This is a genomic window from Thalassotalea mangrovi, assembly GCF_005116735.1.
GTDB lineage: Bacteria > Pseudomonadota > Gammaproteobacteria > Enterobacterales > Alteromonadaceae > Thalassotalea_A > Thalassotalea_A mangrovi.
In genome coordinates, this window is the sequence record NZ_SWDB01000039.1 from 1 (window position 1) to 57,671 (window position 57,671).

The 57,671-nt window shown below is 44.7% G+C and carries 53 protein-coding genes, 1 tRNA gene and 1 riboswitch (1 of these 55 running past the window's edge); of the genes, 29 read left to right on the forward strand and 25 right to left on the reverse strand.

The genetic code is table 11. From position 1 onward, the window contains the following. Window positions 1–182: 182 nt before the first annotated feature. The 4 genes from E8M12_RS15110 to nhaA all read left to right on the forward strand — a co-directional run bounded on the left by E8M12_RS15110 (window position 183) and on the right by nhaA (window position 3,112). On the forward strand, window positions 183–581 hold the full coding sequence (locus tag E8M12_RS15110) for a VanZ family protein (protein ID WP_246034183.1): 399 nt from the start codon (window positions 183–185) through the stop codon (window positions 579–581). Window positions 582–756: 175 nt separating this feature from the next. Continuing rightward, a complete protein-coding gene (locus E8M12_RS15115) occupies window positions 757–1,197 on the forward strand; it encodes a DUF3291 domain-containing protein (RefSeq protein ID WP_136737106.1) in 441 nt (146 codons plus the stop codon). A 24-nt stretch (window positions 1,198–1,221) separates the two neighbouring features. Next, window positions 1,222–1,761, forward strand: a complete 540-nt coding sequence (locus E8M12_RS15120; protein ID WP_136737107.1) for an HD domain-containing protein — start codon at window positions 1,222–1,224, stop codon at window positions 1,759–1,761. Between the two features lie 139 nt (window positions 1,762–1,900). Further along, complete coding sequence (gene nhaA / locus E8M12_RS15125) at window positions 1,901–3,112, forward strand: Na+/H+ antiporter NhaA (protein ID WP_136737108.1); 1,212 nt, start codon at window positions 1,901–1,903, stop codon at window positions 3,110–3,112. A 174-nt stretch (window positions 3,113–3,286) separates the two neighbouring features. Here nhaA and E8M12_RS15130 read toward each other — a convergent pair whose 3' ends face one another. The 4 genes from E8M12_RS15130 to udk are packed head-to-tail and all read right to left on the reverse strand — an operon-like array spanning window position 3,287 to window position 7,365. Further along, window positions 3,287–4,627, reverse strand: a complete 1,341-nt coding sequence (locus E8M12_RS15130) for an alkaline phosphatase (RefSeq protein ID WP_136737109.1) — start codon at window positions 4,625–4,627, stop codon at window positions 3,287–3,289. 50 nt (window positions 4,628–4,677) lie between these two features. Next, on the reverse strand, window positions 4,678–5,442 hold the full coding sequence (deoC, locus tag E8M12_RS15135) for a deoxyribose-phosphate aldolase (protein ID WP_136737110.1): 765 nt from the start codon (window positions 5,440–5,442) through the stop codon (window positions 4,678–4,680). Window positions 5,443–5,459: 17 nt separating this feature from the next. After that, entirely contained in the window at window positions 5,460–6,707 is a 1,248-nt protein-coding gene (locus E8M12_RS15140; RefSeq protein ID WP_136737111.1) for a NupC/NupG family nucleoside CNT transporter, read from the reverse strand. Window positions 6,708–6,726: 19 nt separating this feature from the next. Then, the gene (udk, locus tag E8M12_RS15145; protein WP_136737152.1) at window positions 6,727–7,365 is read right to left on the reverse strand and encodes a uridine kinase; all 639 of its coding nucleotides are present in this window, start codon (window positions 7,363–7,365) and stop codon (window positions 6,727–6,729) included. A 232-nt stretch (window positions 7,366–7,597) separates the two neighbouring features. Here udk and E8M12_RS15150 point away from each other — a divergent pair, with 232 nt between their 5' ends. The 5 genes from E8M12_RS15150 to E8M12_RS15170 all read left to right on the forward strand — a co-directional run bounded on the left by E8M12_RS15150 (window position 7,598) and on the right by E8M12_RS15170 (window position 14,994). Continuing rightward, entirely contained in the window at window positions 7,598–8,815 is a 1,218-nt protein-coding gene (locus E8M12_RS15150; protein ID WP_136737112.1) for a phosphopentomutase, read from the forward strand. A gap of 128 nt (window positions 8,816–8,943) precedes the next feature. Further along, window positions 8,944–11,226, forward strand: coding sequence for a TonB-dependent receptor (locus E8M12_RS15155; protein WP_136737113.1), 2,283 nt, complete (start codon window positions 8,944–8,946; stop codon window positions 11,224–11,226). 505 nt (window positions 11,227–11,731) lie between these two features. Further along, a complete protein-coding gene (locus tag E8M12_RS15160; protein ID WP_211245060.1) occupies window positions 11,732–13,117 on the forward strand; it encodes a selenium-binding protein SBP56-related protein in 1,386 nt (461 codons plus the stop codon). Between the two features lie 40 nt (window positions 13,118–13,157). Continuing rightward, a complete protein-coding gene (locus E8M12_RS15165) occupies window positions 13,158–14,285 on the forward strand; it encodes a cytochrome-c peroxidase (protein ID WP_211245061.1) in 1,128 nt (375 codons plus the stop codon). Beyond that, window positions 14,278–14,994: an MbnP family protein gene (locus E8M12_RS15170; protein ID WP_136737114.1), complete on the forward strand. Its 717-nt coding sequence runs from the start codon at window positions 14,278–14,280 to the stop codon at window positions 14,992–14,994. Before E8M12_RS15165 ends, E8M12_RS15170 begins: the two co-directional genes overlap by 8 nt. Before the next feature lie 95 nt (window positions 14,995–15,089). On the opposite strand, the gene E8M12_RS15175 is transcribed toward E8M12_RS15170, so the two are convergent. The 3 genes from E8M12_RS15175 to add all read right to left on the reverse strand — a co-directional run bounded on the left by E8M12_RS15175 (window position 15,090) and on the right by add (window position 17,541). Next, window positions 15,090–15,737 carry a hypothetical protein gene (locus tag E8M12_RS15175; protein WP_136737115.1) on the reverse strand — a complete coding sequence of 216 codons (648 nt, stop codon included), beginning with the start codon at window positions 15,735–15,737 and terminating at the stop codon, window positions 15,090–15,092. 5 nt (window positions 15,738–15,742) lie between these two features. Then, window positions 15,743–16,447: a purine-nucleoside phosphorylase gene (deoD, locus tag E8M12_RS15180; RefSeq protein WP_136737116.1), complete on the reverse strand. Its 705-nt coding sequence runs from the start codon at window positions 16,445–16,447 to the stop codon at window positions 15,743–15,745. A gap of 86 nt (window positions 16,448–16,533) precedes the next feature. After that, window positions 16,534–17,541 (reverse strand): adenosine deaminase, encoded by a 1,008-nt coding sequence (add, locus tag E8M12_RS15185; protein ID WP_136737117.1) that lies wholly within the window; start codon window positions 17,539–17,541, stop codon window positions 16,534–16,536. A gap of 274 nt (window positions 17,542–17,815) precedes the next feature. Between add and aroG the strand changes: the two genes are divergently transcribed. From aroG to E8M12_RS15220, 7 genes are all read left to right on the forward strand, one after another. Continuing rightward, window positions 17,816–18,865, forward strand: coding sequence for a 3-deoxy-7-phosphoheptulonate synthase AroG (gene aroG, locus E8M12_RS15190; RefSeq protein WP_136737118.1), 1,050 nt, complete (start codon window positions 17,816–17,818; stop codon window positions 18,863–18,865). A 10-nt stretch (window positions 18,866–18,875) separates the two neighbouring features. Continuing rightward, window positions 18,876–19,265, forward strand: a complete 390-nt coding sequence (locus E8M12_RS15195) for a DUF2750 domain-containing protein (RefSeq protein ID WP_169303159.1) — start codon at window positions 18,876–18,878, stop codon at window positions 19,263–19,265. A gap of 95 nt (window positions 19,266–19,360) precedes the next feature. Beyond that, window positions 19,361–20,830 (forward strand): COG3014 family protein, encoded by a 1,470-nt coding sequence (locus tag E8M12_RS15200; RefSeq protein WP_246034184.1) that lies wholly within the window; start codon window positions 19,361–19,363, stop codon window positions 20,828–20,830. A gap of 14 nt (window positions 20,831–20,844) precedes the next feature. After that, complete coding sequence (locus tag E8M12_RS15205; protein WP_136737120.1) at window positions 20,845–21,279, forward strand: YcfL family putative periplasmic lipoprotein; 435 nt, start codon at window positions 20,845–20,847, stop codon at window positions 21,277–21,279. A gap of 11 nt (window positions 21,280–21,290) precedes the next feature. Next, the gene (gene lpoB, locus E8M12_RS15210; RefSeq protein WP_136737121.1) at window positions 21,291–21,893 is read left to right on the forward strand and encodes a penicillin-binding protein activator LpoB; all 603 of its coding nucleotides are present in this window, start codon (window positions 21,291–21,293) and stop codon (window positions 21,891–21,893) included. Between the two features lie 50 nt (window positions 21,894–21,943). Beyond that, the gene (locus E8M12_RS15215; protein ID WP_136737122.1) at window positions 21,944–22,414 is read left to right on the forward strand and encodes an outer membrane lipoprotein; all 471 of its coding nucleotides are present in this window, start codon (window positions 21,944–21,946) and stop codon (window positions 22,412–22,414) included. A gap of 14 nt (window positions 22,415–22,428) precedes the next feature. Further along, a complete protein-coding gene (locus tag E8M12_RS15220; RefSeq protein ID WP_136737123.1) occupies window positions 22,429–22,977 on the forward strand; it encodes a lipocalin family protein in 549 nt (182 codons plus the stop codon). 2 nt (window positions 22,978–22,979) lie between these two features. On the opposite strand, the gene E8M12_RS15225 is transcribed toward E8M12_RS15220, so the two are convergent. The 4 genes from E8M12_RS15225 to E8M12_RS15240 form a co-directional block, all read right to left on the reverse strand. After that, window positions 22,980–23,882: an endonuclease/exonuclease/phosphatase family protein gene (locus E8M12_RS15225; protein WP_136737124.1), complete on the reverse strand. Its 903-nt coding sequence runs from the start codon at window positions 23,880–23,882 to the stop codon at window positions 22,980–22,982. 64 nt (window positions 23,883–23,946) lie between these two features. Beyond that, entirely contained in the window at window positions 23,947–26,052 is a 2,106-nt protein-coding gene (locus E8M12_RS15230; protein ID WP_136737125.1) for a hypothetical protein, read from the reverse strand. Window positions 26,053–26,247: 195 nt separating this feature from the next. Continuing rightward, a complete protein-coding gene (locus E8M12_RS15235; RefSeq protein ID WP_136737126.1) occupies window positions 26,248–26,550 on the reverse strand; it encodes a hypothetical protein in 303 nt (100 codons plus the stop codon). Window positions 26,551–26,681: 131 nt separating this feature from the next. Further along, the gene (locus tag E8M12_RS15240) at window positions 26,682–27,341 is read right to left on the reverse strand and encodes an MBL fold metallo-hydrolase (protein WP_136737127.1); all 660 of its coding nucleotides are present in this window, start codon (window positions 27,339–27,341) and stop codon (window positions 26,682–26,684) included. Window positions 27,342–27,577: 236 nt separating this feature from the next. On the opposite strand from E8M12_RS15240, the gene E8M12_RS15245 reads away from it, so the two are divergent. Next, window positions 27,578–28,084 (forward strand): low molecular weight protein-tyrosine-phosphatase, encoded by a 507-nt coding sequence (locus tag E8M12_RS15245; protein WP_136737128.1) that lies wholly within the window; start codon window positions 27,578–27,580, stop codon window positions 28,082–28,084. A 50-nt stretch (window positions 28,085–28,134) separates the two neighbouring features. Here E8M12_RS15245 and E8M12_RS15250 read toward each other — a convergent pair whose 3' ends face one another. From E8M12_RS15250 to E8M12_RS15260, 3 genes are all read right to left on the reverse strand, one after another. Beyond that, a complete protein-coding gene (locus E8M12_RS15250) occupies window positions 28,135–29,187 on the reverse strand; it encodes a 3-deoxy-7-phosphoheptulonate synthase (protein WP_136737129.1) in 1,053 nt (350 codons plus the stop codon). A 187-nt stretch (window positions 29,188–29,374) separates the two neighbouring features. Then, window positions 29,375–29,451, reverse strand: a tRNA-Val gene (locus tag E8M12_RS15255). A gap of 144 nt (window positions 29,452–29,595) precedes the next feature. Beyond that, entirely contained in the window at window positions 29,596–30,969 is a 1,374-nt protein-coding gene (locus E8M12_RS15260) for an MATE family efflux transporter (RefSeq protein WP_136737130.1), read from the reverse strand. Window positions 30,970–31,017: 48 nt separating this feature from the next. Here E8M12_RS15260 and E8M12_RS15265 point away from each other — a divergent pair, with 48 nt between their 5' ends. Then, a complete protein-coding gene (locus tag E8M12_RS15265; protein ID WP_136737131.1) occupies window positions 31,018–31,644 on the forward strand; it encodes a riboflavin synthase subunit alpha in 627 nt (208 codons plus the stop codon). Between the two features lie 2 nt (window positions 31,645–31,646). Here E8M12_RS15265 and E8M12_RS15270 read toward each other — a convergent pair whose 3' ends face one another. The 3 genes from E8M12_RS15270 to E8M12_RS15280 form a co-directional block, all read right to left on the reverse strand. After that, window positions 31,647–31,853, reverse strand: coding sequence for a CPXCG motif-containing cysteine-rich protein (locus tag E8M12_RS15270; protein WP_136737132.1), 207 nt, complete (start codon window positions 31,851–31,853; stop codon window positions 31,647–31,649). Window positions 31,854–31,934: 81 nt separating this feature from the next. Further along, a complete protein-coding gene (locus E8M12_RS15275) occupies window positions 31,935–32,822 on the reverse strand; it encodes a fructosamine kinase family protein (RefSeq protein ID WP_136737133.1) in 888 nt (295 codons plus the stop codon). 138 nt (window positions 32,823–32,960) lie between these two features. After that, window positions 32,961–33,659, reverse strand: coding sequence for an SRPBCC family protein (locus E8M12_RS15280; RefSeq protein WP_136737134.1), 699 nt, complete (start codon window positions 33,657–33,659; stop codon window positions 32,961–32,963). Window positions 33,660–33,983: 324 nt separating this feature from the next. On the opposite strand from E8M12_RS15280, the gene thrS reads away from it, so the two are divergent. From thrS to E8M12_RS15305, 5 genes are all read left to right on the forward strand, one after another. Continuing rightward, on the forward strand, window positions 33,984–35,900 hold the full coding sequence (thrS, locus tag E8M12_RS15285; RefSeq protein WP_136737135.1) for a threonine--tRNA ligase: 1,917 nt from the start codon (window positions 33,984–33,986) through the stop codon (window positions 35,898–35,900). 20 nt (window positions 35,901–35,920) lie between these two features. After that, entirely contained in the window at window positions 35,921–36,463 is a 543-nt protein-coding gene (gene infC / locus E8M12_RS15290; RefSeq protein ID WP_136737136.1) for a translation initiation factor IF-3, read from the forward strand. A gap of 140 nt (window positions 36,464–36,603) precedes the next feature. Further along, window positions 36,604–36,801, forward strand: a complete 198-nt coding sequence (rpmI, locus tag E8M12_RS15295; RefSeq protein ID WP_136737137.1) for a 50S ribosomal protein L35 — start codon at window positions 36,604–36,606, stop codon at window positions 36,799–36,801. A gap of 18 nt (window positions 36,802–36,819) precedes the next feature. Next, window positions 36,820–37,176, forward strand: a complete 357-nt coding sequence (rplT, locus tag E8M12_RS15300; protein WP_136737138.1) for a 50S ribosomal protein L20 — start codon at window positions 36,820–36,822, stop codon at window positions 37,174–37,176. A gap of 135 nt (window positions 37,177–37,311) precedes the next feature. Continuing rightward, complete coding sequence (locus E8M12_RS15305; RefSeq protein WP_136737139.1) at window positions 37,312–38,415, forward strand: phosphoribosylaminoimidazolesuccinocarboxamide synthase; 1,104 nt, start codon at window positions 37,312–37,314, stop codon at window positions 38,413–38,415. A gap of 438 nt (window positions 38,416–38,853) precedes the next feature. Here E8M12_RS15305 and E8M12_RS15310 read toward each other — a convergent pair whose 3' ends face one another. Next, window positions 38,854–39,831, reverse strand: a complete 978-nt coding sequence (locus tag E8M12_RS15310) for a Solitary outer membrane autotransporter beta-barrel domain (protein WP_211245062.1) — start codon at window positions 39,829–39,831, stop codon at window positions 38,854–38,856. A 105-nt stretch (window positions 39,832–39,936) separates the two neighbouring features. Here E8M12_RS15310 and E8M12_RS15315 point away from each other — a divergent pair, with 105 nt between their 5' ends. Next, window positions 39,937–40,536: a glutathione S-transferase family protein gene (locus E8M12_RS15315; RefSeq protein WP_136737141.1), complete on the forward strand. Its 600-nt coding sequence runs from the start codon at window positions 39,937–39,939 to the stop codon at window positions 40,534–40,536. 954 nt (window positions 40,537–41,490) lie between these two features. Here E8M12_RS15315 and E8M12_RS15320 read toward each other — a convergent pair. The 3 genes from E8M12_RS15320 to E8M12_RS15330 form a co-directional block, all read right to left on the reverse strand. After that, window positions 41,491–43,098: a LysM peptidoglycan-binding domain-containing protein gene (locus E8M12_RS15320; protein WP_136737142.1), complete on the reverse strand. Its 1,608-nt coding sequence runs from the start codon at window positions 43,096–43,098 to the stop codon at window positions 41,491–41,493. Between the two features lie 88 nt (window positions 43,099–43,186). Then, window positions 43,187–43,984: a hydroxyacylglutathione hydrolase gene (gloB, locus tag E8M12_RS15325; RefSeq protein WP_136737143.1), complete on the reverse strand. Its 798-nt coding sequence runs from the start codon at window positions 43,982–43,984 to the stop codon at window positions 43,187–43,189. 368 nt (window positions 43,985–44,352) lie between these two features. Continuing rightward, window positions 44,353–45,117 carry a hypothetical protein gene (locus E8M12_RS15330; RefSeq protein WP_246034186.1) on the reverse strand — a complete coding sequence of 255 codons (765 nt, stop codon included), beginning with the start codon at window positions 45,115–45,117 and terminating at the stop codon, window positions 44,353–44,355. A 215-nt stretch (window positions 45,118–45,332) separates the two neighbouring features. On the opposite strand from E8M12_RS15330, the gene E8M12_RS15335 reads away from it, so the two are divergent. The 5 genes from E8M12_RS15335 to E8M12_RS15355 all read left to right on the forward strand — a co-directional run bounded on the left by E8M12_RS15335 (window position 45,333) and on the right by E8M12_RS15355 (window position 50,082). Continuing rightward, entirely contained in the window at window positions 45,333–46,082 is a 750-nt protein-coding gene (locus E8M12_RS15335; protein ID WP_136737144.1) for a class I SAM-dependent methyltransferase, read from the forward strand. Between the two features lie 41 nt (window positions 46,083–46,123). After that, the gene (locus E8M12_RS15340) at window positions 46,124–47,623 is read left to right on the forward strand and encodes an FGGY family carbohydrate kinase (RefSeq protein ID WP_136737145.1); all 1,500 of its coding nucleotides are present in this window, start codon (window positions 46,124–46,126) and stop codon (window positions 47,621–47,623) included. 83 nt (window positions 47,624–47,706) lie between these two features. Beyond that, window positions 47,707–48,222 carry a hypothetical protein gene (locus E8M12_RS15345; RefSeq protein ID WP_136737146.1) on the forward strand — a complete coding sequence of 172 codons (516 nt, stop codon included), beginning with the start codon at window positions 47,707–47,709 and terminating at the stop codon, window positions 48,220–48,222. A gap of 50 nt (window positions 48,223–48,272) precedes the next feature. Further along, window positions 48,273–49,208 carry an MliC family protein gene (locus E8M12_RS15350; RefSeq protein ID WP_211245063.1) on the forward strand — a complete coding sequence of 312 codons (936 nt, stop codon included), beginning with the start codon at window positions 48,273–48,275 and terminating at the stop codon, window positions 49,206–49,208. A gap of 115 nt (window positions 49,209–49,323) precedes the next feature. Then, window positions 49,324–50,082 carry a Nif3-like dinuclear metal center hexameric protein gene (locus tag E8M12_RS15355; RefSeq protein WP_136737147.1) on the forward strand — a complete coding sequence of 253 codons (759 nt, stop codon included), beginning with the start codon at window positions 49,324–49,326 and terminating at the stop codon, window positions 50,080–50,082. Window positions 50,083–51,820: 1,738 nt separating this feature from the next. Here E8M12_RS15355 and E8M12_RS15360 read toward each other — a convergent pair. From E8M12_RS15360 to elyC, 4 genes are all read right to left on the reverse strand, one after another. Continuing rightward, window positions 51,821–54,304 carry an ABC transporter permease gene (locus E8M12_RS15360; protein WP_136737148.1) on the reverse strand — a complete coding sequence of 828 codons (2,484 nt, stop codon included), beginning with the start codon at window positions 54,302–54,304 and terminating at the stop codon, window positions 51,821–51,823. A 21-nt stretch (window positions 54,305–54,325) separates the two neighbouring features. Then, complete coding sequence (locus E8M12_RS15365; RefSeq protein WP_136737149.1) at window positions 54,326–55,009, reverse strand: ABC transporter ATP-binding protein; 684 nt, start codon at window positions 55,007–55,009, stop codon at window positions 54,326–54,328. Between the two features lie 41 nt (window positions 55,010–55,050). After that, complete coding sequence (locus tag E8M12_RS15370; RefSeq protein ID WP_136737150.1) at window positions 55,051–56,304, reverse strand: efflux RND transporter periplasmic adaptor subunit; 1,254 nt, start codon at window positions 56,302–56,304, stop codon at window positions 55,051–55,053. Between the two features lie 260 nt (window positions 56,305–56,564). After that, window positions 56,565–57,320, reverse strand: coding sequence for an envelope biogenesis factor ElyC (elyC, locus tag E8M12_RS15375; protein WP_169303160.1), 756 nt, complete (start codon window positions 57,318–57,320; stop codon window positions 56,565–56,567). A 200-nt stretch (window positions 57,321–57,520) separates the two neighbouring features. Next, window positions 57,521–57,671, forward strand: a riboswitch (Lysine riboswitch) (it continues 40 nt past the right edge of the window).

Consider the following 57,671-nt stretch of genomic DNA (forward strand, 5'->3'; position numbering starts at 1 on the left):
GCCCATTTACTGCCCTATATTTCATTAATATAGAATGACTATATCAATGAAATCTATGTTGTAACTGAACCTCTGCCTTAACTCTGAGTTGTGCACAAACTTAATATGATTGGTATCAGGTTGCCGAACGTGTATCAAAATAGGTTTTTATTGGCGGTAGAGGTAGCGCTTTGTACAGGTTTGTGGCAATTTTCACTGTAGCCTTCTTTGGCTTTGTGTTGTGGGTTATCTATCTCGCCAATATTGGCCAGAGTCATATACTGTTTCAATGGGCGGCAGCTACTCCCTATGGAGATAAACTCGGCCACCTGTTCATCTTTGGATTTCTCACCTTTATTGCTAACATTTCGCTGAAGCTTAAAACCGTTAGTTTTGGTCGTGTCACTATTTATCTGGGCACTTTGCTGGTTAGTATCTTTGTTCTCGCTGAGGAGTTCAGTCAGAGCTATTTCCCAACCCGTACCATGGATATCGAAGATGTGATTGCCGATGCAATTGGCATCCTGTTATTTACCGGCATTTCGCACCTGGTTGGTAATCGCGTTAATCGGCAACCGATTTTGCTTACTGAACAAACCTAGCAGTTCGACGAATTCGGGGTTCCAGCGTATTGTCAGTTACGAAACGCCTTAGTTATATAATTGACCGTTACTAAATAATTGCCCAGCCAAGGTCAACAAGTCCTCATTTTAATTTGCGTTACAGCCAGATAAACAGATACTTAATACCAATCATTGACTCTGATTACGTTTGTATATGGCAATTGCACAGCTGAATATTGCAAAGGCCCGCTGGCCTTTAACTGACTCACGAATGAGTGGCTTTACGTCACACCTTGATCAAATCAATAACATAGCGGAACGCAGCAATGGATTTATCTGGCGTTTTATCGACGACGAGTCGAACAGCCAGACGCTGGGTGTGCTGAAGGATCCGCTAATGATCGCCAACCTGTCTTTATGGCAATCGCTGGATACACTATCTGCGTTTGTCTATCACTCAGAGCACCGCAATTTTATTAAAAACCGCAAGCAATGGTTTGTACCCTTGCCACAGGCGAGCCTGGTTTTGTGGCACCACAACATGACTCAGCCACCTTTATTGACGGAGGCCGTAGCAATACTAAATTTATATCGTCGACAGGGGAACTCACCTAAGGCATTCACTTTCGCCTATGGGTTGCAGAACACCAAATAGCTTTGAGATTTGAGGTTATCGGCCATGAAAATCAACCGGCATATTGACCAACTTGACACCATCTTAAGCGGCTATGAGGACATCATTGCTGAAGATTATACCGGATATCGTAATCACGTTTATCGCATGGTGCATTTTTGCCTGGCATTGCGCGATATGGACGAGGATGAACAACGAAAAGTATATATAGCAGCAGCGTTCCATGATATTGGCATCTGGCTGCAAAATACCGTTGACTATATCGAACCATCGATACCACCAGCCATGCAATATCTGCAGGACAATCAGTTGCAGCACTGGGGTGATGAGATTGCCAGAATGATTAGTGAACACCACAAAGTCCGCGAGTATGTTGATGAGACGATGCCGTTGGTTGAGGTTTTTCGACGTGGAGACTTGGTAGATTTCTCCCATGGATTGTTTCGTTTTGGGATCGATAAAGCTTTCATCGACTCTGTCCAGGATGCGTTTCCCAATGCCGGTTTTCATAAAAGCCTGGCCAGGCGAGCGGGAAAGTGGTTTATAAAACATCCATTTAATCCGTTGCCGATGATGAAACTTTAATTTCAGGGATTGAAAATGACCGCTGAAATGACCATATCAGGGATTGGATCTGAATCTTTACACCGAACTGGTGTCAAAATTAGCAATTATTTTTCCGATCCGGTTTCCCAATTTTGTATAAGGAGTATGCAGGTCAGGTATGAAAGAAATCCAGACTCAAGCGAATAATGACCAACAGGAAAACTTTATATTAAGTTTTTTTAAACTGGAAACGTCAGGCGGTATTATCCTGATATTTGCAGCGGTGTTGGCAATGATTTTTGCCAATTCACCATTGCGTGTTTATTACGATTTATTGCTAAGCACACCCGTTGCGGTAATCGTTGGTCCATTGGAGGTAGCCAAGCCATTATTGTTATGGATCAACGATGGATTAATGGCGGTATTTTTCTTTCTCGTCGGTTTGGAGCTTAAACGAGAATTAATTGAAGGCGAATTAAGTGATCGCCGAAATATTATTTTACCGGGTGTCGGCGCCATCGGTGGGATGTTGGTTCCGGCATTGGTATACGTCTATTTTAACTATGACGACCCCATGTTGCGCCAGGGTTGGGCCATTCCGGCAGCGACGGATATCGCCTTTGCGCTAGGGGTGTTAAGTTTACTCGGCTCAAGAGTGCCGGGTAGCGTAAAAGTATTTTTAACCTCATTGGCAATTTTTGATGATATCGGTGCAATCATTATCATCGCCTGCTTTTATACCGATGATATTTCATTTGTCAGCCTGATGGTTGTGGCCAGTTGTATCCCAATTTTGTACCTGTTCAATCGTTACAAAATAGAGGCAAGAAGCCTGTACATGATGGTGGGATTGGTGATGTGGGTTGCCTTGTTAAAATCCGGCGTCCATGCAACCTTGTCAGGGGTCATAGTTGCTTTATTTATCCCTCTTAAATCAGCAACCCGTAAAAACTTTTCGCCACTGAAAAGCTTGGAGCACGATCTTCACTCCGTTGTCGCATTTATGGTATTACCTGTATTTGCATTTGCGAATGCCGGCATTAATCTTTCCGGGGTAGGGGCGGAACAGCTGATGCACAGCGTCCCGTTAGGGATCGCTTTAGGTTTGTTTGTAGGTAAACAGGTTGGCGTATTTGGACTTTGTTACCTGGCCATCAAAGCCGGCTGGACGCGTCTGCCGACGGGTATGAATTACACCGCGTTGTATGGCACCGCAGCACTTTGCGGTATTGGTTTTACCATGAGTCTGTTTATCGGGTCCTTGACCTTTGAAATGGGGGGCATGGATAAACTGTTTGATGAGAGAATCGGGATTATTATCGGTTCCCTGCTCAGCGGTATTGTCGGTTACTTATTACTGAGAGTTTCGTTAAAACCGCAAGTAGAGTAAAACAAGCTATAAGCTGCAAGGCTCTAAGGCTCTAAGGCTCTAAGGCTCTAAGGCTCTAAGGCTCTAAGGCTCTAAGGCTCTAAGGCTTTAGGGCTGTAAGGGATAGTTGGAGGGCCTGTTGTATAGGCCCTTTTTTACTTACAGGGATTGTCTGATGAATAGGTGTTATTGCGGTTAATCTTTGTGGTTGAGTATCTGGAATACTTGTTTACCTATATCGGTATTATCCTGATGACCGAAAAACTTTTCTGCGCCAGGTCCCGTGGCGTAAACCGGAACATCAACCCCTGTATGGCCACCTGTTGTCCAGCCGGTATGAGTCTTCTGATCGAGAATCGCTTTTAATTTAATGTAGGTGTGTTTGTTATCTTCAGCGCTGAGTAAATCTTTGGCTTGCTGTTCGGTTAAACTAAAGCCCAGTAAAGCTTCAATTTGAGATTTTGATATCGCATCCTCTCTGATTGTGCGCGCGATTTCTGCAGGGCTCATTTTCAGGTTCTTTAGCCATTTTCCCTGCCATTGATATTTACCTTTGGCACCTATGCTCACACCGCCAGTATTGTGATCGGCGGTTAGCACCACCAGGGTATCCTGGTGTTGTTGGACATAAGACTCCAGATAACTCATCGTGGTTGCCAGATCCTCCATTTCCGCCATTGCATAGGCGATATCATTTGCATGCCCGGCCCAGTCTACCTGGCTTGCTTCGATCAACAGAAAATAACCATGTTGGTTATTTTCTAGTTGCTCGATAGCAGCCTTACTCATGGTTAGTAACGGGGTATCAAATTCAGAGTCCATGGCAGCAGGCAGGGCGACATCGGCGAGAAGCGCCAGCACATTGGTTTGTGATCCGGGTTTTAATACTGACAACCCGGGAAATGTGTCGACGTATTGATAGCCTGAGTCGGTGAACTCCTGCACCAGATTACGATCATCACGGATAAAGTAATCAACGCCTCCGCCTATCATCACATCGGCCACAATTTTTCCTTCGGCGCGATTGTCAAAAAAGTCATCGGCAATGTCATTATAATTTCGTCGACTTTCGTTTTTGGCAATGTACGATGCGGGTGTTGCGTGAACGATCTGCGACGTCGATACCAGGCCGGTTCGCATGCCTTGAATTTTAGCGTACTCGAGTACCGTCAATAATGGCTTTTTATTGATGTCAACGCCAATTGCACCATTATAGGTTTTGACGCCTGTTGCTAATGCGGTGGCACTTGCGGCTGAATCAGTTACAAAGCCTGAGGTTATGTGAGGATACGTAGCGGCTGTACCCACCAGCAGCCGATCGAAAACCGTTTCTTCCACGCGATTGGTTTTTGGATCGTCTTTGAAGTTTCGATATAGCACCGGGTAAACCGGCCCCATGCCATCAGCAACAACCATGATGATGTTTTTCACAGCGGCTGGCGAAGCTTTAGTCTGATTGGTGTCGGCAAAACTATTGGCTGAAAAAATGCTGGTAACGAATAACGTACTCAATACCCTTTTTTTATATTGTCTCATACATGTCCTTTTCATTGAGTCGCAGTCAAAGATGCTGGTTAGAATAATGATTAATAAGTGGCGTGTTGAGCGCCGGTTTCATGACCAAGTTCCCAAAGCAGATTCGTTAACAGGCCGCTGGCTCCAAAGCGAAATTGTTGTTTGTTGAGGTAACCGCTACCCAATAATTCCGCTGCCAGGTTCATGTAGCTGATGGCATCATCAAGGGTACGAACGCCTCCAGCAGCCTTGAATCCGACGTCGGGGTTTAACACCGATATCACTTCCAACATTGCTGATGCGGCGGGTAGGGTGGCATTAACCGGAACTTTTCCTGTGGAAGTTTTGATAAAATCGGCCCCGGCGTTTATGGCGATTTCACTGGCCTTTTGAATCAAGGCCTTTTCTTCTAATACCCCGGATTCGATAATGACCTTTAACAATACATCATCACCGCAGGCCGCCTTTACCTGTTCGACCATCGCTTTCGGGGTATCCTTGTTTCCCTGCATCAAAGCACGGTAAGGTAACACCAGATCGACTTCGTCGGCACCATACTCGATAACCTGATTGGTCTGACTGACCACCATATCGATTTGGCCATTACCGGATGGAAAGTTAACGACCGTGGCTATCTGGATATCGGTGTTCTCCAAAGCTTCTTTTGCCTGGTTTATGAAGGAAGGGTATATACAAACAGCAGCAGTATTGCCGGTAATGGTGCTTGCCTGTTGACACAATTTGGCAATATTATCCGGCGTATCATCATCGTTCAGGCTGGTTAAATCCATCAACGCGATGGCAAGCTTAGCTGCATACGGTTTGTCGTCAAACATAATGAAAAGCCTTAATATTACTGCAAAGAAATAAACACACCGGCAATCGCCGCACTCATCAGGTTCGCTAAACTTGCCGCAAGTACCGCTTTTAACCCCAACTGGGCAATATCAGGGCGGCGATTTGGCGCCAGGGAACCGATACCTCCTAGCAATATCGCAATGGATGACAGGTTAGCAAAGCCACAAAGTGCAAAAGTGATAATCGCCTGGGTATTAGCGCTTAAACTGTCTTTATTAGCAATAAAATCGACGTAAGCGACAAATTCATTGACGATAATTTTCTGGCCAAGAAAACTACCGGCGATATTTGCTTCTGACCAGGGAACTCCCAATATATAAGCCACAGGCTGGAATAGATAACCCAGTATCAGCTGCAGTGATAACTGATCATAACCGAACCAACCCCCAAGCCAGCTTAATAAGCCGTTAAGCAAGGCTATCAAGGCAACAAATGCCATCAACATAGCACCCACATTCAGCGCCAGTTGTAACCCCTTGGCTGCTCCATTTGCGGCAGCATCAATAACATTAACGCTATCATCATGCTGATCTTTATGTGTGAGATCTTCTAGATCATTTTTTGCCTGCTCGGTTTCCGGCAGGATCAGTTTTGCCATTAGCAGACCACCCGGAGCGGCCATAAAACTTGCAGCGATAAGATACTTTAACTCCACTCCTAAGCCTGCATAACCGGCCAAAGTTGCTCCGGCTACGGATGCTAAACCACCGACCATTACCGCAAATAACTCGGAACGGGTCATAGTTGGCAGGAAAGGTTTTACCACCAATGGTGCTTCCGTTTGGCCAACAAAGATATTCGCTGTGGCGGATAATGATTCCGGACGAGAGGTAGTCAGAAACTTTTGCAGGGCACCGCCAATAAGCTTCACGACTTTGTCCATGATGCCAAGATAGTAAAGTACCGAGATCAGAGAAGAGAAAAAGACAATAATAGGTAACACTCGTACGGCGAACACAAAACCAACGCCGTTTTCAAACATGGCGTCAGTACCCAGACCACCAAAGAGAAAATTAATGCCATCTTTGCCATAACTGATTACGTTATCGACGGCACTGGAAACGGATATCAGGGCATCTTTGCCCCACGGCACGTATAACACCAGAGCACCTAGCGATACCTGGAGGGACAGGGCACCAATAACAGTACGCCAGTTAATGTGTTTCTTATCACGGCATACCAGATAGGCAACTGCCAACAAAATGAATATACCTGCTAATGCTCTAAGGGTCGTAAAATCCATGGTTTACCTATCTCTACTGTTAATTTTCCTTTACCAGTTCGCGTATTTTTGCTTTGATCAATTCCAGGGCGCGCCGATTTCGGCCGCCTCGGGTTATCACTATGTCCGCGTAATTTCTGGATGGTTCAATGTATTGAAAATACATGGGTCGAACCGTTAAATGATATTGATCGTGCACCGAAGAAAAGTCTCGACCACGTTCCTGTAAATCTCTTTTTATGCGCCTTAATAAACAAATATCCAACGGTGTATCCATATAAATATTGATATCGAAGCGCTTACGTAGTTCAGGGCAGGTAAATAACATTATACCCTCAACTAACACCACTCTTGCCGGCTTTACCGGAACAACTTCTTCCTTGCTGCGTGTATGTCGCTTGTAATCATACACGGGCACGTGAATCATCTGGCCCTGACTTAACTGGGTTAAATGCTGTTTTAACAAATCATGTTCAAACGCCGAAGGGTGATCATAATTGGTTTTAATCCGTTCTTCGAATGGAAGATGGTCCTGGCATTTATAGTAAGAATCTTCGTTAATAATCGTCATACTGTCCTGACCCAACTCTCCGATCAGCTCGTTATATATCGTTTTCGCAAACAGGGATTTACCGGAGGCTGATGCTCCAACGACGGCGATTATGGTGAGGTGATTGATAGACAAAATGCGACAAAAATCAAAAAATCGATGCAAATAGTATCGCTTATTTTGCCCTAAAAACTAGCAAAATGTTAATAAATTATAACGTTAGCGGTGAGTTTGTTGTCATTTTGCACCTTTGATGAATAATTTGCTCAAAAGCTAATCGTTCGTCGTGCATCGAACTTACAATATGGCCTTATTAACATTACTATACTGGTTATTGTGTGCAGTAAATTGAGAGAAAGTTATGCCTCGGGCAATGATAATGGTAATTGACGGATTTGGTATTGGGGCGGCTCCTGATGCAGAAGCGTTTGGCGATGTGGGTGCCAATACGTTTGCTAACCTGGCACAACGGTTTTTGCAGCAGGAAGGACGGACGCTGGCCTTACCTAATTTAGGCAAGCTTGGTTTATTTGAGGCAGCATGGGCCGCTTCAGGTGCTGAGTTGCCGATAAAGCCGCAGATTGCGAGCTCTGGCGCTTATGCCCATGCGGCAGAAATATCATCGGGTAAAGATACGCCGAGTGGTCATTGGGAGATGATGGGGGTGCCGGTCTTATTCGACTGGGGATACTTCAGCGATAAACAGAACTCATTTTCAGCAGAATTACTGGAACAAATCGCAATCCGCACTGGTATTAAGGGCGGGCTCGGTAACTGCCATGCATCGGGAACTACCATTATCGCCGAACTTGGCGAACAACATATGCAATCCGGGATTCCGATATTATATACATCTGCGGATAGTGTCTTTCAGGTCGCAGCCCATGAAAAAACCTTTGGACTGGAAAACCTTTATCATTATTGTGAGCAGGTAAGGGAATTGCTAAATGATATGGACCTGAACATCGGCCGGGTTATCGCCAGGCCATTCGTTGGTGATAATGCCAGTAATTTTCAACGTACGGGTAATCGTCGTGACTATTCAATATTACCGCCAAGTCCGACCGTGTTGGATACCCTGCATGATAATGGCGGAACTGTCGTCAGCGTCGGTAAAATTGCCGATATTTTTGCGCATCAGGGGATTAGCCATAAAGTCAAAGCCACCGGCTTAGACCAGCTTGTCGATGCCTCGTTGGTGGAATTTGACAAAGCCACTGACAACACCCTGATATTTACCAATCTGGTAAACTTTGATCAAGATTACGGTCATCGCCGCGATCCAATCGGTTATGGTCAGGCACTGGAGTATTTTGACAGCCGTTTACCTGAAATTTTTTCACGCCTGAATGCAGATGACTATCTGTTTTTAATTGCCGATCATGGTTGTGATCCCACCTGGCATGGTAGTGACCACACCCGCGAATTCGTGCCGCTTATCGCCTGGTCGCCTGGAATGAAGAGTATTGATTTAGGGCAGCGCGATACCTTTGCAGACCTTGGTGCGACGATCGCTGACATCTTTGCTTTACAGTCTCCTGAGTATGGAACGTCGTTTAAATCCCTATTAATGGCATAAAAAGGTAACGATTTTCGTCAATATCGGTTATCATTCGTTACTGAATGTAATCGGTAAATTATGCCGTCGTTCGCCCGATACAATCGATAAAAACACGGGCTGAATTTAATGTCACAGGGAGACAACCAATGAAAACCTTCAAACCAAATACTCTGGCAATGAGTATTAATGGCGCGATATTATCTTTTGCCGCTTTGGCAGCAACCCCAGCAATAGCAGAAGCAGAGGGCGAAAAGCTCGACTCTTCAAAACTTGAAGTAATTCAAGTTACTGCCCGTAAACGAACTGAGAATGTGCAGGAAGTTCCTGTTGCCGTCGCCGCCGTTCAGGGTGAGAAACTGGATGCAATTTCTTCAGCTGCCATGGACATTCGTTTTTTAAATGCCCGTGTTCCAAGCCTTAGTGTTGAATCATCGTTTGGTCGTACCTTCCCACGATTCTACATGCGTGGCTTAGGTAATTCCGATTTCGATTTGAATGCTTCACAGCCGGTTTCTCTGGTTGTTGACGATGTTGTCCAGGAAAACCCTATTTTGAAAGGTTTCCCGGTATTTGATGTTGAGCGCGTAGAAGTCCTTGGTGGTCCGCAAGGTACGTTATTTGGACGTAACACACCAGCTGGATTGGTAAAGTTTGATTCGGTAAAACCTTCTCAGGATTTCGACGGTTTCGTTTCCCTTTCATACGGTAGTAAGTCAACCAGCGATTTTCGTGCCGCTATTGGCGGTGGGTTGACCGATAACCTATCTGCCCGTATTTCTGTATTACGTCAAGACAGAGACGACTATATCGATAACAAAGCTCCGGGCTTCGAACAGGATGACGTATTAGGCGGTTACACCGATCAGGCGGCTCGTATCCAGTTTTTATATGAAGGTGATGACTGGACGGCTTTGCTTAATTACCACATGCGTGATCTGGACGGTAAGCCAGTGACGTTTTATGCCAATGCCATCAAACCAGGCACTAACGATTTAGGTGGTGAAGGCTGGGATGGCCGCGATACCGTATGGCATGATTCAGCGTCTCGAGCCACTCAACAAGTTGAGACTGAAGGTGCAAGCCTGAAATTAGAATTTGAGCTTGGCGATCATACGTTAACCTCGATTACTGGCTATGAAAGCGCTGAGCTTTATTCACGTGCCGATGTTGACGGTGGTTATGGTAACGCATTTGCGCCAACCATGGGCCCTGGTGTCATTACCCTGGATTCAGAAACTGCTGATGGTATTCCGGATCACCAGCAAATCACTCAGGAACTTCGCCTGACCAGCAACCTGGCGGGTGCATTCAACTATCAGGTTGGTGCGTTTTATTTCAGCGAAGATTTAACCATCGAAAGTTTCGCTTATGATCCAATTTTCAGTAATGGTGAGCAGACCGGTTACGTAATCCAGGAACAGGAAACTACAGCCTGGGCGGTATTTGGTTCATTCGATTATGACTTTACTGATGCCACATCAGCGACCTTTGGTATTCGTTATTCCGACGATGAAAAAGAATATAGTAACCAACGTACGCAATCACCTCTTGGATTCTTAGGCTTCCCAGATGAAGCAAGCGGTTCTGTGAACCCAAGTGATACCCATGTTAGCTGGGATATCAGCGTTAGCCACAAACTAACAGATGATGTAAACCTTTATGCGCGCATTGCCGACACATTCCGTGCACCAAGTGTTCAGGGTCGTTCACTGTTTGCTTTTGATGAAGGTATTTCTGTTGCCGATTCTGAAACCATTATATCGTATGAAGCCGGTGTTAAATCTGACATTCTTGACGGCAGCGGTCGTTTAAATGCCTCAGTTTTCTATTACACCATGGATGATCAGCAGTTAACCTCTGTAGGTGGCGACAGCAACACAGCGCGTTTGTTAAACGCCGATGAAACCGTTGGTTATGGTTTTGAAGTTGATTCAGAGTTTATGTTGACCGACAACTTTGCTATCACGGCAAGCGTTAGTTACAACAACACCGAGTTGAATGATGATTCATTGTCAGTGCCGGTTTGTGCATTGTGTACGGTAACGGATCCTTTGAACGAAAATGGCCAGGCTATTGTGGATGGTAACAGCCTGCCGCATGCTCCAGAGTGGATTTACACCCTGACTGCACGCTATGCCATTGAGATTGGTGACGGTGAATTTTATGCCTACACCGATTGGTCTTATCGTGATGACATCAGCTTCTTCTTATACGAGTCTGAAGAATTTACCGGTAAATCTCTGTTAGAAGGCGGTGCGCGCACAGGTTATACCTGGGAAACTGATGCCCAGGAATACGATGTGTCATTATTCGTTAGAAACATGACCGATGAGCAACAAGCTATCGGTGCGGTCGACTTTACCAACAACACGGCAATCGTTAATGAAGAGCGCTTTGTTGGTGCAGAGTTCAAAGTTAGCTTTTTCTAATCGTTAACTAAGAATGTGTTTTAGAAAGCCAACCGACGGGTTGGCTTTTTTGTATCTGTTGAAAATCAAGGGGTCAGAGTCTGTGACTCTGACCCCTTGATTTTCACAATGCCATTAATCTTAAAACCTCTTATTCGTTTAGATTAGGCATTTCCACCACAGCTAAACCTTTGTGATTACCACCGAACTGGATTAATGCCGGTAACCGCATGAAATTCTTTAAATAACACAATTCTGGATTAGTGATTATACTTAGCGGTTATGGTCGTACCCTGGCACCGGTAGCTTCTGTCTTGAATTCATTTAAGCAAATAGAAGTGAATGATATATCAGTGAAAATCCGTATCAACAGACATACAATGTTTTACTGTGGCGAAAGCGTTATCGGTTAATTTGTTGGCGAACTGACTCCTGAGGTATGACCGAGTTTATATCACTATTGTTCTGTGTAAATGAGGGTGGAGCGGGATCAATAGTGTCATCGAAATGCCTTTAAGGAATCGTTATGAACAAATTAATCCCTGTATTTGCAATGGCTATGACGTTAATGGTCTATGGTTGTAGCGAAGAGAAAAATGGCGCCGAAGAGGTCAGCCAACCGGAGCAACAAGCGCAGGATAAATCTACCGTTGCGGCAACAGATAGTTCACAGCCTGATGCGGACCGTAATGCCGAAGAAAGCCAGGCAGTGGTGCTTTTATCGGGTTTACCAACCTTAGATACCAAAGACAGTATTGCCATTGTAGAGCTCGATCCTGAGTCAGAAGATTTTGGCAATATCATCTATGAGTACCCATTACCTAAATATGATGCGCCTTTACACCACCTGTATTACAGTCCCAATGGCCGTCTTTATGCTACCGGTCTTGGCACGGAATGCAGTCTCGCTGAAATTGGCCTGGTTAGAAACGCACAGGCTGAGCCGCAAATTACCGGTGTCAATTGCCTTGATACGCAAGGGCAACAAGTCGGCGAAGACATCATGTGGCACTCGGTGAATGGCAAAAACTATATGTTTGTCACCTTTATGGGTGGTACTGGCGTCAGTCAGGAAGATGCCGGGTCTATCGGTGTCTTTGATCCGCAATCGAACGAAATCATTAAGATAATAGAGGCGAGAAAATCGCAACTGGATGAAGGTGAACCGTATCTATTATATCCTCATGGTATTTCGGCTTATGGCGATCGAATGGTTGTGACATCTACGGTCCATCCTGATTTATCGACCGGGGTTGGTAATGCGGTAACCATTATTGATCTTAATACATTAGAACCGATAGAAAATATTGTCATTGAAGATAGCAAGCCTGTGGGGTTTCCGTCGTCGCCGGTAGAGGTGCTTTTTGTTCGCCCCAGTATTGTGCCTGACGCTGAACCAGCCGTGTTGGTAAATACAATGTTTGGTTTTGAAACCTGGAAAATTCCATATAACGAGGCGGATAAAACCTTTGGTAAGCCTGAAAAATTATACGATGGCGCAACGGCAGGGACCGGCGTGCCACTTGAATTTTATGGCAATGAAACCGAGATGTTTATCAGTCATGCCGTTCCGGGAGTGGTAAAACGCTATGATTTACAAAAACTTCCGGATCTTGTGTCTTCGGGTGCCGATATTGAAACTGAACCCGGAGCTCATCATATTATCTTTTATAAGTCAGCATCGGGACGTGAATTGATCGCGGTACAAAATAACCTGTTGAATCTTGGTAATGCCGAAGATAACGATCCCACAGATGTTGATTTCATTGCCAAGGTTAACGCCCATTCGGTTACCGTGCATGATTTAAAAAGTGGCGAGAAACTGGCCACCGTTAACTTTAAAGATAAATACCAGAAGGGAATCGATAATATTGAAAGCCTGTTTGGTTCCGGATTTGTACATCACCACTAGGGATGTTGGCCTGTAAGATTTAACAGGCCGTTGTGCATGTATGGTTAAGGTCATTATGTCGGTGATAACGGTACTCATCGTTTTAGCCGGCATTACTTTCTGGAAAATAGCTAACGATCCGCCGGTAACCACCCCAGTGGAATTCACGGCGCCCTTTGTTTTTGGACGATTCCAGATACCCAAGGACAATCCTTATACTTACGAATCCGTCAAGCTTGGCCGCAGGTTGTTTTATGATCCGCTGCTATCCGGTAACAATGAAATCTCCTGCGCCAGCTGTCACAAGCAGGAACTGGCGTTTACCGATGGACTCCCCCGGGCTATTGGGGCATCGAAGCGAGCGCTGCCTTTTAATTCCATGAGCCTGTCTAACCTGATGTGGGGACCGCGCCATTTTTTTTGGAATGGGCGGGTTGCCTCGCTTGAACAACAGGCGTTGTTACCGATTCAACATGTTGATGAAATGGATCAGGATCTCGATGAGTTAATGGAAGAGTTGAAGCAGGATGACCGTTATCCTGTTTTGTTTAGAAACGCTTATGGACGGATAACGCCCGAAAATACGGCCAAAGCACTGGCCAGCTTTCAGCGTTCACTGATATCGGCAAATTCAAAATACGATAAATACCTGCGTGGTGAGATTAGCTTATCAGACCAGGAAGAATATGGTCGCAAGCTGTTTATGGCGCATCCAGATACTAAAGTGTCATTGCGGGGTGGTAACTGTATCGATTGCCATAGTCAGTTCCTGACCGCCGGCTTTGCAACCGGCTTCGATGGGTTTAGTAACAATGGCCTGGATGATGATGAGCATTTACAGGACGGTTTGTATGCTTTTACCGGCAATGATGCCCACCGAGGCTTATTTAAAGTGCCAACGCTACGTAATATAGCCGTGACGGCGCCATATATGCATGACGGCCGATTTGCCTCTCTTGAGCAAGTATTGGAACACTATAATAGTGGTATAAAAATGAGCCAAACGCTGAGCCCGCTAATCATTGAAGCGGATAATCGGGAGAAAGTTGATATCCAGTCGGTCAGTTTGAATTTAACCGAAACCGAAATGAAAGCGATTATCGCTTTTTTGCATACGCTCACTGACGAGGACTTCCTGACCAACGAGGACTTTTCTGATCCGTTTAATCGAGGTTCAGACCATGACTAAAACCATACCTTTGTTAACTACTTTACTTCTCGCTGCTGTAGTCGCCGGTATTACCTGGCAATTACAGTCGCCAAAATCTCTCACCCTGAGGTTTTACCCGTATATGGGAGAGCAGGTGCTTGTGTTTAATGACCTGCGTTATCAAAATCCGGGTGGGCCAGGCAAATTTCTGATTCGGGATTTGCAGTTATTTATCTCCAATATTCATTTAATTGGTAAAAAGCAAACATACCGGCAACCGGATAGTTATCATTTGCTGCGTTTTGATAATGATAAAGGTTATTTTGATATTGTCCTGAAAGATGTGGCACTCAATGAGTACGATCGTATTGAATTGGGAATCGGCGTCGATCCGGACGCAAATGGCAGTATCGTTTTTTCTGGTGACCTTGATCCCAATGGTCGCATGGCCTGGAATTGGCAGGTTGGCTATAAATTTTTACTGTTAGAAGGGCGGCTAACCAGCAATGAAAAATCGATACCCCTTGTCTATCACATTGGCTTCGATGAGAGCTATACCAGAGTCACTGTGCCACTTGCTAATGACTCTGGTTTTTTTGATCAAATTACCACGCTGAAAGTGGATTTCAGCAAACTATTCATGCAGGAAACGCCGGTAAATATGGAGCAGGTATCGACGGTGAAATTTGATCCCGATAACGTCAGGCTCATTGCCCAGGCGTTTCCAGATTTACTTTCAATCAATTAATACCAATCCCAATAAATTATTACTAACTCTGAGTTTTGCACAAACTTAATGTGATTGGTATAACGCCTGATTAGCAGTCCATTGCTAGCAAGATGTTAGTCTGTATAACCCCAGGGGGCCGCCGGTGGTGTAACGGGTTTAGTTAAATCAAAATCGACACGAAATTCCCGTCCCTGGCGAATTAATCGATAGGTAAATTTGTCTGGGTAAATGTACATTTGCCAGGTATTACCGTTTGATTGCGGAATGCCTAGCTCAACAAACAATTCTTTGGAGTATTGATCGGCCGGAAATGACTGCATCTCGGCCCAGCCAGCGTCCAATGTATGTCCACCATACATGGTTGATTTATCGCTGGAGCCATCTTTATGTCGGTGATCGTGTTTGAGTTGCAAGCCTGAGCCTGTTTTGGTGATTAACCAGGTTCTGGATGCATCGTCGCCAACATGAAAGGGGATTTGTAGTTGCCTGTCATTACATTTTCTGACGTGCATGATCAATTCTTTACCTGCAAATCCACCGCCATCGGAATTATCAACGGTGATCTTGCCAGTATACGCTTTTCCACAATGAGCTTTAATGGACGCAAAGAAAGCATCATGGGTGTTAATCGACACCATCGGCGCTTCAGATACTTGTTGCTCACCATTAGTGCTCGACTGTCCCGAAGCTGCCAAGGCTGAGTTGGAAGCTGTCGCAACCAAAGCAACAGCGGACGTTAACAACAGGGATTTGATGTTCATAACCACTACAGAATACTTTCCAGGGTGATTTCCATCATATCCTTAAAGGTTGTCTGTCTTTCTTCGGACGTGGTTTGTTCACCGGTCTTGATATGATCACTAACGGTAAACACCGCCAGTGCTTTTTTACCGTATTCTGCGGCGACACCGTATAAACCTGCTGCTTCCATCTCAACGGCAAGAATGCCCATTGCTTCCATCTTTGCAAACAGCTCAGGCTCGGGCGTGTAGAACAAGTCTGCGGTGAATACGTTGCCAACGTGTACCGGTTTGCCAAGGCGATCGGCGGCTTTTACAACGTTATTTAATAATTCGTAGTTGGCAATGGCAGCAAAGTCATGTTGACCTAAGCGTGAACGATTGACTTTCGAGTCGGTGCAGGCACCCATGCCAATGATCACATCACGCAGCTTAACATCGTCTCGAACAGCACCACAGCTACCGATACGAATAATGTTTTCAACACCGTAATCCTTATAAAGCTCGGTTGCATATATAGAAATGGAAGGGATACCCATACCGGAGCCCATCACTGAAATTGGCTTACCTTTATACGTACCCGTGTAACCAAGCATATTACGTACCTGAGTAACACATTTGGCATCATCAAGAAAATTCTCGGCAATGAATTTGGCGCGAAGGGGATCGCCGGGCATTAAAACGGTTTTGGCAAAGTCATTGGGTTTTGCTTCGATATGTGGAGTTGCCATAGGTTGGTTCTCTTTTAAGTTGGTTGAATAATGTTCTGTAAGCTGTAAGCTGTAAGCTGTAAGCTGTAAGCTGTAAGCTGTAAGGTTTATGCTAATTTGCTTTGTTTTAATTTTCGCAGGGCTCGGCGTTCTTCATCGCTGAGAAATGCTGCCTTGAGTGCATTTTCCTGAATTTGCGTTAATTGCGCGTCGCTTAAATCGAATAAACGCTGCGCCAACTGATATTCGTGGCGTAATTCAACGCCTTCTACCGCGGGATCATCGGTGTTTAATGTGACCAATAATCCCTCAGCCAAAAACTGGGTGATCGGGTGTTTAGCCAAATCTTCTACTGTACCGGTCTGATAATTTGAAGTCAGGCAAGATTCAATCGCAATCTGCTTATCTCTTAGGTAAGTCATCAGGGATGGATCCTGATGGCTCTTTACCCCATGACCGATGCGGCTGGCACCCAACAGGTTAATCGAATTCCAGACACTCTCGGGGCCGGCAGCCTCACCGGCATGCACGGTAACCTGGAGGTGACTGGCACGGGCCTGATTAAAATGCTCGACAAATTTTTCCGCAGGCTGATTGTACTCATCACCGGCAAGATCAATAGCAACCAGATGCTGTTGATGGGCAAGTAAACCCCGTAATTCCTGATGACAGGCTTCGGTACCAAAGGTACGACTTAAAATTCCAATGAGCTTAGCCTGCACCCCGAAATCTTTGCAACCCTGCTGCACACCATTGATAACGGCTTCAACGACGTCGGCAACAGGTAATTGATGATTCATTGCCATATAGTAGGGAGAAAATCTAAGCTCGGCATAATCAATACCAGCCAGTTTTAAGTCTTCGGCGTTTTCATAGCCAACTCGATAACAGTCATCGAGGGAAGTTAATACTTTGACGCCCCAATCCAGCTTAGTCAGGAACTCCAGTAAATCACCTGCTTTATCGGTGATGGTTACATGGGGAATAAAATCTTGAAACCGCTCAGCGGGTAAGGGGATGTTATTTTTTTCAGCAAGTTCCCAGATGGTTTTTGGACGAATATTGCCATCCAGGTGACGATGTAAATCAACAAGTGGCAGGGAGTTGTTAACCATAGAATGTCACGATATCAGAACGTTAGAAAACAGTATTGGCCTTAAGTGTAACCTGAGCCAGTAAAATTGCTCAGCTTTCACTCAGGGCCAGTAAATTTGCCGCATAGTGTAACTGATCCGACAAGATTTTAACATTAATTTGCCCGTGCCTTAATTTGTAGTTGGCATTGCAAATAAAGATTGCTAAATTTAACGTCTTGATTTCAGAGTAATTACTCTGATTGTATCGAGCACCTTTCTTAATCAATACAATAGCACCGCAAGGGAAGTACTCATGTTTCATCAAACTGACGATGTAAGAATCAATAATATAAAGGACTTATTGCCACCCGTCGCCTTACTGGAGCGTTATCGCGCCAGTGAGAAAGTGTCAAAGACGGTTTTTGACGGGCGTCAGGCAATCCACAAGATTCTTGCCGGCGAAGATGACCGACTGTTGGTTGTGATCGGCCCTTGTTCGATACATGACCCTAAGGCAGCGCTGGAGTATGGCGAGCGTCTCGAAAAACTGCGTCGTCGCTATGCAGATACCCTTGAAATTGTGATGCGCGTGTACTTTGAAAAACCACGCACAACGGTTGGCTGGAAGGGGCTGATCAATGATCCTTACCTTGATGGTAGTTTCCATATTAATGACGGGTTGCGCATCGGTCGTAAGCTATTACTGGACCTCAATGCTTTAGGATTGCCAACTGCGGGCGAATATCTGGATATGATCACGCCGCAGTATATGGCTGATTTAATGTGTTGGGGCGCAATCGGAGCACGAACCACGGAATCACAGGTGCACCGGGAATTGGCCAGTGGTTTGTCATGTCCGGTTGGATTTAAAAATGGCACCGATGGCACGATAAAAATTGCCATTGACGCGATTGGTGCTGCCAGCGCACCGCATCATTTCTTATCGGTAACAAAACTGGGTCATAGCGCCATTGTTGAAACCAAAGGCAATGAAGATTGCCATATTATCCTGCGCGGCGGCAAAGAGCCTAATTACCAGGCCGAGTGTGTCAAAGATATCTGTGCACAATTAGCCGCAGCGAACTTACCGGAAAAAGTGATGATTGACTTTTCCCATGCTAACTCGCGCAAGCAATTTAAAAACCAGTTATTGGTAGCGGAAGACGTGGGGCAGCAAATCATTGCCGGAAATCGTTCTATCTTTGGGGTAATGGTAGAAAGTCATTTGCTGGAAGGGCGTCAGGATCTGGTCGATAATAAAGCCAGAACTTACGGACAGAGTATTACCGACGCATGCATTGGTTGGCAGGATACGGAACAATTAATCGAAAATCTGGCAAATGCGGTCAGCACACGATTTTGAGGTTGAACAGATGAGTAAAGAACTAGAGTTACAGTCGCAGAAGCAGTCCTCTGAGCAACGCTTTGAATTATTTATGAACCGTTTGATGAGCGATCGCAAAACCTGGATTTTAATTGATGAGCATGGTTGTGTGATGCTCACCGATGGCGATGAAGACCTGGTGCCGTTCTGGCCTAGTGAAGAAACAGCAAGGCTCTGGGCGAGCGATGAATGGTCCGATTGCCAACCCAAGGCATTGTCGTTTGATGAACTAATGGAGAAATGGATACCGGGCATGGAAGAAGATGATCTGGCAATGATTATTTTCCCGGCCGATGACCTGAAAGGGAGAATTCTCCACCCCTGGGAATTTTCCCTGGCGGTTACGAAGAAACAGGAAAAACTGGCAAGAAAAAATTAGTTTCACCTTAATAAAAGCGATTAATCCTTTGGATTTAGTTGCTTAATTAATAAAACTTGTCGAAATTATTCGGCGAATGTGATTAATTTAGGGTTATGAAAATAATTTTTGCGCCATTGGTCGACTATTTCAGGCAACGCCGATTCCGCTATTTGTTCATCACATCGGGCATGACAGTGATGCTTGTTGGCTGTGCCGGCATGCAGTTGTCAGATATGTTTAGTGGCTATGCACAACAAATGTTGCCGGTGCGCAACCATATCGATCAAGGGCAACTGCAGCAGGCCCAGTCGACACTGATTGTTCGATCGAAAACCGAAAACAGTTACGCCCTTAGTCAACTGGAAGCGGGTCGTCTCGCGTTTCTTGCCAATGATTGGTCCAGCAGTCAAAAAGCGTTTGAGCAAGCTTATGACTATGTAAAAACCACCAATGAACAGGCAAAAATTCGCATCAGTGAATCGTTAAATCAGGCTGGTGCGCTATTAAGCAATGATAATGCCTTACCTTATGTGATCCCAGCTTACGAACAAAGCATGATGCATTCTTATCAGGCGATTAATTACCTGATGCAAGGCGATAGGGAAGGTGCCTTGGTTGAGGTCCGCCGCGCCAACATTGTCCAGGAAAACTCGCTAAAACAGAATCAGGATAAACTTGACGAGGCTCGAAGCGATGCCCTGCAAAAAGCTGATGTGCCCGAGTCTAGTCTGTATTCCAGTTTTCCGGATATGGAGTCAACACTTGCCGATGTGAAAAGCGGCTTTCAAAATGCCTACACTTTCTATTTGTCCGGCGTTTTATATGAAGCCAGCAATGAATTGAACGACGCCTATATTGATTACAAACGGGCCTTAGAGATCTATCCGGACAACCCAGTGCTGATAAACGATGTGCAACGTCTGGCGCAGCGCCTGTCTATGCAGGATGATATTGTCCGATTCAATCAACGTTATGGGGAATATCAGCCTAAAAGCCTTCAAAGTAATGGTATAGGCGATGTTATTGTTGTCATCGAGTTGGGGCAAATCATGCCCCGTGAGGATGCCAGTATCAACTTACCCACCAGTCACCGTGGCAGACTGCGTTTTTATTCCTTGTCATTACCTTCCTATAACCATGCACGGCAATTCACCGTTCCGGCGCAGGTGCAGTTACGTCAGGGCGAACAGGTATTAACCGCAGAGCCTCTGCTGGAGTTGTTACCTTTGGCGAAGTTTCAATTATATGAGCAAATGCCGGGAATGGTGGCCAGGCAGGTATTGCGGATATTTGCGAAAGAAGAAATCCGTCAGGAAGCGGCACGGTCCGGTGGTGATGTTGGCAATATCCTCGCCAGTTTGTACAACATCGCATCGGAACGCGCCGATACCCGTTCCTGGCTGACCCTGCCACAACAGATTCAGGTACTACGCCAACCTTTAGGTGTTGGTAAGCAATCCATTGAGGTGGATTACAATGGTCAGCAACAACTTATTGATGTAGAAGTAAAAGAAAATCGAATCACCCTGGTTAAGTTAACCGTGACCGGGAATTATATTGGCTATATCACCTCTAACCTATAATTAGGAGTATGTTTATGCGCAACTTTTTTTTACTGACACTACCGCTACTGATGCTGGCGGGGTGTGCCTCGGAACCGGATACATCGGGGATTGGTACTGAACCAATGACTCAGGGCGATAACTATCAGGAGTACCTGAAAGTAAACAATCCAGATCTTGCTAAGAGGGTACAGATTGCCGACGTTAAGTCGAGAAAAACCAATGACTTTCTCGAAGTAAACCTGCAATTATTGAGTACCTATGATAAGACTCAGAATCTTCAGTATCAGTTTTATTGGTATGATGCCGATGGTTTTGTCATCGAACCGGGAAAAACGCCATGGAAAGCGGTTGCTTTGCATGGTCAGCAAAGTGTGATGTTACGAGCCATGGCGCCCGTTAAAAATGTAGATAAATTTAGTCTTTATGTACGTGAAGTGCCTAAAGAAGTGTATAAATTCGACGACTAAAAGGAAGAAACATGAAAACACTAACGTTAAGTTTGATTAGTATCGGGTTAGTACTGTCGCTGGGCGCGTGCTCCAATAAGGCTACGGTAAGTTATGGTGATGCTCAGGAAGTGGAAACCACGGATTTGAGTTTCGGTTCCACGGATTTGCAAACCATTGCCACCGAAATGACCGATTCATTATTACAATCGGTAGCAGTGAATGAACTAACCAGAGATGGTCGTCCGGTCATGTATGTTGAGCGCATTAAAAACAAAACCTCTGAGCATATCGATACGGAATCGATAACCGATTCAGTATCCACTAAATTGTTACGTTCCGGGAAATTTCGCTTTGTCGATATGTCGCGGGTTCAGGACGTAAGCAAACAACTGGAATTTCAAAATGAAGGTGGATTGGTGGACCCGTCCAAAGCGGTGCAGTTTGGCAAGCAAACCGGTGCTGAATACATGTTGTATGGCAACCTGTCGAGCATTGTTAAATCCAATAAGGATAAGTCCGATGTTTACTACAAGTTTACGATGCGATTGATGGATCTTGAGTCTGGTATCGTTGAGTGGGCAGATGAAACTGAAATTCGTAAAACGAAAGAAAAACAGGGCTGGAGTTGGTAACTACCGCAAATGCGGTTGCTGTTCACGCCCATGTTTCTAAGGAGCTTGTTATGAAACCCTGGATTTGGCTATTGATCCTGGCTGGATTAATGTTCAGCCTGCCTGGTTATGCTCAATATGAGCGCAACAAAGCGGTTCCGGTGGAGAAAGTATTATTCGGCCAGGTGCTGAGCGTTAGGGATATTTCTCGTGAGGAGCTGATCGAAGATCGTAACCATGGCTGGAAAGTATTTGGAGGTGCCTTAATTGGTGGAGCCATCGGTAATCAGTTTGGTGGCGGCAGTGGCCGTGTTGCCACCACTATCCTGGGATCGATTATTGGCGGCAGCATGGCCTCTAATCATAACCCGCAATATCAAACCCGTACCATTCGCCTGGTGGAAATCATGGTGGAAACCGAACAGGATGGCCAGTTTATGGTGGTCCAGGATTTTGATCCGAGTATGGTTTTTCACCAGGATGACCTGGTACGAATGGTTTATTTACAGGGCGGTATCGTCCGTCTTGATAAACAAATGTAAGCGTTGACGTGTTAATGGTTAGGCTTAAACTTCTGGCTTTTAGCGCCTTACTGGCCTTGTCCGGCTGTAATAGTGTGCCCGAGGGGGTGCAGCCAGTAACCGATTTTGAACTGCCAAGGTATCTGGGCACCTGGTACGAAGTTGCCCGCCTCGATCATTCCTTTGAACGTGGCCTGGAGCAAGTAACCGCGAATTACTCTCTAGCGGAGGATGGCACGGTGGTGGTCGTTAATCGCGGTTATGATCAACAGGACGGTGAGTGGCAGAGCGCCGAAGGAAAAGCAAAATTTGTTAGTGACAAAGACATTGGCCATTTGCAGGTATCTTTCTTTGGTCCGATTTATATGTCTTATGTGATTGCTGAGCTGCAGGAGCATGACGAGCCATCTGCGCAGGATTCGCACGATTACCAGACTTCATTTGTGGTTGGATATTCAACCGACTATGTCTGGTTATTATCGCGCACACCAGAAGTCTCGGAGCAGGTTAGACAGCAGTTTATCGGATTTGTTGAGAGCCTTGATATTGATGCAAACCAATTGATCTGGGTAAATCATAAATAAATTTAAAATCCGATTTCGGCAATTACCGCTTGGTGATCACTCAGCAATTCCTTCGATACCTTATAGCTGATGAAATTCAAATCCCGGGAAATAATCACCCAGTCTAGGCGCTTGTCGTCGTAAGTATCATATTGTTCCGAGTGCGGTTCGAACAGTTTATAGCGACCAGACTCGGTTAAAAATTTGATCACCTTTTCCGAGCTCAGCCATTCGCTGTTAAAGTCGCCCATGATCACCGATTTTCTCTGTCGCTTTTCCAACATCAGCCCCAACATACGAATTTGCTCATTGCGTTTTGCATGCCTGAGGAAATCGAGATGCACAGAGTAGATATCAATTTCCAGGCATTCCTTATCTTCCGGCCTGCAGTCCCAACCCACTTTACCGGTAACAAAGCCTTTTTGCGTGGAAGGTGGGGTTGGATGAAAAGAGACGGCAAAGGCTTCCCGGATCGGTAAGCGACTCATTATCGCCGTGCCATAGGTACCAAAAAATTTATCGACATGAGCGGCCTGGATAAAAAAATGATAACCGGCTTTTTTCGCCAGGTATTCGACATGGTTAAAGTCGCCACTCCACCAGGATGGGGCATCAGCTTCTTGCAGTGCCACCACGTCGGCCTTTTCTTTTCTTAGCATGGCAGCAATATCATCGAGGTTCTTTTCGATCGTTTCCTTGCTTACCAACATTTGGTTAAACGCATCTTTGCGACCATGAGCCATATTGAGACTGACTACCTTAAGATGATCTTTATCAATCAGGGAAAATTGAATGTCATCGTTTAATTGTACGGTCAGGGGAATGGCTTTTCTTAACTCATCGGTGGTTTCTTTGGCGTAGGAGCCGGGGATGCTGAGCAGAAAATAACCGAAAAGAACTACCAGTGACAAACGTTTAATGGTCAAAATTACCTCGTCAATCCGACACGGGAAATAAATCTCAGCTTTAATTTTAAGCAATATGTGCTGATTAACCAGAATTGTCAGACTTAATATTCTTCATCACATTGATGATCGGATCTAACACTTTCATGCCCAATACTGCACAAATCAGGCCAATCAAACCGGGGTTGAGGCTGTGATCACTGTTTAGTGCGGGCGGCGTTAGATCACCGAAAAATTCTTTTAAAATGACAAAGCAGACGTAGAAAAGAATGGTGGCCAATAGGGCTTCTGTTAGCGGCCTCCGCAATCTGGAGAACTGCCGATTGGCGACTAAATCCCGGTGATAAAGCAAGGTTGCGCCAAAAGCAATCAGTAGGGACCAGATTGGATTGGAGGGCAGGGTGACATGGAAAAACAGCGGCTGACTCTGTAATCGAAATTTATCCCGATAAAAGCTGATGTCAAAACCACCCATTTGCATCGGAGTATATTTCAGGGAAAAGCTACCGTCTTCAGCAACCGGTAAATTTATGATTTCAGGATCATCATCGCCATTGTTTTGCTGGCGTATACGGATTTTATAATTTTTGTTTAATGCTGGTTTTGTCACATTACCGGCGATTAGAATTGAGCCAGAAAATAACTGCACGAATTTACGATCAACGGTGGCGATAATATCATCCGGTTTTACTACGACCTGCTCTCGATTTTTCAGATTAAACTGCGCTTCTTTTTTAAACAGTGTTGCGCTCACCATATCTGAAACCATATCCCCATAATGATTAAACCGGTATTTTTCGTGGGTTAGCTGAGTTCGAAAAGTTTCCCGGCTTAGTGTTTGGTTAGCGTACAGGCGAAAGCATAGTACCGTATTGTTTTGGCACCAGGAATCGGAAATATCGATAAACTTGGATAGGGTGTTGTGCCCGGAATTAGCGGATAAGCTATTACTCGCCTGTTCTGCCAATTGAGTGATGAATGTTTTGTCTTCTGGGGTGAAATCACGCATTAATTTATAGGTTAATTCCGTTGCTAAAACGGTCGCCAGGTAATGGGCTTGCCTGGGGTTAAATTGTGCTACTTTACTGCTGAACTGGCTCTCGTAAAGCTGCAAGGTCGGCATAGAAATCAGTAGTGAATTTGCTCGCAAAAACGGATAACTCTCCGGGGTGCCGAAGCCATAAAAGCGAGTCTTAAAATTATTATTTACCAGCCAGTAAAATTGCCTGACTCCTGCCATTGATTTATCATCGCCAGACGTTGCAAAGATCACCGCGTTAGGCGCCTCCGCGTCATCATCGGGGCTATTTGTCTTGTTAGTAAATAACTGATAACCGTCGTAGTCAGCGATCAATTCTTTGATTGGATCATAGATTTCAACAGGTAGTTGCGACTCGGTGGCCTGCGACGAGTCAGAGGCTTGCGAATCGCTCGCCAGGATTGGGGCGTCTGCCGGATTCTCCATGTTGCGACAGTGCACGTTACTCTCTGCAAAGCACAAATAGGTAGCATTTAACTTCACGCCTTTACCCGATAGTATGTTGATCAGGTGATATGCCAGGCCCTCAGAATATTTATCGTCCCGCTGGAAAAAGATATATACCTTAAAGTCGCTGACATCGCCGCTATCCTGTTGTGATTTTTGTAGTTTGTTAACGACATTCAAGACCCGCTTATCATCACTGTGTACGGTTCTATAAAACGAGGAATAAAGTCGCTGTTTCTCTTCATTCAGATTAATGTCTGCCCGAGTCGCCGTTGAATTCAGGACAGGAATAGTCAGTTTTTTTTCTTCTAGCAAGGTTAATAATTTGATCGTGCAGCCTGATGTTAATGGCCCCAGGATCAATCCGACCCGCGACCAATTGGCAACGTTATCAATACTTGCGCCACAGTCATTGCTGGTAACGGAAAAACGGACGAATTGGAAAGGGGCGGTAAATTTAGATATTTTGTTGCTGGTGCTTAGTGGATTTTCGCCGGTATTAAAAAACTCTTCATCAAGCTGAATCGCTTCCAAGGTATTCTGGATACTGCGAATGAAAATTTCATTGCCAGCCTGATTGAGGTCGTCATCAAATACCAGAATTTGAATCGGATCCTGTTTTTTATAATCCTCTTCATCGGCGTAGCAGGCGCCAGAGAACATCAAGACAAACAATAACAATACACGGAAAATTGCCGGAGTCATGAAACCAGTTACCAGTTTGATGACATGCGAGATTATATTAATTGGTGATCGATACATTTCCCGAACCAGCTATTCACAGAGAAATAGATCAAATATTTCAATGCATTGAGCATAGTCGGCTTGGGCAAGTTTGCAAGAATGGCAGGATGAAAAAGGCAAGGCAATGCCCGGCAATAGATACCGGGCTGACACGAATTACTTCGCTTGCTGAATCAGTTCGAACATCTCGTCACGATTGACACAGGCTTTTAATACGTCACGCTTGTATGCGGCTTTTGAAGGTTCAACACGGGCGGTAGTAATGGTTTTACCGTCGCGCTCTGCGCTGATCCAACAAACTGGCTGTTGGTCTTTTTTCACCGAATGTACTGTTACATCGTATAAAGAAGCCAGGCGAGCGTCAGGCGTCATGTCGCCGGTTACAACGTGTGCAGTGTTTGCTGATGCAGCCGTTGCGATAGTTGCCGAAACCACGGCAGCAATTAAATACTTGTACATAATAACCTCTGGGTTTGTCGGATTGATAATCCTTGAACGCCGGGCATTTTATGCTTAATCGAGTAATGCACAAGAGAAGGTACGATTCTATAACTAAGGTTAACAGCATGTAACCGAGAATCTTGGAAAGACTATTGTAATTTAGAGAGTTGCGCGAGAATTCGTTTGCTCATTTGACTTCGATGTTCGATTTGGTCGAGAAATTTCTCACAAACCCGGTTAAACACACCTGCCGCATTGGCTGTGATCAAATCGCCGTGGCATAAAAAGATTTTTTCAAAATCCCAACTATCGACAAGTTCTAATACTTCCTGGGCTTTTTGCGAATCGGTTGTATAGAGTCGAAATTCAGGGGAGGACATTGGTTTTTCACGAACTCCGAACAATTTGAAAAACCACAGCATTGAACTGGTGGATTTTGTCATGTTCTCGATAAAGTCAGCGACAATGAGTGTTTTCGAAGGTTTGTGTAACAACATTACCTCGGAGAAAAAGCAATTACCATCCGTGGTTATCATATCGATATCAGGGGTGAGAAAATTGGCCTGATATCCCTGCAGCACTTTGTCGATGCCAATGTCCGGGCAACGCTCTTTTAAACCCGGCGCGGCATAGACTTCAGCGTCCGGATATTCTTTGATGTAATCCATTACCGCCTGATTGTGAAGTTTGTTCGGGGCGACAATCCAGGAAACCGTACCCAGATCTGCAAGAGATTGCCTGACCGAGTCGGTCAGGAACACCGGCGAGTAAATCAATAACTGACTATCACCAGTTTTTATTATCGCCATTCTGGTTTGTAATTTTGTGCCTAAAAAGGTTACATAATTAGTGCGAACAAAAAGGTTTTCACCAAACTTCTGCATAGTTGCTCTCGGTATCACCTTTAATAATACTGTATCAAGTATATGCCATGGTTAGATTATGGGGTCAGGTCTTGTATGCCATGGTTAGATTATGGGGTCAGGTCTTGAATGGTGCATGCGAAATTCAAGACCTGACCCCACTAGATTGAGAAGGGATAACAATGAATCAAGATTCAAATCGCAAGGTTATTTCATCGGTACTGTTTGTCTGTATGGGCAACATCTGCCGCAGCCCTACTGCGGATGCGGTGTTTCGTCATAAAGCAAGGGAGCAGGGCGTTGATATCGAGGTAGATTCGGCGGGTACGATAGCCTATCACCAGGGGGAATCTCCGGATAGTCGTTCAGCCGCCGCCGGACGTGCCAGAGGTTATGATTTTAGTGGTATCACTGCGCGCAAGGTGGTCATGGCAGATTTTGACAACTTCGATTTGATATTGGCCATGGATAAGGCAAACCTGATGGATTTGCAGGATATGTCACCCGATCATCATTTACCTAAGGTAAAGTTGTTTCTCGAATACGCCTGCCAGTTTGCGGAAATGGAAGTGCCGGATCCCTATTATGGCGGAGGTCAGGGTTTTGAGCATGTGCTGGATTTAATTGAAGATGCGAGCGAAGGACTTTTGGCAGAATTAAGAGGTAAGGTGAGAGGTGGAAGTTGCTGACACATAATTGTGGGAAAATGCCCGTGCAAATGAACACGGGCCGGTAAGATTTATCGTTTGCTAACGGCGTTGGCAAGAATATCTAAGATTTTTTCACTTTCGGCCATGTCTATGCAGGCATCGGTGATGCTTTGGCCATAGGTGAGTTGATCTTCTTTACCCGATTCCACTTTTTGCTGCCCCGCAACTAAAAAGCTTTCGATCATAACGCCAAAAATCGCGTCGCTTCCATTAGCAATCTGCTCGGCCAGGTCTTTGGCAACGTCAATCTGACGACTATGATCTTTACCGCTGTTGCCGTGAGAGCAATCCACCATGATCTTAGTGCCAATATCAGATTCCTGTAGTTTCTGGTATGCGTCGTTTACGTCTTCAGCAAAGTAGTTTGGCTGCTTACCGCCGCGCAGGATAATATGGGAAAACGGATTACCATGGGTCTGGTAAATACACATTTGTCCGCTTTTATCTGGCGAATACAATACGTGCGGCACACTGGCGGCTTTAATGGCATCGATGGCAATTTTGACATTACCGTCGGTACCATTTTTAAAACCTACCGGGCACGACAAGGCGGAAGCCAGCTCACGATGCACCTGGGATTCAGTAGTGCGGGCACCAATCGCCCCCCAGCTGATAAGATCAGAAATATACTGACCGGTTACCATATCGAGGAATTCAGTACCTGCGGGCAAGCCTAACTCATTAATTTCCATCAACAGGTTACGGGCCAGGTGCAACCCTTTTTCCACATCAAAAGACTTATTAAGCCAAGGATCGCTGATTAAACCTTTCCAGCCCACGGTCGTCCGTGGCTTTTCAAAATAGACCCGCATAACTATCTGGAGCTGATCACGGTATTTATCATGCAATAGTTTTAATTGTTTTGCATAGTCGATGGCCGCAACCGGATCGTGGATAGAGCAGGGGCCTATGACCACCAACAATCGATTGTCCTTACCACAGATAATGTTTTCTACTGTGGTGCGCGAATCGATAATAAAGTTGGCGGTTTCTTCAGAAAGAGGGATATCTTCGGCTAGTTGCGCCGGAGATATCAATTGTTCAATCAATGAAGTGCGAAACTCGTCAGTCTTTATGGTCATTCGTTCAGGTTACCCTTATTAATTCAGGCCGCTAACATAGCTAAATTACCAGTATAAGTGAAATAGTTTCTTATTATTTTATCGAATATGTGCTCTGTAAGTGAGTCGTGGCAAGTTAATGGTAAATATCGGTGACAGGCCAGAAACGAAAAAAGCAGCCCATAGGCTGCTTTTTATGAATTCGAATTGGTACGACCGAGTGGACTCGAACCACCGACCCCTACCATGTCAAGGTAGTGCTCTAACCAGCTGAGCTACGGTCGTACAATGAGAGGTTAACAAAGGTGTTTAACGACTCAACGGCGGCTATGTTAATGGCAGTTCTGGTTGCTTGCAAGCGCTTTTCGCAAGATTTTTGCAAAAACCGGTTTGTTTGCACAAATCTTCAGCAACCGAATATCTGATTGTTTAATTCGTCGCCAGCAAGCCCTGTTCTGCACGACGCTGAATCACTTTTAAGCGCCAGGCAAGCATGATAGCAGCGGTTGTTAGTCCAAGGATAAAACCGATCCAAAAGCCGGCCGCGCCCAGTTGTGGCATTATCCAGTCCGTCACCCCTAAAATCACTCCTAATGACAATCCAACGACCCAGTAGGAGATAAAGGTGATGTACAAAATTGACTTGGTGTCCTTATAGCCTCTAAGAGCGCCAGCGGAAATTACCTGGATAAAGTCGGAAAACTGAAACAGTGCCGCCAGGAACATCAGGTTCGCGGCTAACGTGACAACCGCGGTTTCGGTGGTGTAGATGAGGGCAATCTGTTCCCTGAAGATGATCGTGCCAGTTGCGGTGACGATGGCGATAATAAAGCCCAGCCACATGCTGGTGGTGCACATGCGTTTGGCGTCTTCATGCTTGTCCTCACCAACCGCAAATCCGACTTTGATGGTTACCGCCATGGCTATGGACAGTGGCACCATAAAAATCATCCCGGAAAAATTAATCGCGATCTGATGGCTGGCGACAATCTCAGAACCAAAGGGGGCCAGGATGATGGCAACCACGGAGAAGAGCGACACTTCAAATAGTAAGGACAGGGCGATTGGCACTCCAAGTTTGAGAATGCTTAATATTTCCTGAATGTCCGGTAAAGAGATTGCTGAACGCAATGATACTTTTTTTAAGTTCTTTGAAATCCATACATAGACCAGCATGCCTATAAACATGGCCCAGTACACAATGGCTGTAGCGATACCACATCCTGCGCCGCCTAATTCGGGAAAGCCAAACTCGCCATAAATGAATACGTAGTTCGCAGGAATGTTAACTAATAAGCCGACAATAGAGATGATCATTGTTGGTTTGGTATAGCTCATACCTTCGGCGAAGTTTCTGAGTACCACGTATAAACAAAAGCCAGGCCCGCCCCAGACGATATAACCCAGATAGTCCAACATCAGTTGTTGCAGTTTAGGCTCAAGACCCAGTTGCGGTTCAAGCAGTGGTCGAAGTCCATAAAACAAGCCAATAACCAGCAAGGATAAAATTACCGCTATCCAGGCGGTTTGTATGGTGGCACGGGCTATACCGAAGTAATTCTTGCGCCCCGAATACTGGGAGACGATGGCAGACAGCGCCATGATCACGCCATATATGGTTAAGATGATCGGTAGCCAGACGCTGCTTGCGACGGCAACCGCAGCCATATCGGTAGCGCTGACGCGACCGGCCATTACCGTATCGGCAAAACTCATTAAGTTCTGGATTAATTGCGCAATCAAAATTGGGTAGGCCAATTTTATCAATGAGCGCGCGTCGGCAAGAAATTTATCTAGAGTCATGCAGGTAAAGATAAGATAATAACGGTAATTCAGGAATGAGGATCATATATGTTTACAGGAATTGTGCAATTAAAAGCGCAGGTTTATCGCATTGAAGAGGGACGGGAATTTCGCCATATCCAGGTATTAGTGCCCGACTCATTTGTGCAGGGGATCGAGCTAGGTGCCAGTGTAGCCTGTAATGGCGTGTGTTTAACGGTGGTTGAAGTTGAATCCAAATCTAACAAACAGGCGGTTTTGCATTTTGATGTGATTGACGAGACATTGCGGCTGACCAACCTTGGTCAGCTAACCGACTCCGGTCACGTAAATCTTGAACGCTCGATGAGATTTGGTGATGAAGTTGGCGGCCATATTGTCAGTGGTCATGTTCATGACCTGGCTCGCTTATCATCGTTAGAGAAAAACCAGGATAATGTTCGGATGACATTTGAAATTGCAACTAAGTGGCGTCCTTATTTAATTCGTAAAGGGTTTATCACCGTAAATGGGGCTAGTTTGACGTTAGGTAACGTCGAGGAAAACCACTTTGATTTGCACCTGATACCGGAAACGCTGGAGCGCACCAATCTCAGTGATTTTAAGGTTGGAGATCAAGCCAATATTGAAATAGACCAACAAACCATGACAATTGTCGACACCATCGAGCGCATTATGGCGGAGAGAAACCGCTAAATTTAGAATATTTGTTCATCGTCACTATCGATCATTAACAAAATGGTCTGGCTATAGTCATCGATGTGCATGTTCATATGAATATCATTACAGCAAGTAGGACAGGACTCATAATAGTTCTGGTCTCCTTGCGTGGTATCCAGGGTTACCGCAAGGTGGTGGCCGCAGTGGGGACATTCAATGATTTTTCGGCTTATATTTTGAAGCATGATCGTCTCCTAACTTTTATCAAACATCACATGCAACCTTTCTATAGTATGGTCGCTAACCGCGGATTTTCTCAAGCGCCGTTATGCAATTTTGTAAATTTTCGCGATGATATCTTTTGCCTGTTCAAGGTAAATACCGGCGAATAAATTGGCATGATTAAAAATATGGTACGCATTGTAAATAAGCTTACGGTTAGGGTAGTTTTTTCGCAGCGGCGAAACGCCTTGATAACCGTGATAAAAAGACTCCGGGAAGCGTCCAAATAATTCCGTCATGGCAATATCAACTTCCGGATCGCCATAATAACAAGAGGGATCGTAAATACTCGGCCCCTTATTGGTGAAACCAACATTACCCTGCCATAAATCGCCGTGCAATAAGCTTGGAGTAGGGTGATGGTTGCTCAATAATTGCTGGCAATGTCCGACAAATTCATCGATATCTGTCAGATCCACCCCTTTGTTATTCAATTCCTGTAATTGCACTCCGAGGCGTTGCTCTGCAAAAAACGTACTCCAGTTTTTCTGCCAGGGATTAGCCTGTGCTGTTTTGCCGATAAAATTGTCTTCGCTCCAGCCAAACTCGCCCTGTTGATTATTTTGGTGCATCTGAGCGAGGGTTTTGCCCATCACATACCAGGGGCTTTCAGATTGTTGAACACCATTAAGGGGGTGAGGTACGAGCTCAAGAAACTGTATCACCAGAAAGCTGGAATCTTCAGCCAGGCCACAACAGATCACATCCGGTACCACAAAGTCACTTCCCTGGCTTAAATGTTCAAGCGAATACATTTCGGTTTGGAAGTTGAGTAATTGTGAAGCGTTATTGGTTTTTACAAAAAAATGTTGCTCATCGGCGGAAAATTTAAACGAGGCATTTATGTCACCACCGGTGACTTTTTCGGGTTCAGAAAAGGTTAAATCAAGTTTTAACGTTTGTGAGATTTCATCAGCAATGGCGGACCACATACTTACCCCGTTGTGACGATATATAGCAGCTGAAGTTACTAAATTATAGAAGAGTTCCGTTACGGGTTTTGGAAATATTTAGATAATCTCGGCAAATAGATCGCGACATAGTGACTGGCGTAATTGTCTTTTCCTTATTTACTGAATCTCTGCCGTTGTACCTTTAGCTGATTCAATTCCATCGATAACGGCTTTTAAATTCGTAAGGCTATCGCTAATTAACACCAGAAATATTTCATTACTCAGCCAGGCCGGCAGACTGCCGCCAGGTTGAAAATATCCCAGATACTGTACGTCGACGATATTGTCTTCTAATTGTTTTACCTGCCAGGTAATATTCACCCGTTCAACCCGAATTCGGTTCGGGTTTGGCTTCAGGTATTGATTATGATCCTGCACTGTCAGGGTGAACTGGTTCGTGTTGTTGATTAACGAGTTGGTTGTAAGCATTTCCCTGGCATGAACCGGCCAGATCGGATCGAGAATTGTTAGTTGTACCTGGTGGTCATTTTGTTTTTCAAACACAACAATGCGTTTTACGCCTGCAACCCAGCTAAGCACGGCTTTTTTATCGGTTAACAAATAGCGAATTTTGTTTAATTGTGTCTGCAACGTCAGGCTGGCTTTAATTTCGACAAATCCAGTGTCAGGTTTATCTCGATACTGAATCCAGAGCCATTCATTTTGCATATGGGTATACCAGGGAAGCGGGAGGGATTGCTGGGTCGGGAAATCTGAATTCGGAGCATCGCTTGTGGCGATGGCGGGAAACGTCAGGATGCATGCGGTCAACAGCAGATAACGCCATATACGAAGTAGGTCTGTTAATACCGTCATTATCCTGCTTTTCATATTTTCAGATTAGACCTTTTAATTTAATTGCGCATTTTGCTGCCGGGCAATTTTACTTTAATCACGGTGAGTTAAAGTACCATGTAATTAACCAAACTGCTTGTTATCCATTGCAAATTATCGGGAATTCCCCTATATTGCTCGGCTTATGGTTTCCGATGTTTGTCCGATAGCAATGTAGGCTCATCGATACCAGGAAATCATATCTCTAATACGAATTTTTCTCGCGTTTCGGGCCCGGTACCTGAGACGCATTGTTATTAATACAAGTGGCATTACGTAGGTGCCACCACTGTAAAAGGAAATATTGTGCCAGTAATTACTCTTCCTGACGGTAGTCAACGCAGTTTTGAACAACCCGTATCCGTAATGCAAGTTGCCGAGGACATTGGTCCCGGTTTAGCCAAAGCGACCATAGCCGGTCGTATAAATGGCGAACTTGTCGATGCCTGTGAAATCATTGAGCAAGATGCAGAATTGCAGCTTATTACCAGTAAAGACCAGGATGGCCTGGAAATCATTCGCCATTCCTGCGCGCATTTATTAGGCCATGCGATCAAACAATTATGGCCTGACACAAAAATGGCCATCGGTCCGGTCATTGATAACGGTTTTTATTATGATGTTGATCTTGAACATTCGTTAAATGATGAAGATCTGGTCAAGCTTGAAAAGCGCATGATGGAACTTGCCAAAACCAACTATCCGGTCATTAAAAAGCGGGTCAGCTGGCAGGAAGCACGCGATACCTTTGAAAAGCGCGGCGAAACTTACAAAATGGAAATTCTTGATGAAAACATCGAGAAATCCGATCGTCCTGGTCTTTACCATCACGAAGAATACATTGATATGTGTCGCGGTCCACACGTACCGAGTATGCGTCATTGCCATCACTTTAAAGTGATGAAAGTCTCTGGTGCATACTGGCGTGGTGACAGCGATAATAAAATGCTGCAGCGTATTTATGGTACAGCCTGGGCAGATAAGAAGCAGTTGAAAGCTTATATCCAACGTCTGGCGGAAGCAGAAAAGCGTGACCACCGTAAAATCGGTAAAGCGTTGGATCTGTTCCATTGGCAGGAAGAAGCACCGGGTATGGTGTTCTGGCACAACGATGGCTGGACCATTTATACCGAACTAGAAAAGTTTGTCCGAGAAAAACTGCACGAATACGATTACGACGAAGTGAAAGGTCCATTAATGATGGATCGGGTACTTTGGGAAAAGTCTGGCCACTGGGATAAATACGCGGAAAACATGTTTACCACTGAGTCGGAAAAGCGTGAATATGCGATTAAGCCGATGAACTGTCCGGGTCATGTGCAAATTTTTAATCAGGGTTTGAAATCTTACCGTGATTTACCATTACGTATGGCTGAGTTTGGTTGCTGTCACCGAAATGAACCAAGTGGTGCCTTACACGGCCTGATGCGGGTGCGTGGCTTTACCCAGGACGATGCCCACATCTTCTGTACCGAAGATCAGGTTCAGGAAGAGGTGAGCAAGTGTATCAAGATGGTTTATGATGTTTATCAGTCATTTGGTTTTGACGATATCCTGGTTAAACTGTCGACGCGCCCGGAAAAACGTATCGGTAGCGATGAGGTTTGGGATAAGGCTGAAGAAGGTCTTGCCAATGCCTTGAAAGCCAATGAAATCGAGTTTGAATATCAACCGGGTGAGGGAGCGTTTTACGGTCCGAAGATCGAGTTTACCTTACTTGATTGTCTGGGTCGTGCATGGCAATGTGGTACGGTGCAACTAGACTTTGCTTTACCGGGTCGCCTTGGCGCAACCTACGTTGGTGAAGATAATGAGCGTTATGTACCGGTTATGATTCACCGTGCAATCCTGGGTTCTCTGGAGCGTTTTATCGGTATTCTGATTGAGCAGTACGCAGGTTTATTCCCTACCTGGTTAGCACCGACGCAAGCCGTGGTATTAAATATCACAGATAAGCAAAGTGATTATTGTAATCAAGTTGTAAAAAAACTGAAAGAAAACGGTTTTAGAGCCAAAGCAGACTTGCGCAATGAGAAGATTGGCTTTAAAATCCGCGAGCATACCTTAAAACGTGTTCCATACTTACTGGTAGTAGGTGATAAAGAAATGGAGAATGGCGAAATTGCCATACGTACACGTAAAGGTGACGATTTAGGAAAACTGTCGGTGGAAGATTTCATTAAGCAACTGAATAATGAAGTTAAATCACGGACGCAAGCATAGTTCTTTAGGAGGAACCGACTATTAAAGGTGGTCAAAGAGGCGGACAAAAAGAGCCGCAACACAAACTGAATGGCGCAATTACCGCACAAGAAATTCGTTTGATCGGTATAGATGGAGAAGCACTAGGTGTCGTTTCTCTCAATGAAGGTCTCGATAAGGCAGAAGCTGCCGGTGTCGATCTGGTTGAAATCAGTCCTACAGCCACACCACCAGTATGTCGAGTAATGGATTACGGTAAGTTCTTATACGAAAAGAGTAAGGAACTTAAAGAACAGCGCAAAAAGCAAAAACAGATTCAGGTTAAGGAAATCAAATTCCGGCCTGGAACTGATGAGGGCGATTATCAGGTCAAACTACGCAACCTGAAGCGTTTCCTCGAAGGTGGCGACAAGGCCAAGGTAACATTACGTTTCCGTGGTCGTGAAATGGCGCACCAGGAACTGGGTATTGAACTTCTGACTCGCGTTAAAAACGATTTGGAAGAGATTGCACAGGTCGAGTCTTTCCCTAAAAAGGTGGAAGGTCGACAAATGGTGATGGTCCTAGCCCCTGTTAAGCGATAATAACTGGTCTGAAAGTAATGCCAGCTCGCTGGCATTCACCACTATTATCGATTCGTTGGTAACCGAGGCCTACAAGTAATCGTTTACGATTCGCCCCAGGTTACTTTAGTTTTTGGCATTAACAATGCGGAGTTATTTCCATGCCTAAAATGAAAAGCAATAAAGGTGCTGCAAAGCGCTTTAAGAAAACTGCTTCTGGTGGTTTCAAATGCAAACAAGCCGGTCTACGTCACATCTTGACTAAAAGACGTACCAAAGTTAAGCGTCATTTACGTGCGAAAAGCATGGTTGCTAAGTCTGACGTCAAGTCAGTCGTATCAATGTTACCTTACGCTTAATTAGAGGAGTAGACACAAATGGCTAGAGTAAAACGCGGTGTTGTAGCACGCGCACGTCATAAAAAAGTTCTTAAGCAAGCGAAAGGTTACTACGGTGCTCGTAGTCGCGTATATCGCGTTGCTTTCCAAGCTGTAACCAAAGCTGGTCAATACGCTTACCGCGACCGTCGTCAACGTAAACGTCAATTCCGTCAACTTTGGATTGCTCGTATCAACGCGGCAGCTCGTCAAAATGGTTTGTCTTACAGCAAATTCATCAACGGTTTGAAAAAAGCGTCGATTGAAATTGATCGTAAGATCCTGGCTGACATCGCAGTATACGATAAAGCAGCTTTCACGGTTTTAGTTGAAAAAGCGCAAGCGGCTTTGGCTTAATCGTAAAGACTTTGACAGATAAGGACGCTTCGGCGTCCTTTTCTATTTTTCGCTAAGGTTTTTTAAATAAAAGCTTTACCAATAAATAGAACAATCTTTACTATATCGCCCAGATATATTTGTTAGGAAAGACTGATGAACCTTGCCGATAAAGTTTTAGCCGTAAATAATGATTTACCTATCCGCACCCATGCACCTGTCCATAGTGGCAAAGTGCGCAGCGTGTATTGGTTAACCGCTGAAGATTCTGCCCGTCTGATTGAAGAAAAGGGTTATGAGGTACCTGCAGATACACCACTCGCGATTATGGTGATCTCTGATCGAATTTCCGCGTTCGATTGTGTCTGGCATGGTGAAGGTGGTATTCAGGGTGTACCGGGTAAGGGCGCGGCATTAAATGCTATCTCTAATCACTGGTTCAAACTGTTTAAAGAACATGGTCTGGCCGACAGCCATATCCTCGACATTCCGCATCCGTTTGTATGGATCGTACAAAAAGCTAAGCCGGTAAAAATTGAAGCAATTGCCAGGCAGTATATTACTGGCTCAATGTGGCGCGCCTATGAGAAAGGTGAACGCGAGTTCTGCGGTATAGAGATTGCTGATGGTTTAGATCGCGATCAGAAATTACCAGAGCTGTTAATTACCCCATCTACCAAGGGTATTTTAACCGGTATTGATGGCGTTCCAGCTCAGGATGACGTCAATATCACCCGTAAAAATATTGAAGATAACTTCGCCGCGTTTAACTTTGCATCGGTTGCAGACATTGCCCTTTACGAAAAACTATTAAAAGACGGTTTTTCATTAATCAGCGGTGAATTGGCTAAACTGGATCAAATTTTTGTCGATACAAAATTTGAATTTGGCTATGTAAAAGACAAAGCCGGTAATGATAAGTTGATTTACATGGATGAAGTCGGCACCCCGGACTCCTCACGAATCTGGGACGGTGAGCAATATCGCCAGGGCAATATTGTTGAGAATTCTAAAGAAGGTTTCCGTCAGTTATTGCTGAGCTATTTTCCGGATCCGGATATTTTATTGAACAAAGATCGCATGGACGAACGGGAAGCCCTGGCTCGCGACAATGCACTTCCAGAAGAAGTGTTGATGCAAGTATCAAAAACCTACGTTGGTATTGCAGAGAAAATCACGGGCGAAACTATCGTGATCAGCGATAACCCGAAAGCGGAAATAGTGGAGATTTTAAGCAAAGATTATGGATTGATTGATTAAATCCAAAATCTTTAGCTTTAAGCGGCAAGCCACAAGCGGTAAGTTGGCGAGTTTAGCCGCAAGCCACAAGCTGTAAGCGATAAGTTGATTAACTTTCGCCCGAAGAATCAGGCTCTTACTTACAGCCTTACAGCTTACAGCCTTACAGCTGCCCTTAAAACACCGTCATACCGGCGTAGGCCGGTATCTATGCTCTTAGCTTGAGATTCCGGATCGTGGCCCGGAATGACGGGTTAGGCTGCAAGCTACAAGACGCAAGCCGCAAGCCATAAGTTATTTGCTTGTCCTAAAATGCATCTAGACTGCACCCTAAAGCCCTAAAGCCCTAAAGCCCTAAAGCCCTAAAGCCTTATAGCTTACAGCTTATAGCTTATAGCTTACAGCTTACAGCTTACAGCTTACAGCTTACAGCTTACAGCTACCGTTGCCGCCATCGGTTCACCACTCATTGATATACAACACAATACTGCCACCACTGATGGCGCTGCCGTGGTTGATATTGATGCCAATGCCTACATTTTCGACCAAATCGGTTAAGTTGCGAATATCCCAGAGGATGCCAAAACCGATTTTATAGTAGTGCTGTGTCCCTAGTGTATGCACGGTATCGCCACGAATATCGACGCGATGAGCTTTAAAATAAAAATCATTGGCAAATAATTTTGCTTCTTTAAAGGTATTTTTTACCTTTACCCCATTGATAATACGCCAGCCTTCCGGTCGGGCATAACTTCCATCAGCAAGCTCCGAGGTGGTTCGTCCGGACATGTAATAGGCTTCACTGGTAAATTCCCAGGCGCCCCAGTCATTATTTTTCAGATAAGCAAGTTCAATACCTGGTTCAAACAGGATTGCATTCTTTTTTTGATTAAACAGAATTTCATCGAGTTGTGGCTGAAATGCCTGTGTTTCTTCACTGTTATAGAGGTGAGTATTTTTGTAGTGAATGAAATAAGCGGAAAGCGCTGGCGCCAGGGTCCAGTTTTTGTTGAGAAACCATTTGCGAGAGTAGCCGACGCTTAGACCGTACGCTTGCTCTTTGTCGAAATCCGGTTCGATATCCTCGAAAAGAGATACTTCAGCTTCCTGTTTAATATAGGCAAGCTGTATATTGAGATAATCCTCATAGGTTTCCAAATCCGTGCCCAAATCAATGGTGTAGGGTACGGCAATAACGGATATTTGATTACGTAAATTTAATGCATCGTTTATTGTGTCATCTTCGTTTTGTCGCAATATTTCCTCCGGATCAAAGTTTCCGACTCCAAACGACAAGGCATCACTATCCATTAGTACGACGGTGGTTGAATAGATTTTTTCAAATTCACCGGCTATGGATATATTCGCTTCCTGAGCTTTACTGCTGGAAACAAACAACATTGCAATAAATAGGGCAGTAAAAAAATATCTTGGCATGCTTATATTTAACAAACGATCGCTCGATTATCAGTCTAGTTGAATCAGCAGGGCTATACTCATTCTCAACGTTGATTTATTGGAATTGGTATTACGGAGCGGATAATGAAAATAGTCCTGTATGAATATGCACCTACTCGCAGTGCCAGAGTACATTGGGTTTTGGCGGAATTGAAGATTCCTTATGAAAGCCGGGCTGCGAAAAGCCTGTTTGGGTCGGATGAGTTAGAGAAGGTACACCCGCTCGGTAAAATTCCGGCAATGCTGGTCGATGGACAACCATTAATTGAGTCGGTGGCAATGTGTACCTTTTTAGCTGACAGCAAGCCGGAAGGAAATCTAATACCGGATACCGGTACGTTTCAGCGGGCCATGCACGAACAATGGTGTGCGTTTATTTTGTCGGAAGTGGAAGCGCACCTGTGGAGTGACGCAAGGAACACCTTTGTTTATCCCGAAAAGCGCAGAATTCAGGCAATATTCAAACAAAACAAGTATGAACTGTCACGCTCTTTAGCGGTGCTAGACGGGCACCTGCAAAAGCACCCATTTATGTTGGGTGAGCAGTTTAGTGTTACAGACATTATTGTTAGCTTTACCACGCTCTGGGCTGAGAAAACCGGACATTGCAGTAATTTTTCCGCCATTAAAGATTATCATCAAACCCTGTTGGCAATGGATCATTGTCCGTATACGGCTCAATAATTCATTCCGGCTCCTGGTCCGGGATGAATTGTTGGGCCGAAAGCTTAAAGCTGTAAGCGATAAGCTATAAGTGGTTGCGTTGAACTTATGGCTTTCATTGGTCTATCTATGGCTTAAGGTTTTTAACTACATTCTAAAAAACGTCATACCGGCGTAGGCCGGTATCTGTGTATTTAACGAGAGATTCCGGATCGTGGTCCGGAATGACGACTTAGGCTGCAAGCTATAAGCTATAAGCTATAAGCGGCAAGTGGTTGGTTGAACTTTAAGCTTTTTTTGGCCTATCTATGGCTTAAGGTTTTCAACTATATTCCAAAAATGTCATACCGGGTTAGGCCGGTATCTGTGTACTTAAAGAGAGATTCCGGATCGTGGTCCGGAATGACGACTTAGGCTGCACGCTATAAGCTATAAGCTATAAGCTATAAGCGCCTAGTAGTTGGGGTGAACTTTAAGCTTTCATCGGTCTATCGATGGCTTAAGGTTTTCAAATACATTCCAAAAACGTCATACCGGCGTAGGCCGGTATCTGTGTAGTTTACGAGAGATTCCGGATCGTGGCCCGGAATGACGACTTAGGCTGCAAGCTTCAAGCTATAAGCGGCAAGTAGTTAGGTTGAGCTTCAGGCTACTTTCCTAAATCGTCTTGTATAAAAATAAGAGCCGCCTTAATTACGGGCTGGGCAGGGGAGAGACTAATCCGGCAAAAGCCTTGAGCTTGAAGCCTGTCGCCTGTAGCTCATTTCACCCAGATTCCGGGTCGTGGTCCGGAATGACGACTCGGGCCGCAAGCTTAAAGCTACAAGCGACAAGTAGTTGGCTTGAGCTTTAAGTAGTTTATCTAAGGCTTAGGCAATAACTTGCGGCTTACGGCTTACGGCTTACGGCTTACAGCTTAAAGCTTTAAAAACGCAAAAAGCGGCTGTGAAGCCGCTTTTTGTAAAACCCCAACACTTAAATCGAAGTAACATTTACCGACAGCTTTAGCATCTGGCCTGGCTGTAAGTAGTTTTTACGACTTAAGTTATTCCATTTTTCAATGTCAGAGATGGTGACATTAAATTTGTTGGCAATACGCGCCAGAGAATCACCGGATTTTACTTTATAGCGAATATTGCGCATGGTTTTACTGGTCGAGGCAGAAACGGAGCTGGCTTGTGCCAACGGCGTGTAAATCACCAGTTTTTGGCCAAGACGCAAAGTATCTTTCGGACCGAAGCCGTTCCATTTAGCGATGTCCTTACTGCTAACTTTGTATAAGCGGCCAATGTCCCATAGGGTGTCGCCTTTCTTCACCGTATAAGTCAGTTTATCGCCAGACCCTTTTTTGCTGGCTTTAGCCTTGGCAACCTGTTCGAGCGACTTAAAACGATCCAAAGATTGTGTTGCAGTCGGGATCAATAAATATTTACCAGCACGAATATTGTTGCTGGATAATTTATTCACCTTTTTAATAACACTTGTGGTGGTATTAAATTTGCTGGCAATGACGCTTAAGCTGTCGCCCTTGCGAATTTTATAGCGTTGCCAGGTTAAACGTTTATCGTCGTCGAGTTTGCTTAATTTTTCGTTAAAATCACCGACCTTGTTACTCGGCAGTAATAAGTAATGTGGGCCATCTGGCGCTGTCGCCCAGCGGTTAAAACCGGGATTTAACGCATGAAGTTCTTCAATGGTCAAACCAGCCATTTCTGCGGCTAACAACAAATCGAGTTGTGAACCAATCTCTACCTTACTAATTACCGGCTTATTAGCCACCGGCTTAAATTGAATATCGTACTTTTCTGGCTCTTTTAATAATGCGGTCAAAGCAAGTAACTTTGGTACGTAGTCACGGGTTTCTTTGGGAAGGTCGAGACTCCAGAAATCTGTTGGCAGGCCTTTCTTGGCATTACGCTTCATTGCCCGGGATACACGACCCTGGCCCGAGTTATAGGCGGCAAGTGCTAATAACCAGTCACCATCAAAGCGCTTGTTCAAGTATTTAAGATAATCGATCGCAGCCTGGGTGGAGGCGGCAACATCTCGACGGCCGTCATACCACCAATCATGTTTGAGACCGAATTGCTTGCCAGTTCCTAACAAAAATTGCCACATGCCGGCGGCGCTGCCATGAGAGTATGCAAATGGGTCGTAGGCACTTTCAACGACTGGCAACAGAACTAATTCCATTGGCATATCGTTTTTTTCCAGTTCTTCAGTAATGTAGTAAAGGAAAGGTTCGGCGCGTTTGGTGACGCGATCCAGGTAAGACTGGTGTTTCGCATACCAGTTACGGTGGGTCGCGACGACACGATTGTCTGGTACATCAAAAGTCAATTGCGCGCGAATTCGGTCCCAGATATTTTCACTGGCCAGCACTTCATCGTTGCCCAGTGGCACGTTGACGTCAGCCTTAGGATGTATGACATTGGCTGACTCATCCAAAATAAGTGCTTGATATATTTCAACATTGTCAGCGATGTTTGGGTTGTTGGTCGAATCCTTTTGTACCAATTCTTGCTCTGTCGTCTGGCAAGCAGCTAGCAAGGAAAACGACAATGGAATTATTAGTTTTTTCATAACAGCTCTATTTGTTATTGAATGCGCGGAGGATTTCCCCTGGGTTCTACGGCGCATCATATCTTGTTCTTTAGAAATAGAAAATAAATTAAAAGTTATCTTTTAGTAACCGGGTGGCGGCAAATACTTCTACCGGACTGGGACAGGCGTTGCCTGTCAACTGCTGTACCCGAGTTTTCACCGCATCGATATGACTGCGTAAAAAGGGGTTGATTAGCGACTCGATTGCGAGGTTAGTGGGGATTGTCGCAAGGTCAGCCTCTCTAAGGCGGTTAACTTTTAATTCGTATTCAATTAGTTGACTATTTTCAGGCTCGATAGTTCGCGCAAATTTTAAATTTGCCTGAGTATATTCGTGGGCGCAATACACTAAGGTCGTCGATGGCAGGTTGTTCAGCTTTTGTAAACTGTTCAGCATCTGCTCGGCAGTTCCTTCAAACAATCTGCCACAACCTCCGGAAAACAGGGTATCACCACAGAATAATGTTCCTAGCCCGGAATCGTTGTAATAAGCGATGTGCCCACGCGTGTGTCCTGGTACTTCAATGATAGAGAAACTCTTGGACAGGTAATTGAGTTCAAGTGTATCGCCTTCACCCAGGTAGTGGCTAATATGCTGAATGTTTTCACCTTGGGGGCCATACACGTCTACTGTCCAGTTTCTCGCCGACGCATAGTCGAGTAACTCGGCAACACCACCGGTGTGATCGCGGTGGTGGTGAGTGATCAAAATGCTGGCAAGTTGTAGTTGGCGCTTTTCTAGGAATTCAATACAGACAGCTGCGTCTCCGGGGTCAACCAGAGCACACTGGGAAATGTCGGTCTCTGCTGAGGAGATAGCCCAGATGTAATTGTCAGAAAATGCCGGTATTGCAGAAATTTGCATGTAAAGCTCTCAGGCTGTAAGTGAAGCAAATTCCATTATACCGACAGGTTTGAGAATTAAAACCTTCGGAACCGTTTCGTTTTGTTAACAGGTTATACCAATTACACTAAGTTTGTGCACAACTCAGAGTTAGGGCAGAGGTTTATTTACAACATATATTTTATTGATATAGTCATTCTATATATATGAAATATAGGGCCGTAAATGGACCTCTGATAAACTCTCTACGGGTGAGTTTTAAAGGCGTTTATCCTGCGTTACTGATTTTGGCTAATTTTGACAGGGGAACGACCATTCTCTGCAATCAAAGCCTTGTTTAAAAGCCTTTAAATTCTCACTGAGTGAGCAATAAATTAATGTGTTTGGTATTAAAAAGTAAAAACTAATCCAAGCACCGGGCCATGGGTTACGGTGTCGTAGGCAAAATACCCGGGCTCACCAGCTGTACCGTCTTTATAGTCAACCCAGGTGGCGACATATTTGACATCAAGGGTTAATAACTCCGTCATTTGGTACTGTACGCCAACTTTAACTTTCGAGGTAAACTCGGAAGCAAAATCCAGGCCGCCAATATCGCCATAAAGTTCAAAGGTCCAGTTATCACTTAGATGTGAATACCAGCGCAGGCCGACAATAAAATCGACCCAGTCTTCCTCGATTGAGGCGGAAAGCCGTTGTTCAAGATTGGGTAAGTCAACGTCTACGTCGACATCATTATCCCACCAGCGAACTCCGGCGATGTAGTCGATCGATGCGTTCTGTAATTGATTACGATAGAAAATCTGAGTTTCCATTACTGCTTGTCGGGTTCCCACTACCAACTCCTGGCCAGTCATGAAGGTCTTGCTGCCTTCTAAATCCATAAAGCCATAGTCAAATGAGAGACCGATATTTCCCGGGCTAACGGCTTCCATATGGATCATACCCGCCATTTCAAGGTTTTCTAGAATATCTGAGAAATCCACGCCTATCTCGGCTTGTTCAATACGCCCGGAACCAAAATCGCCTTCGATATTTGTGCCCATCAGGTAAGGCTCGATCATAAATTGCCATTCATCGGCTAACACATGAGGAGAACAGAGAAAGGCTGTAGTTAACAAACCGACAGCATTGAATTTGGTTATGACATTCATACTAACTACCTCTGTTTGAAATCCACATTGAGAAACAGGTCAACTGGATCAGCTAAAGTATAGTCGAGCCCCATATTTATAAGGAATCAATAAAAAATTCTCGATTTTCCATAATGTTAACAACGTGTGAAAGGGCAAAAAGTTTGGCGTTTGTGAATAATCCTCAGTATGCTAAAAGCTGATGCATAGTTACTATCAGGTAAACCAGTTCACAAATGAAGCCTGCACTCGCGTTTAAAGATCCTCAGGTGCCCGTTAAATGGGAGGATATGCCTAATGGTGTTCTGGTCGCCGATGCCATCAGCGCTTCGATGCAACCTTGGTGGCCAAGGATTTTTGGCTATCATTTGTTAAAACTTGGTACCTTAAGCGCGCAACTCGACACCACGGGTTCGATGATTAACCACCAGGTTAATGTTTGCCACTCCCACCCATTTGGGGATGTGCTGGCAGAGATCGATGACCTGCCGTTTCAACAACACAGTGTTGATGCCTGTGTGCTTGCTCATAGTCTTGAATTTGCACTCGATCCTCATCATATTCTCCGGGAAATTGATCGGGTCCTGATCCCGAATGGTCATTTATTGATTAGTGGCTTTAACCCAATTTCCCTGGCGGGCCTGAATCGTTATATTCCATTTCGTCGACAGGTGATGCCCTGGCAAGGTCGATTTTTCACGCCAATGCGGATCAAAGACTGGTTGCATCTGTTGGGTTATGAAGTGCTTAGTGATGAGCGTTTTCTGCACTCGTCGTTAGTTAACCCATTGGATCAAAAAGGCTGGTTGGGGCGAAACTGGCAAAATTTTGCCAGCAGTTACTTGAGTATATTTGGCTCTGTATTCTTAATCGTCGCTAAAAAGCGGGTTCATCCGTTAACGCCTATTCGCCCCAAATGGCAACTTAGACCCAGTTTTAACCCCGTAAAAGTGACTTCGATGCAAGGGCATAGCAGACAACCTTAGAGTGGTTAACAATAACAATAATTAGTCATACGGGTTAACAGGTGAATCAACAGTCGTCATTACAGCCAGTGATTGCCAGCATTGATTTTGGCAGTCAGTCGATACGTGGTTATTTGTATAACCTGCAGGGAAAGCAACTTTATCAAAATCGCATCAACCTTGATATTAAGGCAACGGGTTCACAGTGGCAGGATAATCCGGAGCAATTAATCATGGTATTACGCGATTTTATCGTTGAATTGATTAATAGCGCTGCACAAGGATTGCAGGTAGAGGCTCTGTGTTTTACCTGTCTTCGTAATAGCTTTGTGTATCTTGATGATAATGACAAGGCATTATTGCCAGTATTGTATTGGTATCAAGGCAGGCGGGCAAAGCAGGTACCTAAACTGGCTTGGTATTGGCAGCTGGCGATTTCGTTGGTTGGCCAGATAGGGGCTGTACAAAAACTACAATCAGAGGCATTGCTAAACTGGGTTGCAGAAACGCATCCGCAATGCTTAGCGAAGACCGACCAGATATGCCAGTTATCCGGTTTTATACAGGGCCAGCTTACCGGTAACTATACCGATAGCTGGGCAAATATGATCGCCCATTTACCATTTAGTTTTAAACATCGGCGCTGGTTAGGGCCCCTGGCCTGGCAATGGCAGGCGTTGGCCGTTAAGCGTGAATGGCTGCCAGATTTATGCGCGCCCGGGACTTGCGTGGGTAAGTTCCAGGATTCACGGCTACGACAACAGGACGTAAAAGTGCTTAGTGTAGCGGCCGACAAAACCTGCGAGTTATTGGGGGCAGGCTGTATTGAAGGCGATAGTTTGCATGTTAGCCTGGGAACGGCAATTACCCTGAATTTTTTAAACGAAAAATTTAGAGGTCCCAGGCCTTTCTTTCCTGCATACCCGGCATTCGATGACAAGTTCTATCTGGTGGAGGAGATGTTGCAGCATGGCTGCCTTATACTGCGTGAATACGTGGTATTTGCATCAAAAAAGCTGGCTGGGTTGTCAGAGGTCATGATAAATGAATGGTCTGAAGCGGATTTTGAAAATCTGCTTTTGCAATCCTTGATTACTCTCAAACCTCATGACTCTGTTTTACAGCAAGTACAAACCCTGTGCGCACCCGTAAAGATTACATTGGACCCTCACGCGGTTCACACATCTGTCGCCAATATGTTTGTCTGGGATTTTGAATCTGCGTGCAACGAACATGAGCCGGTGGATGCACTGACAGAGAAAGAATGCGTACTGCGAGAATATCTCTCGTTATTGTATTGGCTGGCGCAACAGGTAGTGGTGGCAAAACAGCGACTCGAATCTCGCTACAAGATTACATTTAAGCGGTTTGTTCTCAGTGGCGGTGGTCAGCAATCTTTGCTGTTACGACATTTATTAGGGGAAATCAGTGGCATAAGCGTTATCCGAAGTACTCAGGTTGATACGGCGGGACTAGGAGCGGCAGTCATTGCGGCGACCGGGTTGGGATATTATGACGATGTGCAAACGGCGCTTGCCATGATGAGCAAGTCTGGTAACTAAAGAGGCTTTACACGAAGGACTGTGAGCCAACCAATTACATTGAAAATATTTAATAAACCTTCATTAAAAAGAGTGTGGTAACCATGAAAACGGTGAAATGGTTTAAAAACCCGGAAATGATCATTGCCTTGTCGGCCTTGTTTATCGGCCTGTTAACCGCGGTCATATCGATATATTCAGCTTATATCGATCGGGCGTATGCGCGGGCATCGGTGTGGCCAAATGTTGAGTTATATCGCAGCTTCGAACGTCATTCTTTTAGTTATGGTGTGGTTAACAGTGGTACTGGTCCAGCGTTGATCAAATACGCCAGGGTCGCCCTGGATGGCAGCCCCATTAAACGCTGGAGTGACATTGAGGCGTTTGCCGATATTTCCCAGTCTCATATTCATAACCGTACGTTACCAGCAGAACAAACCATAACGCCATTGATATATGAAGGCGAAGCGATAGCGGCAATTCTGGAGGTTGATAACAGACTGGCTATAGAATTGTGCTATTGTTCGATTTACGGCGACTGTTGGGTCGTTGATCGAAACAATACACCGAAACCTGTCAATGAATGCGTTATTGAGCACCAACACGCATTTTTACAATGATTGACCGGCTTCCTGTCATTATTAAGATGCTTATGAAATGTGAGAATTGCATGCCTATAAAAACGACACATCGAACTAAAGCAATCGCTGGCACCCGGTTTGGTTTAAAGCCTGCGATTTTTTGGCCAGTGGTCATGCTTTGTCTTTTGACAGCTTGTCACGACAATACTCAGTTGCCAGATTCCGAGCCAGATGAAAATAACATTCAAACCTGTTCCATGGAAAGGTATCAGGCAATTGCTAAACGCGTTCAGACGGGCGATGGCCAGGGGCATGGACCAGACATTGGCTCGACAGAGTGGCAGTCGGTGGTTGAATTTAAATTAAAGGTTCGCGGCCAGAATGATGTTCCTGAAAAGAACAGTCGAGCCTGGTGCGATTTTATTGAAAAGCAGTTGCAAGCTGATACTGATCTCGATGATGCGAATAAAATGAACAAGACCGCAGCCACAACGCCTTCTTTTTCTTGTGAAAAAGTAATCGAGGGCAGCACTGAAGCATTGATTTGTGACCAGTCAAACCTTGCGAACCTGGACCGGCAATTAGATGACGTCTACCAAGCAGCCCTTAGTAAATCCAGTGGGGGAATGAGGGCGACGCTGCAGGCAGAGCAACGGGGTTGGTTGAAAGGACGCAATGAATGCTGGAAGCAAGAACTGCAAAGCCAATGTATCGCAGTGTCTTATCAGTGGCGTATTGCTGAGTTGCAGGCGCGATATCAATTGGTTGAAAACACTGGCCCGCAGTTTTATCAATGTGAGCAGAATCCAGCCAATGAACTGGTGGTTACCTTTTATCAGACAAATCCGAAAACCCTGATTGCAGAGCGGGGAGATAGCGTGTCGTTAATGTATATTCAGGAAAGCGCCAGTGGCAGTCGCTATCAGGGGCGCAATGAATCTTTCTGGGAACATCAGGGTGAAGCAATGGTTACCTGGGGGTACCAACAACCACAAATGCGGTGTGTTCGAACTCAGGCAGATTAATCGTGTTTGTGCATGGATAATGGTCAATCATTTATAGCGTTAGCACGCGCATTCTGTTTTCGTGTTATTATCCTCTTCATGTAAAAAAAGCCTACATTTTCACAGAGATTTGCGGATGCAACGTCAACAATTTGAAAAAATTTTAACTGAGTTACTTCAACCTGGGCGAATCAAGGACTTTTGTCCCAATGGCTTACAGGTAGAGGGTTCTGAGACGATTGAAAAAGTCGTGACTGGGGTGACCGCTAGTTACGCGTTACTAAAAAGGGCCATAGAAAATAACGCTGACGCGGTTTTAGTGCACCATGGCTACTTCTGGAAGAACGAAGCCTACCCAATTGTTGGGATGAAACAAAAACGCATCAAGGCATTAATCGATAATAATATCAATTTATTTGCCTATCACTTACCTTTAGATATCCACGAAACACTTGGTAATAATGCTCAACTTGCAAAGTTGTTAGATATTCAGGTTACCGGTCCTTTAGAGCTGGACAACCCGTTGAGCGTTAGCTTAACCGGTGAGTTGGCTCAACCGGTTGATGGCGTGGCTTTTGCCTCACGTATTCAACAATCGTTGCAGCGCGAGGTATTACATATTCCGGGTAGCAGCAATCGTCCAATCAAGACAGTGGCCTGGTGTACCGGCGGTGGCCAGGGGTATATTGAGTTAGCTGCAGAGCAGGGCATTGATGCTTTCATTACCGGAGAGGCCAGTGAGCAGACTACCCACGTCGCACGGGAAATGGATATTCATTTTTTCGCGGCTGGTCATCATGCCACGGAGCGCTATGGTATCAAAGCGGTTGGCGAGTATCTGGCAAAGGAGTATGGCCTGGATGTCGAGTTTATTGATATTGATAATCCGGTTTAGATCAAATATTTACGGAGAAATAGATACAAGACTTCGATGCTTGAGCTGCATTAGCACGTTATCGTTCTAATAAAAAAGCACCCCTCCTGAGGTGCTTTTATTTTGTTCTTATTATATAAGAACGGGTATTTCCTATACCCATTTGAGATCATCCTTAACCTTTAGCCCTACTTTTATTCTTATTTTATAAGAACCTATCCTGTATTTTCGATTGATTATCCTTACCTTACTAAACCTCTTTATTGTTATTATTAAAGAAGTCTGTTCCTTACCCTTTTATCGGCTATCCTTTTCCTGGTTCCATTAAATGAGAAATTTTGTGTTGTGTAATATGATAAATCTACGCGATACAGGCCTCCTATCTATTCAATATATAATACTGTCTATTTACTGTTAGCTCTCCTTAGCAAATGACCTAATGTTATAGATATTGTTGAATATGCTATTCAAGGGGTCATTACTAGACATCCGTGTGATAAACCAAATAACCTTAATCTGAGACTTGTTTATGTTTAGGTGGCTTTAATCGATACAGACCTCCTTTTCCTATGTTCAAACTTAACTCATTGAAATGCTGAGCGATTAAACTGATGTGAAAAATATTATCGATATGAAGCGCATGGAATTTTGCAGGGAATCGCCTTCGCTTGCCCTAGGAGTATAGTAACGATTGGAAATTAAACATTCTAACTTTAGTATTTTAGAAATCATTGAGAAGCCTTTTTTGTTTTTGAGAACGGCACTAAACTTTTAATAAAATCACTATGATATGTAGCTAATGATGTAACAATAGTACATTTTGATGCGTTTGCACTTATTAAATTAAATTTTTCGGATATTTCTAATTTATTTTAAACGATGTTTTATATGCCTGCCGTATGGTCTAGCAAATGGGTGAGAGTTATGTGGAAGTGTACCTGAAAATTTGACCTAAAACGGCTGGTATTCGGTTGTTTAAAATAATTGTAAATTTATGAAAGTGTGTTGGGAAGAGTGTGAAGAATACCTGATACCTTTGCGCTTCGGCTTGCTTGACCCTATATCCGGTGAAAAGCTCAGTTCATTGGTTAGTGAATAAGTTTGGTGATCCTTTGTTGGAGGTATAAATAATATGCATAGTGAAAAACTCCTGAATGTTATAATGATTGCAATATGCGGGGGGTTATTGGTATTTGCCTTTTTCGCAAACGAAGCGAGAAAGGAAATTTCTTATCTATGTGGGAATTTTAAGCCAGGCGTCGATTATTCAAGCGTAATCAGGCAGTTAGATACGATAAGCTTATCTGATTACAAAATAGAGAATTTGCCGTCAGGAAAGCGTGTCGTGCACAGTAGTTTCCTTAATTTTCGGCTATTTCAGTGCGAAATTCACTTCGACAGTAACGAGGTTGTCTCCTCTGTATCTTATGAATAAGCGTAACGGGTCAACTATCCTTGGTACCAGAAACGGTTTTGGTTATTTTTCCTTCATCACTCCTATTTCAATCAAAGAAAGTGTTCGGCTTTAGAAATAACCGTACCAGATATACTTGGTAGGCATTATCGCACTGGTCTTTCGGTTATCGTTCCTGCTTGGATAACAGAGAACTCAAACGATTATTTTATGTATGGAAAGGGGCAGCGTCTTTATAAGACAACTGACCCTTAATAATTAGGAAGGTTAAAAAGGTTCAATTACAAGCTTTATCTACCCTGACTTCCAAATGGGTTATTGCGGTAATGGGAGCTTTCGCGCCCATTATTCATAGCGCAACGCTTTGATCGGATTAGCGCGCGCAACCCGAATCGAATTACTGGCAACAGTCACCCAGGCGATGCACAGCGCGAATAAAGCCGCAAGCCCACACATCGCAATGATCAAACTGGTATCGATTCGATATACAAAGGCTTCTAACCAATCGCTCATGAAATAGAAAGCGACGGGCCAGGCAATCAGGCTTGCTACCATCACCGGTTTGCTGAATTGCCACATCAGCATTTTCACGATATCGAATACGCCAGCACCCATCACTTTGCGCACTCCAATTTCTTTGGTACGGCGATCGGCGGTAAAGCTTGCCAGTCCAAAAAGTCCTAAGGAAGCAACCAGAATCGCCAGCGCAGAGAAGGCCGCAAACATCGTTGCTTCACCTTGTTCACTCTGGTACAGCTCAGCGATATTATCTTCGACAAAGGAGTATGAGAACGGTACGCCTGGTATTTCCTGACGCCACAGCGTCTCTACATCTTTAACCAGTTGTTCTGGCGAACCGGTAAAGCGTACGCTGATGCTGTTACCAAAGTCTGCCGACAGCGGATAGACTTCCGGACGAATCGTTGCATGCAGACTGTTAAAATGAACGTCATCAACGACACCAATAATGGTTAAATCGACTGACAGGTTTTCCTCCGGATCGCCGCGACCAGTGATTAAGGTTTTCCCTAACGCACTTTGAGCATCTTTGAATCCGAAACGTCTTAGCGCAGACTCATTGATCACAATACTACCCGGGAATTTTTCGCCAGCGCGCAATTGTTCGTCTGTTGGGCTGACATCTGCTCGATTCTTGTCGTATGTACGACCGGCAATCAGGTTGATTTCATAGGCTTTAAAAAATCCGTAGCCAACCGCTCTCTGACCCATCAGCAAGGCATCTTCTTCGGCCATTTCCGGGGTGCGCATCATGGTATTATTTTCGTTGGTGTTGCCTGGCGTTTCGTTGGAATAGGTTATTGCGGTAACCTGAGGGTTCTTAGCGATTTCCTTCAGTAATAACTCACGTTTATTGCTGGCTTCTTCACGACTCACCCGGTTAACAACCAACATATTGTCTTTATTAAAGCCAGCATCCATCTGTTTGGCATATTGCATCTGGCTATATACCACGCTGGTGGCGATGAACAGACCAATGGATACGGCAAACTGGAAAATGACCAGTGCCGCCCGTAGTCTTAAAGAGGCGCCGGTTTCAGCCGATTTATTGGCCTTAAGGACGGTGGCTGGACGGAAACCTGACAGAATGAATGCCGGATATAATCCACTAAGTACACCAACGCTGATTGCTAATCCAAGCAATGTGGCAATGGTCGATGGATCATAGCTAACAACGAGTTCCTGATTTAAGGTCTCATTGTAGAAAGGCAGGGCAAGTTCCACCATAACAAAGGCTAACAACACGGATATCAGTGTCATTAATACCGACTCGCCTAAAAATTGAGTGATTAGATTGGATCGTGTTGCACCTAGTACTTTACGTAATGACACTTCTTTAGCACGGTTTGCAGCGTGTGCGGTAGAAAGGTTCATAAAGTTGATACAGGCGATTAACAGTATCAGCATGGCAATGGCAGAAAAGGTAATCACGGTTGTTTTACTGCCCTGGGGACGCATTTCGCCAAAACCAATGGCATTAAGATGCAAATCCTGAATGTTCATCGCCGATAGTTTGATAAAGTCTGATGCCTTGGCATCATCCCCACCGATAGGCATTTTCGGAAAATTACGGTTAGCAAAATCATCAAACTGGCGGTTGATACTGTCCAAATCCGAGGCTTGTTGGGTTTGGAAATACAACTGGGCATTTACCGAAAACCAACCATGGAACATCCAGTTCTGCTCTTCCCAAGCGCTTTCATCGATCAGGATCAGTGCCGGCAAGTCTAGTTGACTATTTCTCGGAGTGTCAGCAATAACCGCTCCGACCTGGAAATCTTTTTTGAAGAAGTTAAAGTCCAGAGACAACACTTGTCCTAATGGATTACTGTCGCCAAAATATTTTTTCGCCAGCGACTCATTAAGGACAATGGATGAGTTATCACTGAGTGCCAGTTCAAGATCCCCAGCTAATACATCGACGCTGAACATTTTTGCAAAGTCGGCATCTACGAGCTTAATTTGTTCAACAAACACCTGGCCATTATGGTTGATGGTCGGCCCCCAGCCACCAATGCGGGTGGCATACTCTACCTCGGGAAAATCCTTCTTCAACGCGTGAATAAGCGGCCCGGGCGCCGATGTCGCGTGCATTGGATCGCGTCCAGGGATTGAAAAAGTAACGTGAGAACGATGAATTTTATCGGCATTTTGCCAAAAATTATCATAACTGGTCTCATGTTTCACAAACATTAAGATTAATGCACAGGCAGCGAGGCCGATCGCCAGGCCAACAATGTTTATTAATGAAAACAATTTGTTTTTTAGAAGGTTACGCCAGCCGGTTTGAAAGTAATTTGCTAGTAACATAGTTTTTCCTTAACACCTGAATTAGGATACCGCGCGCAGGTCTTGCACGACGACTTCACCATCGAATAAGTTGATCACCCGATCGGCGTATTCCGCATGCTCCGGAGAGTGGGTAACCATGATAATGGTGGTACCTTCTTTATTAAGCTGCTGGAGCATTTCCATGACTTCGCGACCGTGTTCACTGTCAAGGTTACCGGTCGGCTCATCCGCGAGTATAAGGCGCTGTTTGCCTACCACAGCACGGGCAACGGCTACCCGTTGTTGCTGACCACCAGACAATTGGCTTGGCATATGTTTCGCCCGGTGCGAGATACCGACTTTTTCAAGTACTTCGGCGACGCGTTGGCGACGTTCAGATTTAGAAATGTTGTGATAGAGCAGGGCAAGTTCGACATTTTCTTCAACATTCAATTCGTCGATGAGATTGAAGCTTTGAAAAATAAACCCAATATTTTTCTTACGAATGCTGGCTAATTGACTTTCTGAATAGCCGGCAACGTCTTCACTATTAAACAGATAATGACCTTCGCTGGGACTGTCCAACATGCCTAAGGTATTGAGAAGGGTTGATTTACCACAGCCTGACGGGCCCATGATGGCAACAAACTCACCTTGTTTAATATCGAAGTTGATATTATTCAGTGCTGTGGTTTCTACTTCTTCGGTGGTAAAACGTTTGCTCAGGTTTTTAATGGTTATCATTTTTCGTTCTTCCTCATAGTAATTTTTGCGGATTCTTGTAATTAAGATTTAAGGTTTAAGCGGTCCATATCGAGATAACTTGAATAAGGTGAGGTAATCACTTTTTCATTAATTTCCAGCCCTTCCAGAACCTCAATAAAACGGTTGTTTCTTCTTCCCAGGCGCACGTTGCGACGGATCGCACTGCTGCCATCGTCACTAACCACGAACACCCAATGACCGCCGCTGTCCTGGTAAAAAGCACCATTAGGCAATAAGGTGACTTCGGCAGGATCGCCAAGTGTTAATTTTGTCTGTAGGGTCTGGCCACGTCGTATTCCTGCGGGTTGCTGCTCTGCAAACACTAAGTCGATGCGAAACTGGCCATTGTTTACCTGTGGGTATATTTTTGAGACGCGAAGCATAAAATCCTTGCGATTACGGGTTATGGTTGCCTGTTGGCCAAGATCAATGCGCTCCAGATAAAATTCGTCGATAGAGGCCTGTAATTTAAAGTTGTTTGGGTCGTCAATCTGACCGATGCGCTCACCACGTTCAATGGATTGACCAATTTCAATGTCGAATCCTGACAGCTTGCCGGCGACCGGTGCGGTCATATTCAGGTTCTCCATATTGATCCGGGCAAATTCGAGGCTGTCGTTCAAACGCTGTCCGGTTTCTTTCAGAAACGCCAGTTGTTGTTCCTGTAATCGTGTATCGGTTTTCTGGCTTTCCAGGGTTACCAGCTTCCGCTGCTGGTAATATTCAAGCAGATCTTCATTCTCTTTCAGGGCACTATCTGAAATGCTGCCTTGCTGATAAACAACACGTTCTCTTTCAACCTGACGGGTGAGGCGTTTGATCTGATAGTCAATTTCTATCAGATTACGTTTGTGGCTAAGCTTGTTTTGTTCCAGAGATAATTCGATGCTACGCATGTTATTAAGCTGTTCGGTCACAGCCGCTTCATTGCGCATTACGTCTAATTGCAATTGAGTATTGGATAATTTAACGATAGGCTGACCGGGCTTAACGATGGTACCGTCTTCAATTAACACCTGTTCAACCCTGCCACCTTCTACGGCATCCAGATAGACAGTTTTCAACGGCGTGACCTGGCTACGGATAGGGATGTAATCTTCAAAGGTACCGGTACGAACCGTAGATATGGTGAGGTTTTGCGGACTTACCGCTAACGCTTTGCCACTTTGTTGGGCGGAATACAGTCGACCGACCAGGGTGACAGCGGTGATCGCCAGAATGACCAAGGCGGCTTTTTTCCAGGGAAAGGATTTACGTTCTATTTTTCTGTCCATGTTGCAATCTATTTCATAAATTATTGGAAGCTAGTGAATAATTTAATCACCAGCGCGAATTCACGAGTTAGGTTGCACCATGCGTGCCAATTTTGTAAGTCTCTATATTTATTGGGTTTAATTTGTATTTGGCGACTGTTACAAGAATCGAATAAATGTAAATATTGTGATAATTACTAATATTTAGCATTTTTAACCATGCATTAAATGTTGTAATTATTTTCGGTCTGGAAAATACGTGTTTGGCTAATTGGTCAAGATTAACTTCGCAGCCACTGCCATATCCGACCTAACGTTTCATGCCAGGCTCGTTCTGTTTTTGAAATATTCGCGGCACTTGGAAAAATGTTTAGCCACACCCGGGTTCCTTCCGGATCCTTTACCAGGTATCCGGTGGGTGCCGGGATTGGCGTTAAGCCCTGGGCAGTGAAATGTTCGATCGCTCGTGTCATGTGGTTGGCATTGGTAACCAACACAAAGGTTTTGCCCTCTAACATAGGGGCGAGCAGTTTCGCCTCATCAGCGGTATCTCTTGGCTGGGGAAGAGTCTGTATTTTATCCTTGGGTAATCCGAGTTCGATGGCTGCGAGTTTCAGCTTTTCAGCATTTGATACCTTATCATTGGGATTGTAGCCCGTGGTAATGATGCTCGCCTGTGGTTGAAGTTGTAATATCCTTATCCCTTCGGTTAATCGTTGTAATGCACATACTTTTATTTCCTGACTGGGTTTCAAACGTCGATCTGAGGTATGGCCACAACCGAGCACTACAATATTGTCAATTTTGCCATGGCGATTATTAAACACCGGATACTTTTGCTCGTAAATAACGATCAATTTATCGGCAATTGGCATAAATGAAATGATAATCAGGACAATGGTGCCGCATACAACCATGCCTTTTGCGACTGCTGGTCTCCTGTTGAATAAGATAATACCGAGAAGCAGGAATATAAGCACCACGGGTAATGGCATTAGCAGGCCACCAATGATTTTTTTTACAATAAAGAAATCCATAGCATTCCTTTCCTTTTTAATGCTTAAACTATATGTAAAGGCGCAGGTTTTTGCCATTTAACCGTTAAAATTCAGAAGCTAAGCTGAAAATACTTAATAATATCGATTTTTTAGGTTTAGACGTCTATCTGTCTGTTGCAATCCGTGTTTATTTACGTTTTAATAGCCCCGTTATTTATGAGGCTGCAAGAAGCTTTATAAAAACCAGAAGAGGTGCATTAGCCAGGTAGATAATCCGAGGAACCATAGCCGGTGACGATTATTGAGGGGGTGTAATGCCGAGGGTAAGTGGACATATGGTTTAAGCTTACTCGGGTGTTAATACCAATCACATTAAATTATTGCTCACTC

Excerpts from the sequence above, each read along its gene's own strand:
- deoC (WP_136737110.1), bottom strand. The coding sequence starts at position 5,442 with ATGTTTGACGACAAACCGTATGCAGCTAAGCTTGCCATCGCGTTGATG.
- E8M12_RS15215 (WP_136737122.1), top strand. The coding sequence starts at position 21,944 with ATGAAACCCTGGATTTGGCTATTGATCCTGGCTGGATTAATGTTCAGC.
- E8M12_RS15240 (WP_136737127.1), bottom strand. The coding sequence starts at position 27,341 with ATGGCGATAATAAAAACTGGTGATAGTCAGTTATTGATTTACTCGCCG.
- E8M12_RS15310 (WP_211245062.1), bottom strand. The coding sequence starts at position 39,831 with ATGCCAAGATATTTTTTTACTGCCCTATTTATTGCAATGTTGTTTGTT.
- E8M12_RS15330 (WP_246034186.1), bottom strand. The coding sequence starts at position 45,117 with ATGAATGTCATAACCAAATTCAATGCTGTCGGTTTGTTAACTACAGCC.
- E8M12_RS15350 (WP_211245063.1), top strand. The coding sequence starts at position 48,273 with ATGCCTATAAAAACGACACATCGAACTAAAGCAATCGCTGGCACCCGG.
- gloB (WP_136737143.1), bottom strand. The coding sequence starts at position 43,984 with ATGCAAATTTCTGCAATACCGGCATTTTCTGACAATTACATCTGGGCT.
- E8M12_RS15220 (WP_136737123.1), top strand. The coding sequence starts at position 22,429 with ATGGTTAGGCTTAAACTTCTGGCTTTTAGCGCCTTACTGGCCTTGTCC.
- E8M12_RS15165 (WP_211245061.1), top strand. The coding sequence starts at position 13,158 with ATGGTTAAGGTCATTATGTCGGTGATAACGGTACTCATCGTTTTAGCC.
- E8M12_RS15155 (WP_136737113.1), top strand. The coding sequence starts at position 8,944 with ATGAAAACCTTCAAACCAAATACTCTGGCAATGAGTATTAATGGCGCG.
- E8M12_RS15230 (WP_136737125.1), bottom strand. The coding sequence starts at position 26,052 with ATGACTCCGGCAATTTTCCGTGTATTGTTATTGTTTGTCTTGATGTTC.
- E8M12_RS15130 (WP_136737109.1), bottom strand. The coding sequence starts at position 4,627 with ATGAGACAATATAAAAAAAGGGTATTGAGTACGTTATTCGTTACCAGC.
- E8M12_RS15320 (WP_136737142.1), bottom strand. The coding sequence starts at position 43,098 with ATGAAAAAACTAATAATTCCATTGTCGTTTTCCTTGCTAGCTGCTTGC.
- E8M12_RS15120 (WP_136737107.1), top strand. The coding sequence starts at position 1,222 with ATGAAAATCAACCGGCATATTGACCAACTTGACACCATCTTAAGCGGC.
- E8M12_RS15260 (WP_136737130.1), bottom strand. The coding sequence starts at position 30,969 with ATGACTCTAGATAAATTTCTTGCCGACGCGCGCTCATTGATAAAATTG.
- E8M12_RS15200 (WP_246034184.1), top strand. The coding sequence starts at position 19,361 with ATGAAAATAATTTTTGCGCCATTGGTCGACTATTTCAGGCAACGCCGA.
- E8M12_RS15245 (WP_136737128.1), top strand. The coding sequence starts at position 27,578 with ATGAATCAAGATTCAAATCGCAAGGTTATTTCATCGGTACTGTTTGTC.
- elyC (WP_169303160.1), bottom strand. The coding sequence starts at position 57,320 with ATGGATTTCTTTATTGTAAAAAAAATCATTGGTGGCCTGCTAATGCCA.
- aroG (WP_136737118.1), top strand. The coding sequence starts at position 17,816 with ATGTTTCATCAAACTGACGATGTAAGAATCAATAATATAAAGGACTTA.
- E8M12_RS15370 (WP_136737150.1), bottom strand. The coding sequence starts at position 56,304 with ATGGACAGAAAAATAGAACGTAAATCCTTTCCCTGGAAAAAAGCCGCC.
- lpoB (WP_136737121.1), top strand. The coding sequence starts at position 21,291 with ATGAAAACACTAACGTTAAGTTTGATTAGTATCGGGTTAGTACTGTCG.
- E8M12_RS15150 (WP_136737112.1), top strand. The coding sequence starts at position 7,598 with ATGCCTCGGGCAATGATAATGGTAATTGACGGATTTGGTATTGGGGCG.
- E8M12_RS15160 (WP_211245060.1), top strand. The coding sequence starts at position 11,732 with ATGAACAAATTAATCCCTGTATTTGCAATGGCTATGACGTTAATGGTC.
- E8M12_RS15345 (WP_136737146.1), top strand. The coding sequence starts at position 47,707 with ATGAAAACGGTGAAATGGTTTAAAAACCCGGAAATGATCATTGCCTTG.
- E8M12_RS15270 (WP_136737132.1), bottom strand. The coding sequence starts at position 31,853 with ATGCTTCAAAATATAAGCCGAAAAATCATTGAATGTCCCCACTGCGGC.
- E8M12_RS15335 (WP_136737144.1), top strand. The coding sequence starts at position 45,333 with ATGAAGCCTGCACTCGCGTTTAAAGATCCTCAGGTGCCCGTTAAATGG.
- E8M12_RS15235 (WP_136737126.1), bottom strand. The coding sequence starts at position 26,550 with ATGTACAAGTATTTAATTGCTGCCGTGGTTTCGGCAACTATCGCAACG.
- E8M12_RS15280 (WP_136737134.1), bottom strand. The coding sequence starts at position 33,659 with ATGACGGTATTAACAGACCTACTTCGTATATGGCGTTATCTGCTGTTG.
- rplT (WP_136737138.1), top strand. The coding sequence starts at position 36,820 with ATGGCTAGAGTAAAACGCGGTGTTGTAGCACGCGCACGTCATAAAAAA.
- E8M12_RS15365 (WP_136737149.1), bottom strand. The coding sequence starts at position 55,009 with ATGATAACCATTAAAAACCTGAGCAAACGTTTTACCACCGAAGAAGTA.
- E8M12_RS15360 (WP_136737148.1), bottom strand. The coding sequence starts at position 54,304 with ATGTTACTAGCAAATTACTTTCAAACCGGCTGGCGTAACCTTCTAAAA.
- E8M12_RS15305 (WP_136737139.1), top strand. The coding sequence starts at position 37,312 with ATGAACCTTGCCGATAAAGTTTTAGCCGTAAATAATGATTTACCTATC.
- E8M12_RS15140 (WP_136737111.1), bottom strand. The coding sequence starts at position 6,707 with ATGGATTTTACGACCCTTAGAGCATTAGCAGGTATATTCATTTTGTTG.
- E8M12_RS15205 (WP_136737120.1), top strand. The coding sequence starts at position 20,845 with ATGCGCAACTTTTTTTTACTGACACTACCGCTACTGATGCTGGCGGGG.
- deoD (WP_136737116.1), bottom strand. The coding sequence starts at position 16,447 with ATGGCAACTCCACATATCGAAGCAAAACCCAATGACTTTGCCAAAACC.
- E8M12_RS15315 (WP_136737141.1), top strand. The coding sequence starts at position 39,937 with ATGAAAATAGTCCTGTATGAATATGCACCTACTCGCAGTGCCAGAGTA.
- E8M12_RS15250 (WP_136737129.1), bottom strand. The coding sequence starts at position 29,187 with ATGACCATAAAGACTGACGAGTTTCGCACTTCATTGATTGAACAATTG.
- E8M12_RS15195 (WP_169303159.1), top strand. The coding sequence starts at position 18,876 with ATGAGTAAAGAACTAGAGTTACAGTCGCAGAAGCAGTCCTCTGAGCAA.
- add (WP_136737117.1), bottom strand. The coding sequence starts at position 17,541 with ATGGTTAACAACTCCCTGCCACTTGTTGATTTACATCGTCACCTGGAT.
- E8M12_RS15265 (WP_136737131.1), top strand. The coding sequence starts at position 31,018 with ATGTTTACAGGAATTGTGCAATTAAAAGCGCAGGTTTATCGCATTGAA.
- E8M12_RS15170 (WP_136737114.1), top strand. The coding sequence starts at position 14,278 with ATGACTAAAACCATACCTTTGTTAACTACTTTACTTCTCGCTGCTGTA.
- E8M12_RS15175 (WP_136737115.1), bottom strand. The coding sequence starts at position 15,737 with ATGAACATCAAATCCCTGTTGTTAACGTCCGCTGTTGCTTTGGTTGCG.
- E8M12_RS15275 (WP_136737133.1), bottom strand. The coding sequence starts at position 32,822 with ATGTGGTCCGCCATTGCTGATGAAATCTCACAAACGTTAAAACTTGAT.
- nhaA (WP_136737108.1), top strand. The coding sequence starts at position 1,901 with ATGAAAGAAATCCAGACTCAAGCGAATAATGACCAACAGGAAAACTTT.
- E8M12_RS15355 (WP_136737147.1), top strand. The coding sequence starts at position 49,324 with ATGCAACGTCAACAATTTGAAAAAATTTTAACTGAGTTACTTCAACCT.
- rpmI (WP_136737137.1), top strand. The coding sequence starts at position 36,604 with ATGCCTAAAATGAAAAGCAATAAAGGTGCTGCAAAGCGCTTTAAGAAA.
- E8M12_RS15115 (WP_136737106.1), top strand. The coding sequence starts at position 757 with ATGGCAATTGCACAGCTGAATATTGCAAAGGCCCGCTGGCCTTTAACT.